Consider the following 57,671-nt stretch of genomic DNA (forward strand, 5'->3'; position numbering starts at 1 on the left):
GTCGGCACCGTCTTGGCACGCTCGACGAGATCTAGAACCAGCATCGCATTTACCATCGTGGCGTAATCCCCTGAGTCTCGACTGCCTCAAACAGCGACTTGTAGCCCTCAAGCTTGGGTAAGACCCACTGCCTGAGGCCTTCCATCTCGAGGATGGGGCGGTGCACCGGGTTCTCCCAATCCATCGCCAACAGCCGGTCAACCCACGGCTGCACCCGCTCATCAGTGAGGGTGTCGAGGGCAGTGAAGTTGCAGTGGCTGTAGGTCGGAGACTGCCAAAAGATCTCAAAGGCGCCGGGCATCAATTGATCGCGCCCAATCGCCTCCCACGTGTTGATACCGATTGCTGCAGCATCCGCTTGGTCATCGAGAACCGCGCGAAGGGCGTCGAGTTCACTGCGACCCGTATCGCCATGCTTTCCGACATCACTATTGATGCGCAGAAAATCAATATCGCCTTCCGCGAGACCTGCTTCGGCCAGAAAATGCACGGGAAGAATAGCCGCTTGGGCAGAATCCTTCGAGCCAAGCGCGAGTCGGCGACCTCGAAGGCTCTCGAGGTCTTTCATGCCGGCACCAGCCCGCGCCACAAACATCGTCTGAAAAACAGTGTCAGTATCGCGAGTGGCGAGCGCCACACAGTGGCCCTCGGTCTGCGCCACCGTACGCACCCACGCCAAGTTCGTATTCCACGCGATGTCGATCGTGCCATCGATGAGGGCATCAACTTGCCGACCGTAATTCGAGAACAAAATGAAGTCCATCGGAGTATCGGTTTCGGCGAAATAATCGCGGATACCTTCCCAAATTGTCACGACGTTTGGCGTATAAGCGACAGCACCAATGAGTAACGGTTTCACAGAGGAGTTTCCTTTCACAGCGCAGAAGATGAGCGATCGGCGAGCCAGACGCTCACCAATCCGATACCGAGACCACCAAACAACGCGACCGTTGAAGCGTCACCAGCGAGAAAATTGATTGATTGACCGAGCTGAAATAGCTGAAGAAGAGCGGCAGTGACAATACCGATGCCCGCTATCAGGCCCAGAATGGGGCGTTTCAGCGCACCGCCAAGAATCGCGACAATGCCCACAACTGCCAACACTGCAACGCTGACGCCCCGTACATGGATGAGGTTGAACGGTGCACCCAGGGGAGCAGTAATGACAAAAATGAGACTCACGATCGCTGCCGAGCCCAGCACTATCGTGGCCAGGTGATTGCGATGCTCACTCATGATGCCCTCACCAACACTCGCGCTAGTGGTCGCTTCGAGGGCAACCAACGGGGACGCAAAATGCCATCGATTCCGAAGTGTCGACCAGCAGCGGTAGCGAACAAAACTACGTGCGCCAGCAGCATCAAGTAGTACGACCAGTGCCACTCGTTCGGAGTATTCAGCACTGACAGCGTGATCGCGATTGTCTGTGCGATGCCGATCAGAGCCCACAGTCGAGTCGCTAGGCCAATGAGGAGGAACGCTCCCAGGGCGGTTTCGGCAAGCAGCACGCCCCATCCGAAGATTTCGATATTGGGGAGAAAGATCGTCTCAACGAACCAGGAGTAAGGGGCGAATACTGGGTAGTCGACGGCGTGAGTCGCCCAAAAGTAAAGTCCCTTATCGGCTTCACGCCCGAAATCGGGGGGAACTTTCCACGCCGCATTCTGCATCCAGAGCACAGCAACGCCGATTCGTAAGAGCGCTAACGATGCACCGGAAAAGCGCGGCCCTGTGCTGTAGAGAGCGCGGCCGCTGACAGGACTCGCTGTCGTCGCGTTCATGGAGTTCCTTTCCGCTGGAGCCATTCAACTCCGCGTCGGGGGTCGCACGGAAGGCAATTTCCTTACGGAGTGGTGACGACTACTCCAGTTTCTTACGGAGTTCTTACGGTTGAGCCAGAATCACCCCACTGTTCGCCAGTGCTCAATACGCTCAACGCGGGTCGAGCTGCGGCCCATCGTCGCTCAAGGAGAAAGAACATGGCGTCACGATTAGATGCAACGGCGTGGAGACCAATCCACACCCGCATTGCAACTGCGCTAGGAATCGGGTGGATGCTCGATGCTTTTGAAGTCCAAATAATCGGGTCAGTAATCCCGGGCATCCAGAAAGAATTCTTGCTCGATAGCACCCAATCGGTGTGGATCAATATCGTGTGGTTTGGCGGTATCGCACTCGGCGCTCTCGGCTTCGGCTACTTGGCGGATCGAATAGGTCGAAAGCGTCTCTTTGTCGCGACTCTCATCCTCTATTCCGTTGCCGCTATCGCTACGGCGACAGCTCAAGACTTCACACTTTTCATCCTGTTTCGCTTCATCACAGCACTGGGCGTTGGCGGCGAATATTCGGCGGTTACCTCAGCGATCTCGGAGTTCACCCCGGCCCGCAACCGGGGACGCAGCAATGGACTCGTGATGAGCTTTTGGGCTGTTGGCGGAATTCTTGCGAGCTTCATCTCGATTGTGATCATCTCAACCCTCAATCTGACGTGGCGCTACACCCTACTTTTCGGTGTAGTTAGTGCGCTCTATGGGCTCCTCGCGCGCAGGCTTATCCCTGAATCTCCACGGTGGCTTGCCTCACACGGCAGGCTGAAAGAAGCGGATGACGTCGTCACCAACATCACGGGAATCTCCAGCCCGAATGGCTACGTCGAGCTGGCCGGAGCTTCCTCCGGAAAATCACGACTCCACGAACTGTGGTCGCGCTATCGGGGGCGATTGCTCTTCGGAATGGCTCTCGATTTCTCCGAAGCAGCTGGCTATTACGGCCTATTTACCGCCATGAGCATCCTCGTTTTCTCGGCTTCGACTGGTGCAGTTCCCGTCGAAGATGGTGCCCTGCCGTACTACTTCCTGATTGCTAACTTCGGGGCGCTCGCCGGTGGCATCCTCGTATCCTTCGCTCTCGACAAGATCGGTCGAAAACCTACTGTCACATTCTCGTATGCTCTCGCCGCAGTGAGCATGGTCGGGTGTGCGCTGGCCGCTGCCACCGGCTCCGTCTTCGTCGTCGTCGCGGCGTTCACTATCGCGGCGTTCTTTGCCACCTGCGCGTGGGTGTCTGCCTATCCAACGTTTTCAGAATTGTTTCCCACACACCTGCGCGCAACCGGGATTGGCGCCGTTATTGCGGTTGGACGTATCGGCGCGATCATCGGCCAGGTCGTTCTTGCTGTCGCCGCAACGGTGTGGGGCATCGGTGTGATGTTCAGCATCCTGGGCCTCTTCTGGCTCATCGGTGCAGCCGCTGGCGCAATCTGGTGGAAGTTCGGAACAGAGGCTCGCGGGGTCAGCTTGGAAGTCTTATCCCCTGGGCGAAAGGCCAACGTCTAAAGAGTGACAAAGTGAAGACGGTCGGGGCGCCCGAGCATGAAGCCCTATCGCGCTGGCGACCCCGAACCTATTCTTATGACGTGAGTACCCCAGCCACCGTGACCCGACAAAACCGCGAACGCGCGGATCGTCGAGTTCTGGTCGTCGAAGATGACCCAACGGTGCTTGAAGTTACGAGCACCTACCTTCGGGCGGCCGGCTTCATCGTCAACACCGCGATTGATGGTTTTGGCGCACTTGACGCTGCGGAACGATTTCACCCCGACCTAATTGTGCTTGACCGGATGCTGCCAGGAATCGACGGGTCTGAAGTGTGCCGCCGCATCCGAAGCCGGGGTGATGTACCCATTATTTTGCTGACCGCGATGGGATCACCTGATGAGAGGATCGCCGGTCTTGAAGCAGGCGCAGATGACTACATCTCGAAACCATTTTCCCCCAGAGAGCTCGTCCTCAGGGTGCAGTCGATCCTTCGCCGCAGCATTGGCGACCTTACTCCGGAGGCTACTTTCTCGCTGGGTGAATTCACGCTCGATGCCTCGGCTCATAGCATCGTGCGTGCCGGGGAAGAATTGGCTCTCACCGCACGCGAGTTTGACCTTCTTGCGTTCTTACTCAAGCACCCCGGCCAAGCGTTTAGCCGCGAGCAACTCCTCAAATCTGTGTGGGGATGGGAATTCGGTGACTTGTCGACGGTGACGGTTACCGTGCGACGCCTGCGCGAAAAGATCGAAACCGATCCCACCCATCCAACAATTCTCGCGACCGTCTGGGGCGTCGGATACCGTCTCAATTTTTCGGAGACACCATGATCGCTTTCGCTGACCTTTTCGCGATCGTGGGGATTGCAATCGCTTCCGCCGCTGCAGTGGGCGCTTTGGGCATGCTTGCGTTGCGGCTTACTCGGCGTTCGCCGATCTGGGCACAAATTTGGGTGATCGTGTTGTCAACGATCGCCGCGATGATCGTTGGCATGACCTTGGCCGCTGGGGCCATGTACGTTTCGGCCCATGACTTACTCGTGCTGTTCTATGTCGCAGGCTTTTCCGGGCTGTTTTCGCTGGGAGTCGCCTTCGCTCTTGGCCGAACATTTTCACGAAACAGCCGACGGCTCCTAGAGTTTGTGCGCACCTTGAGCAATGACGGATCGGCGCAGGTGCCTTCGGCTCGCACGGGCAACCCTGAGTTCTTCGAACTCGAAGTCGAATTAGCGCTAGCAAATTCTCGACTTGCCGAGGCGCGCACGAAACTCAATGCGGTCGATGCATCCCGCCGCGAATTTTTCGCGTGGATCTCTCACGACCTCCGAACCCCCCTTGCCGGATTGCGAGCAATGACGGAGGCTCTCGACGACCAACTCGCTGACGACCCGCAAAGGTTTCACCGACAGATGCTCTCTCAGGTAGACCAACTTTCGGCGATGGTCGACGACTTGTTTGAGCTTTCGAAGATTCAATCCGGCACACTGACGTTGAACGTTCAACCAGTATCCCTTTACGATCTTGTCAGTGACGCGGTAGCTGAACTTGGCCCTGTCGCGCGCGCCCGCTCAGTGACAATTGCCGAAGCTCTTCAGGCAGACTCGACCGTAGCGGGGGATGCTCGTGAACTCTCGCGAGTAGTCGGAAACCTGTTAATGAACGCAATTCAGCACTCGCCACCGGGCAGCGAGATACGCATTGCGACTCTTCTCGGGGTAGGAAACGACGCTGTGTTGACTATTGAGGATGCCGGCGGTGGGATTCCCGAGCACGACCTGCCCAATATTTTTGATGCCGGATGGCGGGCGACCGCATCCCGCACCCCTGAGCGTGAATGGTCGGTCGCTTACAGCGCGGGCGCAGGTTTGGGGCTAGCGATCGTGCATGGAATTGTCACCGCACACCGGGGAGAGGTGTCAGTGCGGAATATTCCCGGTGGGTGCCGGTTCGATGTCAGCCTGCCGCTACATGAACCAATCGCCGCTTAGCGTCCAATAACGTGCATCGTCGCGAAGAGCTGCGCGAAACGCGTGTGCGGAGCGTCACTTGCAACGGCAACAGCATCCGCGTAGGTGTCAACGTCGCTCAGTGGATCGAGTAGCCCCACTCGCAGCCCCGCCTCGTGCAACCGAGCAAGTTGACGTGCACCAGTCTGGTCGGTCGACATGGCGACACCCCGGATCAGGTCACCACGCGGTTCGCGCATCCCGATCGCCCAAAAGCCGCCGTCGTGGGCGGGGCCCAGCCAGGCATCAACATCGTCTGGCCACGATTCGCAGGCGGGCTCGAGCAGCGCTTCGGTGAGCTGGGGCGTATCCATGCCAATCAGGAGTGTGGGTCCGGTGCAGTGCTCGAAGAGTGAGGCCAGTCGCTCATCGAGCCCGCCAGATGACTGCGCAAGAACTTGCATGTCACCGGCTGATTTCGGAACTTCGGTGCCCTGATAGTAGAGGATGCGTCGGTCGGCACGAACGTGTGCGATAGCAGCGATGGTGTCGTCGATACAGGCTGCCGCCAGTTCGGCGGCCTGCGCGAGGCTCAGTGGAGGACTTAGTCGGGTTTTTGAATAGCCAGCACGTGGTTCTTTCGCAATGACAACGAGGGTGACGAGAGGGCGTGGCGCAACGGTGTTTGGCATTAGCGCGCGCTCCTTGCTTCGTAACCTGCGGTTCGCTGCCGCGCGCGTTCGGCCGCAAGCAGGCGTGACATATCGCGCACCGCGGTTATCGTGCCGCGGGCTGTGCCGGTGACTTTGGACTTCCCCAATCGTGGTGAGTACGGCACATCGATTTCGAGCACTCGCCAACCAGTAGCGACACCTCGAAGAAGAGTTTCGAGGGGGTAGCCGCTGCGGCGATCTTGCAAGTCAAGAGCGAGCATGGCGTCTCGTCGTGCGGCCCGCATCGGCCCGAGGTCGTGCAATGGAACGCCGGTGGCTCGCCGCATCAGCACGGCGAGTGCTGCGTTAGCGATTCTGGCATGCACTGGCCAGGCGCGAGCGTCAGTCGGTCGTCGGCGCCCCAGGACGAGATCGCTTGTGTCGTCGAGGATTCTCGCGGTTAGCAGAGGGAGGTCGGCCGGATCCATGGAGGAATCCGCGTCGCAGAAGGTGACAATGGGTGCCGTGGCCGCAAGCAACCCGGCGTGGGCGGCGGAGCCAAACCCACGCCGCGGCTCGCTGATAACGGTTGCACCATGTAAGCGGGCGACTTCAGCTGAGCGATCTGTTGACCCATTGTCGACAACGATGGCGTGGAACCCTGCGGGCAACCGACTGAGCACCCACGGCAACGCTTGTTCCTCGTTGAGGCAGGGGAAGATCACGTCGATGTGTGGGGTGCCCACGACATCACCGCTTCGCAGCTGCTGCGCGCAACGGTGCGGTCGCAAACTCCCGCATACCCTCGTCGAATGTCACCAATGGCGACCATCCGAGTTCGATGCGAAGCCTCTCTGACGACGCTGTGATGTGGCGGACGTCACCGAGTCGGTATTCACCAGTGATGACGGGTGAGCGACCGCCAGAGTGAGTGCTGAGCTGTTGCGCGAGGTCACCAATAGTGTGCACCGTGCCACTGCCAACGTTGAACGCTCTGAATGCTCCGGGAGCGCTGAGAGAACTCCAAGTGAGGGCGGCAAGGTTCGCCGACGCGACATCTCGCACGTGAACAAAGTCACGCCGTTGCTTGCCATCCTCGAACACGTGGGGTGCTTCTCCGCGCTCGATTGCGCTGCGAAAGAGCGACGCAACCCCGGCGTACGGAGTGTTGTGCGGCATCCCCGGTCCGTAAACGTTGTGATAGCGAAGAGCGGCGGCAACTCCGCCTGTTGTGCGGGCCCACGCACTGGCAAGGTTCTCTTGGGCCAGCTTGCTTGTTGCATAAACATTTCGAGGGTCAAGTGCAGAATCTTCGTCGATGAGACCCGGGACGAGTTGCTCCCCATTGGGGCCGAGCGGATCGAATATGCCCGCATCGAGATCTTCTCCGCGACGCGGTGCCGGGCGCAAAACTCCAGCGGAGGAGCGATAGGCACCCTCGCCGTATACGACCATTGAACTTGCCACCACTAACCGATGCACCGAGGTGCGGGCCAATGCTGCCAGAAGCGTTGCGGTGCCTAGGTCGTTCGAACTGATGTAGTCGGGCGCATCATTGAAATTGATACCTAACCCCACTTTGGCTGCCTGATGGGAAACCGCGTCGATTCCTCTCAAAGCGGCTGAAACTGTATCGCTATCACGCACGTCGCCGCGGACAAACTCGACGTCATCCGAAAAGGAAGGAACGCTGCCGTGTACGTCATCGCGTAACGAGTCGAGGACCCGAACCTGCCACCCGGCTTTGAGCGCAGATTGCACGACAGCTGAGCCAATGAATCCAGCGCCGCCGGTTACCAACAACCTCATTGTGGACGCCTAGCGAGCACGGCCTCGACCTCGCCCGGTGCGATGAGTTCGGCGGCGGAATAGTCGGAATCGATCGTCGCAACGATTTTTTCGATCACACGGATGATTCGTGGCTGGGCTTCCTTGAGACGCGCAAACACCAGTTCAGCGCTCAATTGTTCATCAGATACCGTCGCGTCGCTATCGGTGATGTATGCAACGTTGATGGTTCCGATATTCAACTCGGCTGCGAGCGGAACTTCGGGATACAAGGTCATGTTTACGAGGTGGCCGCCCATGCTGCGGAACCATTGCGACTCCGCGCGCGTGGAAAAACGGGGGCCCTGAATCACCACGACCGTGGCCTGAGTTGTCACTTCATCGCCCGTGGCGGCGACGGCTAGCGCGTGGAGCGACGGACAGAACGGGTCGGATGAAGCTAGATGTTGCACGCTGCCACGGTCATAGAACGTCGCGGCTCGGCCGTGCGTTCGGTCGATGTACTGGTCGGGGAGAACGAGCGAGCCGATGGGGAAGTCGGGATGCACGGCGCCGACGGCAGCCGTTGAGACGATGGCTCGTACACCAACTGAACCGAGAGCCCAGATGTTGGCGCGGTAGTTTATGAGGTGTGGCGCGACGGAATGGCCACTGCCATGGCGCGGGATGAAAGCCACCATGCGCCCGCTTAGCCCCCCAAAGGACACCGTTGCTGGGCCGTAGGGTGTTTCGATATATTCCTGCTCCGCGTCGTCGGGGCCGAAGAGCGAGTACAGTCCTGATCCGCCGATGACAGCGAGTGATGCGCGCAGTGTGGTCACATTTGAGTTTCTCCTGTAGCGCGCCAGTCTGCGAGAAATTTCACCAAGCTGTCACTGCTTCGTAAGGTGCGGACTATGGGAAACGATTGATGCATCTGATGCGTCGAGCTGCAGGCCCCTGGTGGGCAGTGGAGGCCCAACTTCGAAAACCTGGATTTGAACCGGGTCTATCATCCGAGTGATGTCGCTGAGGTTCTGTTGCACGACATATTTCTTCAGAAACTGTGATGTCTCAGGACATCGGTAACGGTTCTGCCCCAATAGGTCGGTGACAGTTCTGGGGGTCTTAGTGGTGACACTTCTGATCAATGTTTGAGGGATGAGCCCTGTCCAACCTGTTGATCCTCGTGTCCGTCTTGCAATCGCCCGGTGGCCTGATGATGCGCTTCGGGGGTCGGTGACGACGTTCTGTCTCGAGCACGAGATCGCGCGGAAGACGTTTTATGCGATCCGGAAACGAGCGCGGTCGGAGGGCCAGGCTGCAGCTCTTGAGCCTCGCACCCGTCGGCCGACTGCGAGCCCGAACCGGATCTCGGATGAGGTGAAGGTGCAAGCTGTCGGCGTTCGTGCCGCTCTTGAGCAGTCGGGTTTGGATCATGGCCCGATCCGTGTTCACGAGAAGATGCGCTTGTTGCGGATGGAGCCGGTGCCAGCGGTCTCGTCGTTGGCGCGGATCTTCCGCGACGCCGGGGTTGCCCGGGTGGAGCCGAAGAAGAAACCGCGGGCGTCATATCGTCGGTTTGTTTATCCGGCGCCGAACGCGTGCTGGCAGCTTGATGGCACCGAATATGTGCTCACGGGTGTCCGCAAATGCGTGATCTTCCAACTCATCGATGACCACTCCCGCCTCGCTATCGCCTCCCATGTTGCGTGGGGTGAGAGCTCGGCCGGTGCGATCGCCGTCGTGACGAAAGGCATCACCGCGCACGGTGTTCCGCAGCGATTGCTGAGCGATATCGGGGCGGCGTTAAACCCGTCCCGACGCGGGGTCCTGGGTCAGTTGGTGGGCTATGTCACCTCGCTCGGGGTGGAGCCGATCACCGGCAAACCCTATAAACCGACCACATAAGGCAAGAACGAACGCTTCCACCAGGCCCTGTTCCGCGTTCTCTATAAGCAGCCCCTCGCGGCGAGTCTCGAGGAGTTGCAGGAGCAGGTTGATCGCTTCGGTGAGATCTATAACACCGAGCGTCCGCACCAAGGGCTGCCCGGTCGGATCACACCTCAGCAGGCTTGGGAGGCAACACCGAAAGTCGAACCGCCCCGCCCGACACCCAGGCCTGCTGCGATCCTGCCTGACGGTGTTCGGTTGACACGCATTCGAGACAACGGGACCGTCTTCATTCGTGGGATCTGCTTCCAAGTCAGCGGCACCCTGTTCGGCACCCTCGCCTACCTCGTCAAGACAGACGCTTCCCTGATGGTCTTCGACGACCAAGGCACCCTGCTCATCGAGCAACCCTGGCCGGCGCCCGGAACCAAATACGTCGGCAGCGGCCGACCCCACGGACCCCGCGGGCCACGCAAAACTCGCTGAGTGTTACCGATGTCCTAAGACATGAAGTGTTACCTATGTCCTGAGGCAGAACTGTCACCGATGTCTTGAGACATCACACTCTTGTCGAGTAATAGTCAGGTTAACCGTGCCCACATTTCACCCACACTTGGGGAGCACCCCAGTCAACTCGCGGCATTGGAGTCGCGCCAAGTCACCAGTGGTTTGCAGTGATTTTCGCCACTTCCGCATAGTTCTGCGGGAATGGTTTTCGACTACGGATCAATAGGCCGGGGGTTCAAATCCCTCCGGGCGCACCAGTGTCCTGTCTCAGGACATCGGAAACCGTTGAACCCCTAGGGTTCAGCGGTTTTCTTGGTTTTGGGGTTGGTAGTCCTTGGCGGGGTCGAGGGTCAGTTCGCGTAGGAGTTCGCCGGTGGTCGCGTTGATGATGTGGATGTTTTGGTCTTGGATCAGCATCAGCACGGGGGTTCGGGCGTGGGTTCGTCCGATGCCGATGTGGTGCAGTTTTCCGTTGTGGCGCAGGGTGAGTTTTCCGTTGCTATCGATGATGTCGTGCCGGATCCGGTTGTGTTGTCCGGCTCTGCTGCCGGAGGGTGTTGCTTTCGGGCGGGCGGCGTATGCGGCGGCTGGGGTGATGCCCGGTAGTGAGCGGTGGGGTCGCTGGGTGTTGTAGTACTTCCGGAAGTCATCGAGCTGTTGCTGGAGTTCGGTGAGGGTGGTCGCGCGGGGTTTCCCGGCTAGGGCCTTCTTCATGGTTTGTTGAAATCGTTCGACTTTGCCTTGGTTTTGTGGGTGGTTGGGGTGTCCGTTCTTCTGTTCGATGTTCCTATGGTGCAGCTCGGTCTCGAAGATGTTGCGGCCCTTGCGGAAGCGGGCGGTGAAAACGAGCCCGTTATCGGTCAGAGTGGCCGCTGGTGGGCCGAAGATCGTTGCGGTGGCACGGAATGTGGTCAGCACTGCGGTGACGGTCACCGGGTGGTGTGCGGTGCAGCTGAGGGCGTAGCGGGAGTGGTCATCTAGCCAGGTGAGGATCTCGATATCGGTGCCATCGGCTAGCGCCCAGTGGGTGAAGTCGGATTGCCAACACTGGTTGGGGAGTTCTGCTTGAAAGCGAATGTATGACGACTTTGGGCGCTTCTTAGGTTCCGGGGTGATGAGTCCTGCACGGTTCAGGGTGCGCCAGATCGTCGAGGCAGACACCGTCAGTCGGTGGTGGTGTTTCAGGTGCCAGGCGATGGTGTGAGGGCCGGCATCCATCCCTTGGATGGTGAGGTTGTGGCGCAGGTGCAGGATGAGATCGATGCTGCCGGCCGGGATTGCGTTCGGGGTATTGCGGGGGGCGGCGGGAATGTTGCTCGAACGCGGCCTCACCCTCGATCCGGTAGCGGGCAACAAGTTTGCTGACCCACCCTTTTGAGATCCCGTAGTCGCGGGCGACTTCGGCTTGGGTGCGGCCCTCGAGAACAACGGCGGTGATGACTAGGCGAGCTATCGACATGATCCACTGTGTCGTGACGAGAGTTTCCTATGTCTTGAGACAGGGGTTTCCTATGTCCTGAAACCACACACCTCCGGGCGCACCAGCTGAAAGCCTCACATTCGTGTGGGGCTTTCGTCGTTAATCGATGCCCTACGTACGCGTGTGCATTCTGGGTGCGCGAAGCCTCCCGTAGTCTCCGATGCGCGAACTCCCTATCCCGAACCTGCGTACGGTTCCACTCCTTGTCGACGCCATTAGTCGCGGTCTACTTCGCAATGCAAGATAATTTTTGGCTGATTTTGGCAGTGGACAAAGGAATGCACTTCGCCCAGAATGGTGCCAAGACGTTTTGCCAAAACGTTTTATCATCGATATGATGATCTCAATCACAGCGCGTAGCAATGCTGCTACCAAAGAATGGAGTCGAAGTGATGAAGCTTCGCAACATGCGCGGCACCCGTGCCGCATTACTCGGAACGGCTGTCCTCTCAGTGACGGCGCTCGCACTCTCCGGGTGTGGGGTCGGCGGCGGAACGAGCGGAAGTTCGTCCGACGAACTAACAGTTCTCGTCGAAGGCGGTGGGCTCGCAGAACTTCAGCCGATCGCTGACTTGTACAAAGAAGAGACCGGAACGACCATCAAGCTCGTCGAACTGCCATACGACGGACTCTATGACCGCATCCAGACCGAACTAGGCTCCGGCAGCGTTTCGTTCGACATCGCAGCACTCGATGCAATCTGGCTCAGCGCATTCGCTGACGGTGTCGCGCCTCTTAACGACCTATTCACTGACGATGTGAAGTCAGACCTTTTCCCTGGCCTCGTCTCAGAGGCGCAGGTGGGAGGTAACTACGTCGGAATGCCGATCTTCACCAATTCCGAGATTCTCTACTACCGCACTGATCTTTTCAACGATGCGAAGAACAAGACGGACTTCGAGGCAGAATTCGGCTACGCGCTTACCGCACCGACTACGTGGGAGCAGTACACCGATGTCGCAAAGTTCTTCACTCGCGACACAGACGGCGACGGACAGATTGACCTGTACGGTACCGACGTAAAGGGTGCTGTTGAGACTGAGTGGCTAGCGACTGTTTCTCAGGCTGGCGAGAGCCAGATGGTGCTTGACCCCTCGAACGGCGAAGTGACAATTGACAGTGCCGAGCATCTCGAAGCGCTGAATTTCTACACGAGCCTGCTTCCTTACGCTCCGGCTGGCGCTTCGCAGCTCGATTGGGCAGGATCGCAGAACCTCTTCTACCAAGGCAACTTGGCGATGATGCGGTTCTGGGGTCACGCATACACGCAGACCCCTGACGACGCTGCAGTGAAGGGAAACATTGGTGCCGCGCCAATGATCGCGGGACCGGGCGGCGTTGCAGGCGTACCTGGCGCGTGGTACCTCTCCGTGCCGACCGCAACCACTAAGCAGCAGCAAGCGAAAGACTTCATCGCATTCGCGTATGAGAACAACGAATTGTCGGTAGACACCTCGCTGGGTCTCGTCTCGCGTATCTCTGCATTCGAATCTCAGGCCGACGTTGAGGGCAGGGAGAACTACCCAGCAATCCTCGCCACGCTCAACTCGCCCGCGACGTTCGCGCGGCCAGCAACACCGAAATGGCAAGAGATTGTCAACACGGTACTCACCCCGATGATCCAGAAGGCTGTTGAACCCGGTGCTGACAACGCCGCGCTTCTGAAAGAAGCTAAGGCGCAAATTGAAGCGATCATCAAGTAACTAGTTTTGCAACCTAGGGGCAGCTCGTGCATCTGCGGGCTGCCCCACTATTCGACTCGCTCAAAGGACTCGCATTCATGCGCCTCACCGACAGACGGTTCGCTTTACTGCTGATGGCACCGGCCGCCGCCTTTCTCGCAGCATTCGTACTGTGGCCTCTCATCCGATTTGTATCGAACAGCTTTTACGAGATTTCGCCCATCGCCGGGGGCCCCCGAGTTTTTGTGGGATTCGACAATTTCGCGACCGCGTTCGCGTCGACGGCTTTTCAGGGAGCGGCCTTCCGCACAGTTATCTACACCGTCGTGGTCGTCGCCCTTGAGTTCGCAATTGGGTTGGCGGTGGCGCTCATATTTGCCTCACTCGGAAGCCGCTCCGCTGTTTTCCGCACCATATTCATGTATCCGCTCATGATTGCGCCCGTCGTCGCCGGGCTGTTGTGGCGCTTCCTTCTCATCGACAATTTCGGCATCATCAACGAACTTCTTCGCCAAGCAGGAATCCTGCAAACCAATAGTCAGATCGGATGGCTCAGCGATCCGAACATCGCATTGTTCTCGGTCGCGCTCCCCGACGTCTGGCTTACTACGTCCTTCATTACTCTTGTGCTGTTTGCTGGCCTTCAGAACATCCCGGGAGATGTAATCGAAGCGGCGAAATTGGATGGTGCTCGCTTCTCCACCATGCTTTTCCGCATCATCATTCCTCTACTGCGACCGGTGATCGCCGTAGCGCTTATTGTTCGAGGAATTGATGCGGCACGTGCATTCGACATCATCCTCATCCAAACCAACGGTGGCCCTCAGGAGAGCACAACAACGTTGAGCCTTCTGGTCTATCGGACCATGACACGCTATGGCGACCCGGGACTCGCGAGCGCAATGGGAAGTATCTATCTCGTCGCAATGCTCGTGATTGCCACCGCAGCGATTTACGCAATCTGGCGCCCAGGGAGTGACAAATGATTGGCATTGAAACTAACCGGCGTTCGTCGCGGCTGATCCTGTGGACTCTTCTCGGCGTTGTGCTTGTGATCTATGGGTTCCCGTTCTTATACCTTTTGTTCACGTCCTTCAAGGCTCCACTCGACGCGATAGCTGTGCCACCCTCTGTGTTGCCTTCGATATGGACATTGGAAAACTACGTAACGGCGCTCAGTAAAGATGGGGTCGTTGCGGCGCTGATAAACAGCACTGTGACTGCCGTGCTGAGCACAGCACTTTCTCTCGTACTTGCAGTACCCGCGGCCTACGCGATCACTCGGTATCGCACACCTAGTGGTCAAGTGTTCGTCATGGCGGCGCTTGTCACCCGCATGGTGCCGACCATCGCGGTGGGAGCCCCTCTTATAGAGACGATGCGGGTTCTCGGAATAAGTGACACGTCCCTTGGGCTTGCCATCGCGCACACCACCCTGTCGCTTCCCCTCTCTATCTGGCTGATGGCGAGCTTCTTCGAAGCGGTTCCTGATGAGCTCGAAGAAGCGGCGCGCGTCGACGGCGCTTCTCGAATCGGAGCGTTATGGCGGGTTGTCATCCCCGTGGTCTCGGGCGGCCTCGCCGTCACGGCGATCTTCGCATTCCTCGCGTCCTGGAACGAGTTCCTTTTCTCGCTGCTCCTCACCTCTGTTCGGGCGCAGACGACGCCAATCGTGATCGCCAATTTCCAAACGCAGTTTGGTCTGGACTGGGGAGGGATGACGGCGCTTGCCGCGATTTATTCGATCCCTGTCATCCTGCTTACCCTCTTTTTGCAGCGCCACATTGTCGCGGGGCTCACGCTAGGGGCCGTGAAAGGATGACGAGCGAATCTAAAGGAAGAGGAACCGTGTCAGGGAGAAATATTGGCATCCGGGATGTCGCCGAAAAGGCCGGTGTCTCGGTCACGACGGTCTCTCACGTCCTGAACAACACACCGCAAATGCGTGTCGCAGAGGAGACTCGCGCTCGCGTGCGTGACGCGGCGAAAGCCTTAGGTTACGGCCCCAATCGCATGGCTCAAGCGCTACGCACCAACAAATCAGGGCTCATCGGCCTGCTCAGTGAAGAGATCGCAACAACCCCGCACGCGGGCAGGATCATTCTCGGCGCCCAGAACGCGGCACGCGAACATGACCTGACGTTGGTCATCATCAATACGGAGCGCGAAGCGGGCGACTCGCACCGGGATGACGTTCAGGCTTTGCTCGATCGACAAGTGGAGGCGGTGCTGTACGCAACGATGTACCACCGCGAAGTCTCGCTCCCGCCCAACCTCCTTGGCTTGCCCGCGGTGCTCATTGACTCGACTGACAGGGCAGGTATCGTGCCTGCCGTTGTACCAGACGAAATCGGTGGCGCGATTGCCGCGGTCACGCACCTCGTCGATGCCGGGCACAGACGTATCGGCTTTCTCAACAATGACGACGACGTCCCCGCTACCCGCGAACGCCTCGTCGGCTACAAGCAAGTGTTGGAGCAGAACGGCATTCCGATCGACGAGAAGTTGATCCTCAGTGCACCGTCCGAGACGCTTCCCGGATACGAAATTGCTCGAGAAATCCTCGCTAGAGACGACCGTCCATCCGCTCTGTTCTGTTACAACGACCGGATGGCAATGGGCGCATACCGCGCCGCGACTGAACTGGGTCTCAACATTCCGGGTGACCTCTCAATCGTGGGCTTTGATAACCAGGAGCTGATCGCGGCGAACCTCTTTCCTGGACTGACGACCGTCGCGCTCCCTCACTACGAAATGGGTGCGTGGGCTGTTGAGACGCTCGTTAATCTTCTTCATGGTGAAGCCGAATTCACAACCCCCACCGACGGGCCCACTCGCCTCGACTGTCCACTAGTCGTTCGCGGTTCAGTCGCGAAACCACGAGAGAACTGAAAGGTTACATAGAATGCTACGACTGGCAGCATCTTGGGTATGGGACTTCTGGATCGCCGACGACGGTGAACGCTACCACCTCTTCTTTTTGAAGGCGTCTCGAGCTCTCATCGATCCCGACCGCAGGCACTGGCGTGCCACCGTCGGGCATGCGACATCCACGGATCTCGTGACATGGACCGAACACGCTGACGCCATAATTCCCGATGACGCTCCGGCCTTCGACGATCTTGCAACGTGGACAGGGTCTGTAGTGCAGGACGAAACCGGCCTCTGGCGGATGTTCTATACCGCGGTCAGCCGTGCCGAAGGCGGCGTCAACCAGCGAATCAGCTCCGTTGTTTCCGACGATCTCTTCACGTGGCGCCGAGAACCAGACAGACAAATTCTTGAGCCGGATGCACGTTGGTACGAGACTGCCGAAACACGACAGTGGCCCGACCAAGCGTGGCGCGACCCGTGGGTTTTCCGGGGTGAGCACAACTGGCACATGCTGGTCACCGCGCGAGCCAACCATGGCGATGCTGACAACCGGGGAATCGTCGGACACGCAACGTCGCCTGATCTCCTCAACTGGACGGTTCAGCCGCCGTTGTCGGAGCCCGGCGCTGGTTTCGGACAGATCGAAGTGATTCAGACTGTCGTTGTCGACGGGAGGCCTGTTGGGTTGTTCTCGTGCCTCGGATCCGAGCTGGCGAATGAACGTCACACGAACGATCGAATCGGGGGCATTTGGGCTTTCCCCGCGGACTCCCTGGAAGGGCCATTCCCCATGGCGGACGCATATCGACTTACCGACGAACGACTCTACGTTGGTCGACTGGTCCAGGATCGCGCTGGACAGTGGCAATTCCTTGCGTTCCGGAATGACGACGGGAATGGCGGTTGGGTTGGAGAGATCACCGACCCGCAGCCGGTCCGCTGGATCAATGGCAAGCTAGCGATCGATGCGATGAGCCATGTCGAGCGCTAACTACTACGACGTGACGGCGTGGCCCGTAGGTAATCCGGCAGAGGACATCGGTGAGGTGTTCAACAGCATCATTGCGGACATCAAGAGCCGACAGTCGGCCACTGACGAGAACCAGGGCGGTAAGCCGGGTGCCGTGATCTATGTTCCGCCGGGGGACTATCGCCTTCGCACCCAAGTGCTGATCGATATTAGCTTCCTCAGGATCGAGGGCTCGGGACACGGCTTCACCTCGTCGAGCATCCGTTTCAACGTCCCGGAACACGAATGGCCTGACCTACACGAACTGTGGCCAGGAGGCAGTCGCATTCTGGTGGACATTCAGCTGAACGACGATAACGACGAGGCAGCGGGCGCAGCTTTTTATGTTGAGCGGAGCGGCAGCCCACGGATCAGTTCGGTTGAGTTTTCGAACTTTTGCATCGACGGTTTGCACTTCAGCCCCGATGGCTCGGACTTGCATTCGGAGAACACATACGTCAACGGCAAGACGGGCATTTATGTCGCGAATGCGAACGACTCATTTCGGATCAACGGCATGGGTTTCATCTATCTCGAGCATGCGCTCACCATCTTTAACGCGGATGCGCTGTCGATTCACGACAACTTCATCGCGGAATGTGGAAGCTGCATCGAGCTGCGTGGGTGGGGGCAGGCATCAAAGATCACGGACAATCTGGTGGGAGCAGGCTTCGCGGGCCACTCAATTTACGTCGAAAACCACGGTGGGTTGTTAGTCACCGCAAACAACGTCTTTCCTCGCGGTGCAAGCAGCGTGCATTTCAGTGGAGTCACGCGGTCAAGCATTACTAATAACCGGTTGCATTCTTTTTATCCGGGAATGGTGGTTCTTGAAGGGGGCAGCTCGGAAAACCTCATCGCCTCCAATCATTTCTTGCGAGACCTTGAACCGTGGACGCCTTTCTTCGGAATCGACAATGGACTGGATGATCTTCACGGACTTCTCTCTATTTGTGGAAGCAACAACTCGGTCATCGGCAACCACTTCTCCGAGGTCATCGACTCCCATCGAATCCGTCCGGCCGGTGCGAGGCCTGTCATAATCCGGCTGAGGGAGGGTGAAGCTAACTTCATCTCCACCAACCACGTCGTAGCGATGGACATTCATGCCACGTCAAGTGGCTCTGCTTTTGCCGCCCAGGTAGATGCGTTGCTGTCGACCGAGGCTATGGACGCTCTCGCTGTGACGACCGTCAAAGTGGACTCTGCATCGACCCGAAATACGATCCTCGATTCAGGGAGCGACGCCGACGTTGTTTTAGACACAAGCGCTAACGCGTTTAGGGGAACGCCGACAGTTGGTTCCTAGTCAGGGCCCAGTCGCAATTGCGCCGCGCGCATTCATGCGGTCGATAGAGTAACGCCATGAATTTCACTGAGCAGGGCCGAGTGATTGAGCATGCCCTGCTGCCGGTGGAGCCGGGCCGTGAGGCCGAGTTCGAGGCATCATTTGCCGAGGCGAAGAGCATCATTGCGTCGATGCCGGGGTTTCGTGGGCTGACGCTCTCACGCGGGGTAGAGCATCCGGAAACTTATCTATTGCTGGTGCGGTGGGACACCGTCGATGACCACGAGATTGGTTTTCGAGGTTCACCCGCATATCAAGAATGGCGAGCGTTGCTGCACGAGTTCTACGAACCATTCCCGGTCGTCGAGCACTTCGACGAGATCGAGCGGGTTGTGGCGAACAATTGAATGACCCGAACCACTTTCGCTCTCGAATCGTAAACAGCCCAAGATAGAGGGATGCTGCTGCCTGCGATCATCCTCATCACCTTGGCCCTCGTGTTTTACACCTTCGGGGTGTGGAGCGAGCGGGTGCAGAAGGTGCTCAAGCCGTGGCACGTCGTGCTCTTCGGGCTGGGATTGGCGGCGGATGCCACGGGCACGTTCCTGATGAACCTGATCGCGACCGAGAATCGTGCGGCCGGGATCGAGCAGAGCGTGTTGAACCAGTTGATGGGCGTCACAGGAGTGATCGCGATCGTTCTCATGGCCGTGCACCTCGCCTGGGCGATCGTCGTGTTGGTGCGCAACCGTGAAGCCGAGAAGACCAGCTTTCACCGGTTCTCTGTCATCGTGTGGGGAATCTGGCTCGTCCCCTACATCGTTGGCGCTCTGGGATCGAGCCTCGGCTAGATCGGATCAGCAGACACCGCTCAGCCGATTCGTTCGCGCAAGAACGCAACCACCCGGTCGCGGGCACCCGCAGCGGAGTTGGCCGGATTCTCCCGAACTTCGCCTGTCAGCACTGAGTGCGCCGTAGCGGCGTAGCGGTCAGGGTTTCCGGGCGATGAATCCAACTGGATGATTTCGAAGGCATCGCCGAGACGGGCTTTGATGGTGTCGAAGCGGGCGCGCGGGGCGGCGCTGTCTTCGCTGAAACGTAGCCCGAGGGCGCAGACTTCGCCGGCATCCGCTCGGGCAGCGATGCGATCGAACTCATCGGGCGAGACTCCGGCGTCGAGCTGACGAGCGCGGCCCACGGGAAAAGGGACTGCGGGCTGACTGAGAACGGATGCCGCCACAGAGTCGTCGATAGCGGCGGCCAACGCGAAGCCGCCGGTAAAGCACTGCCCGATGACACCAACGCCTCGCCCGGGAGTGCGGGCAGCTAGGTCGGATGCGACCGCCCGGAAGTAGTCGGTGATGGGGCGAGAGGAATTCGTCGCAAAGGCGCGGAACTCTGCCGCCACGCACAGCCGCAGCACGATCCGCGTCATGTAACCCAAGGACTTCGCCTTGCCGGGCTGGCCGAATGGCGAGGGAACGACCACGGCGAAGCCGGCAGCGACGAGGTGTTCGGCCAGGCCAAGCACTTCCGGTGTGATCCCGGGGATCTCTGGGATGAGCACCACCCCTGGCCCCGAACCCTTTTCGAAGCAGTCATAGGTCATGCTGGCGGCGGTGAAGGGCGCGCGAACCCACCCGCTCAGGTTGCCGACCGGGGCGGAGGAAGCTCTAACGGCTGTCATGCATCAATTATCTCGCACCGCACCCGCGGGTATTTCGCTGGCGAGCTCACTGTCAGCTCAGAGGGTGACGGATGGACTCCAACGGTTCGACCGTGATCACTGGCGGAACCAGCACGGTGTGCGGTTTGCCTGAAGACCACGAGGGTGCGCTCGACGAGAGTGGAACGGTGGTCGCCGAGTTCACTTCGGTCAAGACTTTCCAGTCGGGGGTTCTTTCCTCGGCGGATGCCACTGAGGGCTCCACGTACACGGTCACCGTGGGTAGTCAATCAGCGGGCACCGCAACGGCCGGAGTTGCCGCCGCTTGCAGCATGAGTGGCCCTGGTGAAATGCGTGGCGGAGCACCGCGCCCATAGCGACCGATCTAGTGAAGCGGGAGCGGACCCGCTTACGCGAGTTCCGCGCCCTTTCCCCTCTTCATCGGAGGCTCTTCTTGGTGTTCCTCAGTGCGACACGCCCGGGATGTGGTTGGTGTTGGTGAGGGGGCCAGAATGCACGTAATGTTTCCTCTTGTCACCCCAAAGGTGCGGAAGTCCCGGGCAGTTCTGCTGCTAGGTTTCCGGCCTCAAGTGGGGGCCACCATCCTCCTCAACTTTCGAGTTGTGGTCGAGTCAAACATCGTTTTACCTCTTGTGGGTTTCGGTGTCAGATCTTAGGATGAGAACCCGCTTTATTCGCGTGTTGGTCAGTTGTTGGGTGCCGTTCTGGTGCCGGATGGTTGGTTTGACAAGCGCGGTGAAGCTGGTAAGTTAGACAGGTTGCCTTCCGCATGTATGTGGGGGTTGCCAACACAGGTTTGAAAGCCCTGGGGTGAAGCCGTTGTGCGGTGGAGGTCAGGAGCGTCCGATCCTTGAGAACTCAACAGCGTGCACAATGTCAAATGCCAAAAACCCGACTGTGCTTAGTGAAATCGTCCCATTTCGGGTCGTGATTGCTGGTGCAGCGGATTCCTTTGGAAAAGATATAAACAACAAAGCAAGTCAGTATTGATTTGTTCTGTCAGTTTCAAACTTGCAAGGTTCTGACCTATTCCGGTTAGTCCTTGCACACAATGTGCTTCTGCAAGCTTGCTTGTGGTTGCTAAAAAACATTTATGGAGAGTTTGATCCTGGCTCAGGATGAACGCTGGCGGCGTGCTTAACACATGCAAGTCGAACGATGAAGCAGAGCTTGCTCTGTGGATTAGTGGCGAACGGGTGAGTAACACGTGAGTAACCTGCCCTTGACTCTGGAATAAGCGTTGGAAACGACGTCTAATACCGGATACGAGCTTCAGCCGCATGGCTAGGAGCTGGAAAGAATTTCGGTCAAGGATGGACTCGCGGCCTATCAGGTAGTTGGTGAGGTAATGGCTCACCAAGCCTACGACGGGTAGCCGGCCTGAGAGGGTGACCGGCCACACTGGAACTGAGACACGGTCCAGACTCCTACGGGAGGCAGCAGTGGGGAATATTGCACAATGGGCGCAAGCCTGATGCAGCAACGCCGCGTGAGGGACGACGGCCTTCGGGTTGTAAACCTCTTTTAGTAGGGAAGAAGGGCTTCGGTCTGACGGTACCTGCAGAAAAAGCACCGGCTAACTACGTGCCAGCAGCCGCGGTAATACGTAGGGTGCAAGCGTTATCCGGAATTATTGGGCGTAAAGAGCTCGTAGGCGGTTTGTCGCGTCTGCTGTGAAAACTGGGGGCTCAACCCCCAGCCTGCAGTGGGTACGGGCAGACTAGAGTGCGGTAGGGGAGATTGGAATTCCTGGTGTAGCGGTGGAATGCGCAGATATCAGGAGGAACACCAATGGCGAAGGCAGATCTCTGGGCCGTTACTGACGCTGAGGAGCGAAAGCATGGGGAGCGAACAGGATTAGATACCCTGGTAGTCCATGCCGTAAACGTTGGGAACTAGATGTAGGGACCATTCCACGGTTTCTGTGTCGCAGCTAACGCATTAAGTTCCCCGCCTGGGGAGTACGGCCGCAAGGCTAAAACTCAAAGGAATTGACGGGGGCCCGCACAAGCGGCGGAGCATGCGGATTAATTCGATGCAACGCGAAGAACCTTACCAAGACTTGACATATACGAGAACGGGCTAGAAATAGTTCACTCTTTGGACACTCGTAAACAGGTGGTGCATGGTTGTCGTCAGCTCGTGTCGTGAGATGTTGGGTTAAGTCCCGCAACGAGCGCAACCCTCGTTCTTTGTTGCCAGCACGTAATGGTGGGAACTCAAAGGAGACTGCCGGGGTCAACTCGGAGGAAGGTGGGGATGACGTCAAATCATCATGCCCCTTATGTCTTGGGCTTCACGCATGCTACAATGGCCGATACAAAGGGCTGCAATACCGCAAGGTGGAGCGAATCCCAAAAAGTCGGTCTCAGTTCGGATTGAGGTCTGCAACTCGACCTCATGAAGTCGGAGTCGCTAGTAATCGCAGATCAGCAACGCTGCGGTGAATACGTTCCCGGGCCTTGTACACACCGCCCGTCAAGTCATGAAAGTCGGTAACACCCGAAGCCAGTGGCCTAACCCGCAAGGGGAGGAGCTGTCGAAGGTGGGATTGGTAATTAGGACTAAGTCGTAACAAGGTAGCCGTACCGGAAGGTGCGGCTGGATCACCTCCTTTCTAAGGAGCATGTGCAACGCGTTTTTTCGTCCCTGCGGTATACACAGGGTTAGTGGGAAACGCATTATGTTGCCAAGTCGTACTGCCCTGTTCGGGGTAGACGGCGCTCATGGGTGGAACATTGACATTGTGGCCAGAGGAACTATTTTCTCTTCAGTACGCTGACTTCGGTTGGTAGGAACGAGGGTTTATGGGGGTGCTGGTCTTTGCACGTTGTTGGGTCCTGAGGGACCGGGCTCGGACTGAAAGGTTCGTGTTCGTACCTTAGGACCTGGGACATCGAAAGGTGTCTTTGGGTCTGATGGATCCTGGTCTTGTTTCCTGCAGGTTGGGGGATGAGGGAGGATACCGCCCGTATTTTGAGAACTACACAGTGGACGCGAGCATCTTAGATTCGACCGAAAGGTCGGATCACAAGAAATAACAATTGCTGTCATGCCTTTGGGTGTGGCAGTTCATTGGTCAATCTCGGCATTTAGGTGCCGCGATCGATTCTTATACTCATGTGATATCAATTTTCTAAGAGCAAACGGTGGATGCCTTGGCATCTGGAGCCGAAGAAGGACGTATAAATCTGCGATAAGCCTCGGGGAGCTGATAATAGAGCTGTGATCCGAGGATTTCCGAATGGGGAAACCCCGCTGGGCGTTGCAAGACGACTCAGTGACTCCCGCCTGAATATATAGGGCGGGTAGAGGGAACGTGGGGAAGTGAAACATCTCAGTACCCACAGGAAGAGAAAACAACCGTGATTCCGTTAGTAGTGGCGAGCGAAACCGGAAGAGGCCAAACCGATCATGTGTGATAGCCGGCAGGCGTTGCATGGTCGGGGTAGTGGGACTTTTCAGCTGTTACTGCCGTACAGCAAGAATTACAACGATATATAGACGAAGTGGATTGAAAGCCACGCCATAGAGGGTGCCAGCCCCTTAGTCGAAATGTGTCAATGGTTCGAAGAGTATCCCAAGTAGCACGGGGCCCGAGAAATCCCGTGTGAATCTGTCAGGACCACCTGATAAGCCTAAATACTTCCAGATGACCGATAGCGGACAAGTACCGTGAGGGAAAGGTGAAAAGTACCCCGGGAGGGGAGTGAAATAGTACCTGAAACCGTTTGCTTACAAACCGTTGGAGCAGCCTTAGTAGCTGTGACAGCGTGCCTTTTGAAGAATGAGCCTGCGAGTTAGTGATCAGTGGCGAGGTTAACCCGTGTGGGGCAGCCGTAGCGAAAGCGAGTCTTAATAGGGCGAAATAGTCGCTGGTTCTAGACCCGAAGCGAAGTGATCTATCCATGGCCAGGTTGAAGCGTGTGTAAGAGCACGTGGAGGACCGAACCCACTTCAGTTGAAAATGGAGGGGATGAGCTGTGGATAGGGGTGAAAGGCCAATCAAACTTCGTGATAGCTGGTTCTCTCCGAAATGCATTTAGGTGCAGCGTTGCGTGTTTCTTGCCGGAGGTAGAGCTACTGGATAGCTGATGGGCCCTAAAAGGTTACTGACGTTAGCCAAACTCCGAATGCCGGTAAGTGAGAGCGCAGCAGTGAGACGGTGGGGGATAAGCTTCATCGTCGAGAGGGTAACAGCCCAGACTACCAACTAAGGTCCCCAAGCGTGTGCTAAGTGGGAAAGGATGTGGAGTTGCACAGACAACCAGGAGGTTGGCTTAGAAGCAGCCACCCTTGAAAGAGTGCGTAATAGCTCACTGGTCAAGTGATTCCGCGCCGACAATGTAACGGGGCTCAAGCACACCACCGAAGTTGTAGATTTCGTATTATAGGTAAGCCTTCGTGGTTCAGCCGTACGGAGTGGTAGGAGAGCGTCGTGTGGGCAGTGAAGCGGCGGTGTAAACCAGCCGTGGAGCCTACACGAGTGAGAATGCAGGCATGAGTAGCGAAAGACGGGCGAGAAACCCGTCCTCCGAATGATCAAGGGTTCCAGGGCCAGGCTAATCCGCCCTGGGTAAGTCGGGACCTAAGGCGAGGCCGACAGGCGTAGTCGATGGACAACGGGTTGATATTCCCGTACTGACGAAGAACCGTCCCAACTAATCCAGTAATGCTAAGTATCTGAATCCCCTAGACCAATCCCTTCGGGGTGAGGCGTGGGGCCTAGCGTACGACCCTATTCTGGTGCGGTTAGCGTATTAACAGGTGTGACGCAGGAAGGTAGCTGAGCCGGGCGATGGTTGTCCCGGTCTAAGGATGTAGGGCGAACGATAGGCAAATCCGTCGTTCATTAAGCCTGAGACCCGATGGGTAGTCGTCAAGACGAAATCAGTGATCCTATGCTGCCAAGAAAAGCATCGACGCGAGGTTCAAGTTACCCGTACCCCAAACCGACTCAGGTGATCAGGTAGAGAATACTAAGGAGATCGAGAGAATCGTGGTTAAGGAACTCGGCAAAATGCCCCCGTAACTTCGGGATAAGGGGGGCCTAAGGCGTGAACGGATTTACTCCGGGAGCGCTGCAGGGCCGCAGAGACCAGTGGGAAGCGACTGTTTACTAAAAACACAGGTCCGTGCTAAGTCGCAAGACGATGTATACGGACTGACGCCTGCCCGGTGCTGGAAGGTTAAGAGGAACGGTTAGTCGTAAGGCGAAGCTGTGAATTTAAGCCCCAGTAAACGGCGGTGGTAACTATAACCATCCTAAGGTAGCGAAATTCCTTGTCGGGTAAGTTCCGACCTGCACGAATGGCGTAACGACTTCCCAGCTGTCTCAACCGCGAACTCGGCGAAATTGCACTACGAGTAAAGATGCTCGTTACGCGCAGAAGGACGGAAAGACCCCGTGACCTTTACTATAGCTTTGTATTGGTGTTCGGTGTGGCCTGTGTAGGATAGGTGGGAGACTGTGAAGCTTGGACGCTAGTTCAGGTGGAGTCATTGTTGAAATACCACTCTGGTCATATTGGATATCTAACTTCGAACCGTGATCCGGTTCAGGGACAGTGCATGGTGGGTAGTTTAACTGGGGCGGTTGCCTCCCAAAAAGTAACGGAGGCGCCCAAAGGTTCCCTCAACCTGGTTGGTAATCAGGTGTCGAGTGTAAGTGCACAAGGGAGCTTGACTGTGAGACTGACAAGTCGAGCAGGGACGAAAGTCGGGACTAGTGATCCGGCAGTGGCTTGTGGAAGCGCTGTCGCTCAACGGATAAAAGGTACCTCGGGGATAACAGGCTGATCTTGCCCAAGAGTCCATATCGACGGCATGGTTTGGCACCTCGATGTCGGCTCGTCGCATCCTGGGGCTGGAGTAGGTCCCAAGGGTTGGGCTGTTCGCCCATTAAAGCGGTACGCGAGCTGGGTTTAGAACGTCGTGAGACAGTTCGGTCCCTATCCTCTGCGCGCGCAGGAAATTTGAGAAGATCTATCCCTAGTACGAGAGGACCGGGATGGACGAACCTCTGGTGTGTCAGTTGTTCCGCCAGGAGCACCGCTGATTAGCTACGTTCGGAATGGATAACCGCTGAAAGCATCTAAGCGGGAAGCCAGCTTCAAGATGAGATTTCCATGGCTTAGGCCGAGAGACTCGCAGCTAGACTACTGCGTTGATAGGCTGGATGTGGAAGCAGGGACTAACGACCTGTGGAGCTGACCAGTACTAATAAGTCGATAAATTGATAACACCCCACCTCACTCGGCAGTCTTTGACTGTCGAATGGTGACTGAGAAGAATTCTCGCGTCCACTTTGTGGTTCCCGATTTACGGTCGGGAACTGCGCCCAGCACACACTGCTGAGCCCCACCCTAGGTGGAAGCTCTGTGATGTGAACTGGCCCAGACTGATACATAAATCAATAGTGTTTCGGCGGCCATAGCGAGAGGGAAACGCCCGGTTACATTCCGAACCCGGAAGCTAAGACTCTCTGCGCCGATGGTACTGCAAGGGGGACCTTGTGGGAGAGTAGGACACCGCCGGACTTCAATTGTAAAATAGCCACACCCTTCGGGGTGTGGCTATTTTGCGTTAACCACCCAACAACACCGCTACAGAACAAACCGTGAGTTTGGCGATGATGCTTTCTGCACGCGCAACTCAGGACTACATTCATCGTGTGGTTCACGACGAACCTCAGCGTCAACATTCTTCAGACCGGAGGCGCATCGTGGGTGTCACAGATCAAGGGTCATTCGCTCAAGAAGCGGTTGCCGAAAACTATCGCCGCTACCTTCAGCCCTACCTTTTCGATCCTTGGGCCCAGCGACTCGTGAACTCAGTCAGGCTTGAGCCGGGACAGACAGTACTCGATGTTGCCGCCGGCACCGGTGCTGTAGCCCATGCCGCGGCATCCGTCGTCGGGAAAACGGGGAGAGTCATCGCCTCCGACATCAGCAGCCCGATGCTGGCCGAACTGACCCAGCTGGAATCGAGCGCATCACCCGCTGCAATCGAGACCCTCACGTGTTCGGCGACAGCAATCGAACTGCCCGACGCATCCGTAGATGTGGTGTTCTGCCATCAAGGTCTGCCCTTCATGCCCGACCGAGTGGCCGTCGCGCAGGAGATGCTCCGCGTATTGCGACCAGGGGGAGTCGTCGCCGTCGCAGTCTGGGCGCTCGAAGCTCCGCTCTACCCGTTCGACAGGTACGCAGAGTTCATGAGAGAACGCATGCCAGATTCGCCCTTCGCGCGAACGATGGCGAGTGGAGCCCTCTCGATGACCCGCGACTCCGTGGCGTCAGCGCTTAGTGGCGGAGGCTTCATCGACGTTAGTGCGGGTGAGGAGCAGCTGACGGTCCGCTGGCCGAGTCCCGCTGCTGAAGCCCGTGGGATCAGCGGGACACCATTCGCCGCCGAGCTTGCTGCGCTAGCGCCGGATGTACGAGACAAGTTTCTATCTGACCTCGCATTGTGGCTTGCCGATCAGAATGGAGCTGCCGTTTCGTACCTCACCACAGCTGTGTTCGGCCACGGAACCGCGCCCTGATCACCGGTCACTCAACGCGAGTAAGTCAGGCGCGGCCGATTACTGCGCCGAACCAGTACCCGCACGGCATACAGCTTCGCGGCGTACCGTGAGGCGTGGATGCACTAGCGGCCCTCCCGCGAACTTTCTCGCCTCAGAGCACGCCTGCAGCATCCGACAACTGCCAGGAGGCGACCATGCAGGTCATCGTCAACACCGATAACAACATCACCCTCAGCGAAGACACCATTGCATCAATCACGTCAGAGCTCGAATCCAAGCTCGCACACTTCAGCGCTCATCTCACGCGGCTGGAAGTTCATCTGAGTGACGAAAGTGCCGGTCGCAGCACAGGCGACGACATCCGGTGCCAGCTTGAGGCCCGCCCCGAAAACCGTACGCCCGAGCTCGCGAGCGACAACGCCTCAACAGTCGACTCCGCACTCAACGGCGCCACCCGCAAGATGCAGCACGTGCTCGAGACGACGTTTGGACGCGCTGACCAGCACAAGGGTGCCAGCTCCATGGGCGGCGTGGAGCCCCTCTAAGTCAGAAGCTGTCGGACTCCGAGGAACACGAGGGTTGCGCGTCTACGGAAGTCGTCGGAGAAGTTTCCGCGGCATCTGCAACGAGCATTAAGGTGCTGTAACCAGAGAACGCAACACGCCCGGCGTGCTTCGCAACCCGCCCTGAGTATCAACCGTGATGACATCCACATCCCAGCGGTCAGTTACGTCATCGAGCGCATCTTCTCCGCCGGCCACAATCGTTGTCGCCAGAACGTCTGCCGTCACGATGTCATTGGCGATGACACTCACCTGTACGAATACTGCTGGCTCAGCGCTGCCGCCACGCCAAATGTGGTCACCACGCTGAGCGCTACCCGAGGTCGCAATTGCCCGCCGCGGATGCCTCAACTCAAGCGAACAGAGGAGTTGCGTCGGCGAGTGGGGATCCGCAATACCCGCACGCGACGAGTGCGAGAGTGCGGCAGCGGCGGCCGGAGCTCGGATCCCGGCACGCAGAACACCCGGTGGCAGTTGCCCGGCCGGAGCAGGGACCTCGGTGGCTACGCCGGTGGCGGAGACGAGGATGTCGCCACCGACGTTGATGCTCCACTCCGGGCATCCGACTGACGTCAGGTAGGCACCGGCTTGCTCAATTGCTTCGGCCTTGACGATTCCATTGAGATCGATCGTGCCGTCGGGACGGTTCGGGCTGAAGTTGCCTCCAGTGGCCGTGCGCCACTCGAGCGCGCGGGCATAGCTGGCCAGGAGGACGCTGCTGGCAGCAGGCAGAGCGAGTCGACCATCCGCGATCATGCTCAATTCAGAGTCGGGGCGATAGAGGCTGAAACGGTCATCGATCGCGCGAAAGATGCGCTCTAGCTCGGCAACCTCGGAGGCCCAGGCGCTCGGAAGTTCGGTGGAGGCAACCGTGCCCATCGTCTCAAACACGTGCCGCATCAGGCGCCTGCTTGGTCGAGGGCGGACTGCACGGACGCGAGATAGGCCTGGGTCGTGTAGGTGGCGCCGCTCACGTTCGACACCTGAGCGGACTGTGAAGAGAGCACTTCATTGCGCAGGATCGGCGCCGCACGGTTGCTGATCTGAACGGAACGACCATCCGCATCCGTCAGCCGAAGGGCAGTCACATCGCTGATGCTGCCCGAGGCTATGGTTACCGAAACCTGCACATTTCCAAAGCGCGTGCGGATAGTCGACCCGGTGTAGGAGCCGTCGGCCGGTCCCGAAGCCGCTGGGGTGTCCGTTGTTGTGCCGGTGGATGGCGCAGTCGTGCTGGTGCTGCCGGTGCTGCCGGAACCTGAGGACGCGGCGCCGTTGTTGCTTGCCGAATCGATCGGCAACGAGACGGACGTGCCGTCGCTTGTAGTGACGCTAACGCCTGCTTGGTAGCCGACGATGAGCACGCTTGCCGAGGCAAGGATGCTGCCCAGAATTGCTCGAGTTCTCACCAGTCAAACCTTTCTGCATGAATTTGGTGGGGGCGGAGCCCGGCGGCTCGCACATCTTCTTCGACGAGGTCGAGCCACGGTGTCGGTCCACAGAGGTAAACATCGGAGTCAGCCAGATCAGGAAAAGTCGAGGTGAGCGTGACGCCGCGGTCGACGTCGGCCGCCGACATCCAACTTGATGTGTAGCGCGGGCGGTGCCCGATCATCGTGTAGCAGTCGGCGCCCTTTGCTGCAGCGATAGCTCGAATCTCATCCCAGTGGTACGTCTCTTCTGGTGTGCTTGCCCGCAACAGGATTGTGGCGTCGCCCGGAGCGAAACTGGCCTGCTCAAGAAGGGCGCGCACCGGTGTCACCCCAATACCGGCAGCGATTATTGCGAGCTTGGGGGAGGTTCGTGCGGCCGCGGAGAAAAGTCCGTATGGTCCCTCAATGCTGACGTGAGTGCCGATAGGGAGAGCATTGAGCTGCGCGCTTCCGGCACCAAGATTGCGCACGGTAATGCGTGCTGAACGGTCCGTCGGCATCGCTGACAGTGAAATGGGGTGTGAGTGCCACCAGGTACGACCGGTCCAGAAACGCCAGATGAAAAATTGACCACCGGATGCTCCGAGCCCACGCAGCGCATTGCCTTCAAGCTGGATCGTGGTGACTCCGGGAGCAATCTCGGTGACGGCGGCCACGCGCATCCGATGTCTGAGGCTAGAAACTAGTGGCTCGATGAAGCGGAACGTTGCGATAGCGCCGATCGCGACAACATAGAGAGCAATCCAGTACACGCGTTGTGCGGTTCCCTCCGAGAGCACGCCTCCAACGCTGAGCTGGTGGGGGAGTGCGAAGGCGACAGAAACATAACTGAGCAGGTGGATGAGGAGCCAGCCCTCGTAACTGAAACGGCGCCTGACGGCGATGAGTGACGACACCACGACAGCGATAAGTAGGCCAAGGCCGATAAACGCGAGAGGCATGTCTGGCAGAGCCAGCATGGGCCCGATTTCGGCGATGGGGTTTATCCCCGACGCCAGTCCGTAACCGATGAGGAGCAGCAGACCGTGCCCGAGCAACAGGTACAGCGCTGGTTTGCCGAGCGAACGATGGACGGCGATCGCCCTGTCGTGCCCGATGGTCGCATCGATGAGCGGGATCCGCGCCGCAAGCACGAGCATCACCAAAATGAAGTCTGTACCGATGAGCCCAGCGATGATGCCCACGCTGGTGATGATTTCGGCGAGTGAGCCGAATTGGTCAACGCCTCCCGATGCCAGAAAGAGTGCGGCAGCGGCAGCACCCGAAGCCCACAGCGCCATCACGAGCAGATCGGAACGACGAGCTCGGCGTGCAAACGTGCGGCGGTAGTCGGCGGCAGCAGCGTTAGCCAACGGCTGGGCTGAGTCGCGTCGAGCGCGGGTGGGGGTGGTCATGTCACTACTGTGCTGCTGAAAGCTAGGGGTACGCCAAGAAATACGCCCCTATTGGATGAGCGAACTCACATCTTTGGCAGAGTGACAGTCACGCGTAACCCTGTTTCAGTGTTCTCCAGCGCCGCCGTACCGTGGGCCGCCACCGCAATGGCGTGCACGAGAGCGAGCCCGAGACCGCTGCCCCCGGTTGTTGCGGTGCGGGAGTTATCCGGACGGGAGAAGCGATCGAACGCGATCGGGATGAAGTTTTCGGGCATCCCGGGGCCAGTGTCGTGCACATCCAACAGCAGTTGCGTCGCATCCTGATGCAGCGTGGCAACAACTTCGCCACCCGTCGCGAGCGCCGCCAGCGCATTCGACAGCAGATTGTCGACGAGTCGCCCAAATGCTTGAGCACCCACCGCGTAGCTTGTGCTCTCGTCGCCAACGGCGACAGCAAACTCCACCCGCGCCGACTTGGACATGCCTACTAGGCGGGCCCGGTCAATGCTGCCCATGAACTCGTCTACCAGAACGTGGGCGGGGGTGTGCGCATCACTCGAGTCGGTTTCTAACCGGTTCAACTCGAGCAGGTTCGATGCCAGAGATGTCAGCCGATCGACGGATGCCTCAGCCGACGACACCTGGACGGCGAGGGCGGCCGCATTCCCAAAGTCGGCGTGCGCGAGCTCAAGCTGCGTTTTGAGTGCCGCCAGTGGAGTGCGCAACTCATGTGCCGCATCCGACACCATCTGCTTTTCGCGTTCGGTGGAGGCGCGGGTGCTGGCAAGGAACGCGTTGAGGGTTTCGGCGAGGGCAGAGAGTTCATCTCGGGCAGGCCCGACGGGGAGGGTTGCTTCGGAGTCAGCGCTGAACTCTTCGGCTTTGCGACGCATAAGATTCACGGGTCTGAGGGCGACGCTCGAGAGAATCCACGAGGCGAGAGCGAAGCCAGCAAAGAGAACGATGCCGGCGATCAGGAGCACGCGACTGAGGCCGTGGAGCGCGAGCTCGCTAGCGGCGGCGCTGCGTGCCGACCACACCGTCCACGTGCCAGCGGCTGTCGTGACACTATCGCCAGCGACGACAAAGGAGCGTTCTTCGTCGTCACGAAAGAGGAAGGTCTCCGTGACCGGTTCGCGGCGATCGACCGCTTTCTGCACGTCGCGTGGCAGGGTATTGACCTGCACGTCACCTGAGGGATCACGGACATAAATGAGTACGCCCGTTCCCGGATCATCCACATTCTCGTCGGGATTTGCGGTGATGTCGGCGACGAACGGAACGAGATCACTGGTGGCAAGACTGCGATCAGCGTCGGTCAGTATTTGCTCGACCGAGCCGCGCACGACGAGTAGTGCGAGCACCAAGAGCACCGCGACGGCGGCAACGCTGCCCAACGTGATGCGGGCACGGATGGAGAGAGAGGAAAACATCACTCCACCGCCGAAAGCGAATAGCCGATACCGCGCACGGTGCTGATGGTGAGTGCGGACGCGGTCGGTTCAAGTTTGCGGCGCAGATAGCTCACATACTGATCGACGACGTTTGCATCTATGTGGGCGGTCGTTCCCCACACCTCTTCCAAGATCGCGTTCCGTGTGAGCGGTTCGTCGTGATGCGAGGCGAACATCCAGAGCACGGCAAACTCTTTCGAACTCATCGGCAGCGCAGTTCCGGAAACTGTCGCGCGCACGGTCGCGGCGTCGAGCGTGAGGTTTCCGATTCGGAGCGTCGCTTTGCTTGCCGCCGAATCCCGGCGAACGAGAGCACGGATGCGGGCAGAGAATTCGGCGAAAGCGAACGGTTTCGTGAGGTAGTCATCCGCCCCAGAGTCGAGGCCTAGCACCCGGTCTTCGACAGCATCCCGGGCAGTGAGAAGGAGAACGGGCAGCGGATTGCCTTGCTTGCGCAGGTGGCGGCAGATTTCGAACCCGGTCATTTCGGGCAACATGACGTCGATGGCTGCGGCCGAAAACGTGTCTTGCGCAGTAGCAATGAGGGCGTCGACTCCGTTAGTGACGAGTGTCACTTCGTAACCGTCATCCTCAAGGCCCTGTTGAACGAGAGCACCCATGGCGGTGTCGTCCTCCACGACAAGGATCTTGGTCATACGGGCCAGACTACGCCTGTAAAACTGCGACTCCGTGCGGCGCGGTAACGTTGGGGCATATCATTATCGTCGCCGCTAACCCCGGTTTGGTCGATGCTCTTCGTCGTTGAAAGGCTGCCCTATGCCCTCAAGCTCACTCTCGCATCAGGAGGCGGCCCCGGCCACCTCAATGCCTCGACCGACTGTTGGAGATCCGCGACTTCCGCAGCTTCGTGAAGCTACCGGCTTCGTCGAGTACATGGAGACGGGGTGGGCAACTCCCGACCGCACCCCAGATACGGTCCCGGGAATTGCGGCGGCGACTGCCGCCCACCGCGCACGCGTGAGCCCAGCCTTTGCCGGCCGAACCATCGTGCTAGCTGGAGGCAAAGCCCCCGTTCGCGTCAACGACAACTACTACGGGTTTCGTCCAGACAGCAACTTTTTTTGGTTGAGCGGATGCTCGGCAGAAGACGCCGTCTTGGTGATGAGCCCGACCAGTGGCGGCCACGACGCAACCCTCTTCATTCCCGCACCGGCATATCCCGGAGAAGCAGACTTCTTTGCGGATGCCGCCCACGGAGAACTCTGGGTCGGCTCCGCTCCCGGAATGCCCGAATGGACCGCGGCTCTCGAAATTGAAACGAGACCCCTCTCTGAACTTGGGGCGGCGCTGTCTAGCGCGACCGACATCGCGCTCGGCGGTTCGCTGCTCGGCGCGAATCCACTGCTCCATGAGATCCCCGTCTCGCAAGACCTCGGCCGAGTACTCGCCGAGTTGCGGATGATCAAAGACGAGTGGGAGATTGCCGAGATTCGCGGCGCGGTAAACAAGACCATTGACGGCTTCGCGGCAGTTGCGCGAGAGATTCCGCAGGCGATCAAGTTTGGCGGAGAGCGCTGGCTTCAAGGCACCTTCGACCGCCATGCTCGCACTGTCGGAAACGGCACCGGGTACACCACCATCGTGGGAAGCGGAGCGAATGCTCCCGTGCTCCACTGGGTGCGTTGTGATGGGCCAGTGCTGCCCGGCGCCGCCGTGCTGCTCGATATGGGGGTTGAAGCTCGATCCCTCTACACCGCAGACATCACTCGAACGCTCCCGGCATCCGGAACCTTCTCGGCAGCCCAGCGTCAAGCGCACGACCTCGTGGAGAAAGCTCACCGAGCAGGTCTTGCCGCTGTCGGGCCTGGCAAACCGTTCAGCGGTTTTCACTCGGCGGCTCTCGAAGTGATCGCGACAGGTTTGCACGACTGGGGACTGCTCCCGGTTTCGGTTGACGAAGCTCTCAGCCCTCAGGGGCAGCATCACCGTCGCTACATTGTCTGTGGCATCGGACACCACCTCGGTCTCGACGTTCACGATTGCGCGAAGTCGAGCTATGACGCGTATCAGGGGGCTCCAATGGAGCCGGGAATGGTGATGGCGGTCGAACCGGGACTGTACTTCCACGCGTGGGACAACACGGTGCCGCCCGAACTGCGGGGCCTCGGCGTGCGAATTGAAGACAACGTTCTCGTCACGCCGACCGGATCAGAGGTGCTATCTGAAGCCCTCCCGATTACCGCAGACGGCATCGAGGAATGGATGCGCGCGCTCTAGCCTTCGCGTTCATTGCAGTACCTGCAATTGATCTGCACTGTTTCTTCGGCAATCGTTTCACCGAAGTTCTCACCGACCAGCGACAATGGGTGTAGATCGCTCATTTTTTGAAAGGTGCATAAATGGATATCTTCGCCACTGGCGGACTCGTACTCCTCATCGGAATCGCGGTGGTCGTACTTGTCGTACTGCTGCTCGTTCTCCTCCTGATCGCACGGGCATGGTTCAAGGTGGCTCGGGCTGACGAAGCTCTTGTTGTCTCTGGCCGTTCGCAGAAAGACGCCACCGGCAAAGATTCGGCCGTTACTGTCATCGTCAATGGCAAGGCTCTGGTCAACCCGATCACGCAGCGCCACGAGACAATCTCTCTTCGTTCACGTCAGGTCTCGATGACTGCCGAGGCGCAGTCGGCAGACAACGTGACCCTTCAGGTTGAAGCTGTCGCGATCGTGAAGATTGGCTCAGACCCGATGCTGGTTCGTCGCGCGGCCGAGCGTTTCGCCTCACAGGACAAGGCCATCGAGCAGTTCACGACCGAGCAGCTCGAAGGTGCTCTTCGTGGTGTTGTAGCAACCCTTTCGGTTGTTGAGCTCATGCGTGAACGCAAGAAGTTCTCCGACCAGATCGCGACGGATGTTTCTACCGAGCTCTCGGAGCAGGGACTAATTCTTGACTCCTTCCAGATCAAGGGAATCGGCGACAAGGTTGGTTACATCCAGTCGCTCGGAACTCCGCAGATCGAGTCGAAGCGTCGTGAAGCTGAGTTGGCAACCGCGGACGCTAACCGCGAAATCTCCAAGCGCAACATCACTGTTGCCGAAGCAAACCTGATTGAGCAGACTGCGCTCGATAAGAACACTGCAGATTCCAAGGCCGAGGTTGGAAAGGCTAACGCTGAAGCCGAGCAGGCCGAAGCACTCGCTCGTGCCACGGCCGAGCAGGGTGTTCTTCAGCAGCGTGCCGAGAACCGTCAGGCAGAGCTCGACGCTGACGTGAAGCGTGTTGCCGACGCCAACCTCTACAAGGCTCAGAAGGATGCCGACTCCGACGCCTACCGTCTCGTCAAGGGTGCAGAAGCTCAGGCTCAGATCGCGGCCGTTGAGGCAGAAGCAGTGCGCGTTCGTGCCGCCGCCGATGCGGATGCCGTTCGCCTTTCCGGTGAAGCACGAGCAGCAAGCATTGAGGCGGAAGCTGCGGCTCTCGCCAAGCACCAAGATGCGCTCCTCGCGCAGCGTGCCCTCGAATCACTGCCGCTCGTCATGGAACAGTGGGCCAAAGGTTACGGCCAGATCGGTTCCGTCACTGTCATCGGTGGCAACGGCTCAAGCGCAGCAGACACCATCGGAAACGAGAGCGCCATCGCGCTGCGCAGTTCATTCGAGTCGATCAAGGCGGCAACTGGCCTCGACCTCGCGTCGATCATCCAGGGCCGCGCAGTCGGTCAGGCTGTCGGTGAAGGCGCTCGCGGCAGTGCCGGCGGCAGCGCAAACGACAGCTCAAGTGACACGGCACTCGCGGCAAAGCTCGCAGAAGTAGCACTCAACGAGACCGCTGCACCCTCTGCAGAGAGCAGCGATAGCTCGGAATAATCGCTAAACGGCGAAGGGCGGGCATCCACCAAGGATGTCCGCCCTTCAGCATGTTGTGGGGCTGGTGTTAGTTCTGGCGCTGGTACTAGTCGTCGTCGCTCACGAACTCTGAACCTTCTGGGTACACATCGAGCTGGGGCTTGCGAGCGAGGAAGATGATGCTCGCGATGAGGCCGCCCCACACGAGCACGGCGGCGACGATGAAGAATGTGATGGCGATGCCGCTCATTTCTTGAGCTCCTTCAGTGCTTGGGCGCTAGGCCATGGGGTGAAATCATCCGGATCGTGCTTCCAGCGCAGGGCGGTCATGGTGATGGAGCCGATGACAATCACGGCAATCGTTCCCCAGCCGGCGACGGCGAGATACCAGAGCGGGTAGCCCTCGTACCCCTCGGTGGCGAGCACGATGATTCGCTGGATGAGCATGTAGAGGAGCACGACCGGGGCAAGAACTCCGACGAGAAGTTGCCAGACGCGGCCGACCTTGAACGTGGAGACTGCGCTGAGGTGCGCCGCAAGCTCTGGCCCCTTACGGAACACCCAAATCACCAGAATGGTGGCCGCTATCGCGGCGCCAACGATGCCAACGTTGTTTGCCCACTGGTCGACAGTGTCAAGGGTGATAACGCCGGTTGTCGTCGAGAACAGCAGCACCGAAACTATGCCCAGCGCTGATCCGACCCGGAGTGAAGCTTGGCGGGCGGTAATCCCGAACTTGTCTTGGAAGGCGGAGGACACCACCTGAAGCACCGACAACAGCGAGGTGAAACCGGCCATCACAAGCGAACCAAAGAAGAGGATGCCGAAGAGCGGCCCGCCAGGCATTTGCGAGACAATCGCCGGGAAGGTGACGAAGGACAGGCTCACTCCGGTGATTCCTTCTAGCTCATCAACGCCAACCCCCTGCTGGAACGCGAAGTAGCCGAGCGTCGCAAACACTCCGATGCCCGCGATGATCTCGAACGACGAGTTGGCGAACGCCACCACAAGCGCGGGCGCCGTGACGTTTGCTTTGCGACTGCGGTACGAGGAGTAGGTGATCATGATGCCGAAGGCGATCGACAGCGAGAAGAAGATTTGGCTGTACGCCGCGATCCAGACGCCCGGGTCGCTCAGAGCGGAGAAGTCTGGAGTGAAGAGAGCATCCAAACCGGTCATCGCGCCGTCGAGGAACAGGGCGCGAACGACGAGGATCAGGAAGGCCACTACAAGCAACGGCAAGAAGATCACGTTGGCGCGCTGAACGCCCTTGGCAATACCCGAGCCGAGCACGGCAAGAACCGCTATCCACACGAGCACGAGGGGGATGAGCACGGCGGGCACGAATTGCGAGCTGAAGCCGGGATCTGACGTCTGCAGGAACTCGCCGAAGAAGAATGCTTGAGTGTCATCACCCCAGCGCAGGTCGAAGCTGAACGTAAAGTAGCTGGCCGCCCACGCGACAACCGCCGCGTAGTAGACGGCGATGACGATGCAGATCCACACTTGGAACCAGCCAAGCGACTCAAGCCACTTGCCGGCCTTGCCTCCGAGACGACGAAACGCGGTCGGCGAAGAACCGCGAAAGCGGTGCCCGATCGCATAGTCGAGGAACAGAATCGGGATGCCGGCGGTGACGAGCGCGATCAGGTACGGAATCAGGAATGCCCCACCCCCGTTCTCGTAGGCAACACCCGGAAAGCGCCATATGTTGCCGAGACCGACGGCGGAGCCGACAGCCGAGAGAATGAAACCCCACTGGCCCGACCACTGCTCACGTGGTCGCGAGGCGACCGATCCGTGTTCTCCCGATTTTTGCTGCACCGACACAGTTGCTCCTCTGCGTAATGACCACCCGAATGGCCGTCGCTGGGGCCGTCCCGAAATTGCGGCCCGCTACCCCCGAAGAGGGTGTTCTCACGTTAACACTCGGGGCCGCCCGATTGCGACATGTGAGGACTGAGGGGGCCAGCGTTAGAGCGGATTCGTGAGGTCGGCGAACGGCAGTTGCTGGGCGAGGATGTTTTCTGCTGCGCGGTGACCGGAGTGGAGGGCCGCGGTGACGGTGGCTGGATCATCCGTCCAGGTTGCTTCGCCAGCGAAGTGCAGCACGCCATCGACGGGAGTAGCCAAGAGGTCGTGGTCTTCGGGGGCTGAGCCCGGTTTCATGTAGGCGTAGGAACCACGGGAGTATGGCTCATCCTGCCAGTGAGTAACGAGCACGTGGGTGGGAGTTTCGACTTGTTCGCCGTAAAGGCCGCGCAGCGCATCCAACACTGATTCGGCGATCTGGTCATCGCTCCACTCGCGCGTTTCAATCGCGCTGGGGCCTGCCGCAAAAGTGAGAAGTGCCGGGATGCCGTGCAGCTCAGTGAGGTCGTACCAAGAGTGCCACCACTCTCCAGCTTCGCCCTGCTGGCGGATGACGTAGACGTCGTCGTCCCAGAACTTGGTCGGAAAACGCATGAACACCTTCTCGAAGTTGTTCATCTCAAAGCCGTTGATGGCGGTGGCAAGCCAGTCGGGCAGTGCGGGGTCGAAGAAAAGATCGCCAGCCTGCAACACTCCGATGGGCACGGTGATGACGACCTGGGTGGCACTGAAGGTGCCGCGGGGCGTGGTGACGGCGGCCCCGTCGCCCGACCACTCGACTTGCGTGACGACATGCTCAAGTCGCACATCGAGCCCGGCCGCGAGGTTCGCCGCAAGCTGGTCGAAGCCATCAGGAAAGACAACCTCGTCACCCTCCACGGTGTCGTCATCGAGCCCGTGCGCATCAAGCAGCGCGGCGTGCACCCCGTACTGCTCTTCGGAACGGTGCAGCAGAAATTCCCGCACTCGGTCGGCCCGTTCAGCGGGCCAGTCGAGGGTTGACAGGGTCGCGTCGACGGCATCCTGATACGAACTTCCAAGAACAGATGCCCCGACTGTTGCCGCGAGGTGCTGGTCGAACAACCGAACATCGTCGGCAAAGGCGGAGGCGGAGGCATCGCTCAGGCGCTCGCCGGTGGGCGAGAAGTACGCGATGGGGCGGCTATCGGGCTGGTAGCTGCCAACAGTGAATTCGGCTGTTCGCAAGCCGAACCCGCGTACGACATCCGTCAGTGGATTGTTGTCGATGCCGTGAATCCAGGATGCCCCACGGTCGCTGATGAGCCCGTCGGAGCGTTCTGTCCACGTGCGGCCACCCACACGATCGCGGGCTTCGAGCACGACAACACTCTGCCCGGCCTGCACGAGAAAGCGCGCGGCGGTGAGCCCAGAAACGCCGGCGCCAATGACGATCGTGTCGAAGTGTGTCATGGCGTCAGAGTAGCAACGCCTTCTCTCCGGTCGCGTTGCGGCGCACGCGAGAAAGAATGGAAACTTTTAAGTCGCGGCGACAATCTGGCAAAACTACGGCTGGACGTACTTTCTTATCAGGCGTCCCCAACATAGGATCAGAAGATGGGCACGGTCACGAATGCAGGGCGGCGGAAGCGCATCCGAATATCGCTGGCCGCTGCCCTCGTCACCTCCGTTGTTGCCCTGCTCGGGGCATGCACCAGCACACCGGATGCCGCCGCAACCGTAGACCCCGACGACCAGCGCCCCGTCGTACTCACGACCTTCACCGTGCTCGCCGATATGGCCCAGAATGTGGCCGGCGACCACCTTCGGGTGGAATCCATCACCAAGGTGGGTGCCGAGATTCACGGCTACCAGCCAACCCCCGGCGATATCGCCAAGGCGGCCGACGCTGACCTCATTCTCGACAATGGTCTCAACCTTGAGGCGTGGTTTTCGCAATTCGTCGATGGTCTTGATGTTCCTCATGTTGTGGTGTCTGAGGGTGTTGAGACGATCAGCATTGCGGAAGATGCCTATGAGGGGTTGCCGAATCCGCACGCCTGGATGAGCCCGCTGAACGCCCAGATCTATGTCGACAATATGGCGGAAGCGTTCGCCGAGCTTGATCCAGAGAATGCTGCCGATTATGCCTCAAACGCCGACAGCTACAAGATCGCGCTGCAAGCTGTGAATGACGAACTCACCACCGAACTGGCGACACTCGCTCCCAACCAACGCGCGCTCATCACCTGCGAAGGCGCCTTCTCCTACCTGGCCCGGGATGCCGGCCTCAGCGAGCATTACCTGTGGGCGGTCAACGCCGAACAGCAGTCCACTCCGCGACAGGTCGCCGCCGTCATCGATTTCGTTCGCGACAACGACGTGCCCGCCGTGTTCTGCGAATCGACCGTGTCTGATCGCACCATGCAACAAGTAGTCGAAGCGAGCGACGCCGTCTTCGGCGGCACCCTCTACGTGGATTCGCTGTCGGCGGCCGATGGACCCGTTCCGACCTACCTTGAGCTGTTGAGGCACGACGCGAAACTCGTGATTGACGGGCTGACAGGAGCCGGATCGTGACGCGAGCAGAGCAGACACCCGAAACCGCCGTGGGTGGGGGAGCCGCGGCATCCGCGCGGTCAAACGCCCCCGCAATTAGTGTGCAGAACGTCACGGTGCACTACGGCGATGTGCTGGCCCTCGACGACGTGAGCATTGAGGTCGCCGCCGGCCAAGTGTGCGGCTTGATCGGCATGAACGGTTCGGGTAAGTCGACCCTGTTCAAGACGATTACGGGTATGGTGCGGCCCGACCGTGGCACGGTCACGCTGGGTGGTCGTGCACCGGTGGTCGCCCGCAAGGCTGGTGCTGTCGGCTATGTTCCGCAGAGCGAAGAAGTGGATTGGGCGTTCCCGATTTCGGTGCGGGATGTCGTGATGATGGGTCGCTACGGCCACATGGGTGTCACTCGCAGGCCCCAGCCTGCCGATCGCGCGGCCGTGGATAATGCTCTCGCCAGGGTCGGACTAACGGACCTCGCTGACCGCCAAATCGGGCAGCTCTCGGGTGGTCAAAAGAAGCGCACGTTCGTGGCTCGCGGAATTGCTCAGGAAGCGAGCATCCTGCTCTTGGATGAGCCATTCGCCGGCGTCGACAAGCGTTCAGAGACCACCATCACGGCAGTGTTGCGTGAGCTCGCCCGCGACGGGGCAACAGTGTTGGTGTCCACTCACGACTTGAATTCGCTGCCCCAACTTGCTGACGAAGCGATCCTGCTGATGCGCAGTGTGCTGCTACATTCCACTCCCGCGGAGGTGCTGAAGCCCACCAACCTCGCGCGCGCTTTTGGCCTCGATGTTCACGCGCCGGAGGAGAACGAATGAGCCCCCTCGACTTTCTCCTCGAACCGCTGAGCTATGACTTCATGCAGCGGGCCATGGCCACGAGCGTCATTGCCGCCATCGTGTGTGCCGTGTTGTCATGCTGGCTCGTGCTCGTCGGCTGGTCACTCATGGGGGATGCGGTTTCGCACTCGGTGCTGCCCGGCGTGGTTCTCGCCTATGTGGTCGGGGCGCCATTCGCGCTCGGTGCTCTCATCTTCGGCTTCCTCGCCGTCGGACTCATCGGTGCGGTGCGCAATACCAGCAGGATCAAAGAGGATGCCGCGATCGGCATTGTCTTCACAACCCTCTTTGCGCTCGGGCTCGTTCTCATTTCGGTGATTCCCTCGCAGACCGATCTCAACCACATCATCTTCGGAAACCTGCTCGGGGTTTCCTCTGCAGACCTCCTTCAAGTGGTGATCCTCGGCGTCGTGACGTTCAGCATCCTGATCATCAAACGTCGCGACTTCACTCTCTACGCTTTCGACGCTACCCACGCCCACGCTATTGGCCTCAACCCCAAGGTTCTCGGAGCCGCCCTGCTCGGCTTGCTCGCGCTCACCTCAGTCGTCGCCCTGCAGGCGGTCGGGGTCGTGCTCGTCGTGGCATTGCTCATCATCCCCGGCGCGACCGCCTACCTGCTCACCGACCGCTTCTCGCGCATGCTCGTGATCGCCCCGGCGCTGTCGTCGCTCGCGGCAATCCTCGGGCTCTATCTCAGCTACTACCTCGACACGGCATCCGGCGGAATGATCGTGCTCGTTCAGGGCTGCGTCTTTGCGCTGGTGTATCTCTTCAGCCCGAAGCAGGGTCTCATTGGAAAGCAGATCGGTGCGAGCAGGCGGCGACGGATGCTCGCCGCGCGGTAGTTGCCGGATCCGAATAGTAGGTTAGGCTTACCTAATCAATTCCAAGGAAGTCGGATGACCAGTACACGTGACGCTAAACGCGGGGGACACCCCCGGACGGATGGCGCCGACCCGGCCTCCCCTCACTGAGCCTGCAGATGATCACGACCACAAGGACTGGGATAGCTGCATTGACTCTCCCTCAGGGAGAAACCCACAATGTTGCATTGGTTACGGACGACGGCGAACTAACCTACGGCGACATTCGCGAACGAATTAGCGCCCGGCGGGATGAGCTGGGCTCCACACGGCGACTAGTAATGATCGAAGCCGCGATGGCGGTAGAGCCGGTTGTCACCTACCTCGCGTCGCTCGAAGCGGGGCATCCGGTGATGCTGGTCGAACCAGCTAGCCCAGCAAACGGTGATGCGACTCATTCACGAATCGACTCCCTAGTAGAACGATTCGATCCGGATGTGTTCGCCGTGTCCGAAGCAGATAGCTGGATGCTTCATGAAACGCGAACCGGCACGCGGCATGAGCTTCACCCTGACCTAGCAATGCTGGCAACGACATCCGGATCGACGGGGTCACCTAAAGTGGTGCGTCTCTCGCGCGGAAATCTTCTGTCGAACGCCTCAGCAATTTCTCAGTACCTCGAACTTGACGTTGCAGACCGTGCCATGACGACGCTGCCACTGCATTACTGTTACGGCCTGTCAGTACTCAACAGCCACCTCTTTGCTGGGGCATCAGTGCGCCTGAGCCCACGATCTGTCCTGGACCCAGAATTGTGGAACGAGTTTGAGGAGGCACGGGCAACGTCATTTGCTGGGGTCCCGCATACCTTCGAGCTACTGGAAAAGACCGACTTTGCGACGCGCGATCTCTCATCCTTGCGTTACATCACCCAAGCTGGAGGAAGGCTCGATCCAGAACGGGCTCGACGATTCATCCAACTAGGTCGCCATCGTGGCTTCGACTTCATCTCGATGTACGGACAGACTGAAGCGACAGCTCGCATGGCTTACACTCCCAGTGAACTCGCCGAAACTGCGGTCGGAACCATCGGCATTCCCATCCCCGGAGGCCAGTTTCGACTCGATGCCTCGCCCGGTTCTGAAGTTGGAGAACTCGTGTACCGCGGCCCCAACGTCATGATGGGTTACGGAGAGCAGCCATCAGATCTCGCGCTCGGCACCACCGTGCGCGAGCTATTCACGGGAGATCTGGCCCGACAGCGCGCTGACGGACTTTACGAAATAGTGGGACGCAGTAACCGCCTCACCAAGATATTCGGATTGCGAATCGATCTCGAGCACGTCGAGCAACTCTTCGAAAGCACCGGAATGATCGTGAGAGCAGTCAGCTCCGACGATAACCTCATCCTTTTTGTCACCGCGGAGCGCCAAGTCAGGCCGGCAGCAGAATACGCATCGTCACAGTGGGGCCTGCCCGCTCACGCGGTTAAGGTTCACTCAATCGCAGAATTTCCGCGGACATCGAGCGGCAAAGTCGATACGGTTGCGCTTCTGCGCTATGCCAACGATCGCGGCGCCGAGGACCACAGCGCCGACTTAGACACTGTCACGAAGGATGCAGTGACTGCGGAGACCCTGAGGGCACGAGTCGCGCATCTGCTGGGTGCGCCTCACGCTGTCTTCAGCGACTCCTTCGCCGGGTTGGGAGGGGATTCTCTGAGTTATGTCGAGGTCTCACTTCACCTCGAAGAACTTTTAGGAGTGCTCCCTCGCGCGTGGCCGGCGATGTCAATGACCGAGCTCGCAACCTACGCGGTGAGGAATCAGCCGCGCCTACCAATCGACCCCAACTCACTCTCAGGAAGCGATGAAACGGAGTCGATTCCGCGCCGAGCTCGCGCTCGCCGCACGCTCAGGTGGTTCACGCAACGATCGCCCCGCATCGAAGTGCCCATCGTGCTCAGGGCGCTGGCGATTCTTCTCATCGTCGCAACCCACGCCGACCTCGTATTCATTCAGGGTGGGGCACATCTACTCCTAGTTGTCGCCGGCTACAACCTTGCACGCTTTCAGCTAGCGAACCGATCGAATCGACGCCGGACCCGGGCGATGCTGGCCGGTGTTGCCTCCGTGGCAATTCCCGCGATTACGTGGATCGGACTCGTCGCGGTGGTGGCCGGAACCTACGCGACAACAACCGTTTTCCTCGCTAATAGCTTCGCTGGCAGCGCGCACTGGACACCTCAATGGCACTACTGGTTTCTGGAGGCGATGCTGTGGACAATGCTGGCCATCGTGGCTCTGCTCGCCATACCGGCTGTGAGCGAGTGGGAGCGCCGCTGGCCCTTTACCTTTGCGCTCGGGGTGCTGGCGATAACGCTCGTAGTGCGCACCATTGCGTTGGGCGGGGTTCAGGCAGAGGGCACGGAGAAGTATGCGGTCACAACAGTTGCCTGGCTTATCGCCCTCGGCTGGGTGATCGCACGCATTGCATCCACAACACAGCGCCTCATTGTTTCGGTATTGGCTGTCGTCTGCGTCGTAGGATTTTTCGGCGAGCCGCTACGAGAAGCAATCGTCATCTGCGGTGTGCTGGTGCTGTTGTGGATTAGTTCCGTACCCATACCGCGTTGGCTCGTTGGCGTGGTGTCTACGCTGGCCAGCGCATCATTCTTTATCTATCTCATTCATTGGCAGATCTATCCTGGGATCGAAACGCACTCGCCGCTATTGGCGACAGTGGCCTCGTTGATCGCCGGAGTGGCGGCGTGGGCGATCTACTCGTTCGCTCTGAGTCGCGGCCGCACCGTTCTCTCGAAACTCGCTTCGGCTAATTCCCGAACTCAGTGAGGTGGTGCTCGGCCGCGCTGGCCGGATACAACACTGCTCCGCCATCCACTTTCAAACCCACCACGGCTCCGAGAACTAGGGACTGGGTTTGGTGTGACGGAACGGCGAGCGAGATCGTCGTGGGATGTTGCCCCAATGTACGCACCGAAAGCAGCGCGGTCGGCCCGATGTGTCGTACCCCTTCAACTGAAGCACTGCACTCGGAAAGGTCGGTGGTTAACGAGACTTGGGCGGGACGGACCATGGCTGTCACCCATTCGGCTCCGCGACTATGGTCGTGCCGCACGCGTATTCTGCCCAGCGCAGAGTCAACCTCATTCTCAACTCGCACTGCGGGCATCAGCACAACCGATCCCATCAGTGCGGCGATTTCGATCGAAGTCGGCGAATCGAATACGGTCTCTGGCGTGCCCGACTGACTCAGCGATCCATTAATCATCACCGCAATACCATCACCGAACGAGAGTGCCTCTTCTCGATCGTGGGTGACAAGCACTGTGGTCGTTCCGCTGCGCTCAAGTGCGCTAATCACCGCGGCCCGGGTTTGTTCACGCAACCCAGTATCGAGTGCGCTGAAAGGTTCATCGAGCAGCACGACTGCTGGTCCCGGTGCAAGGGCGCGGGCAAGCGCGACTCGTTGCTGCTGGCCCCCCGAAAGCTGATGAGGATATCGCGTGGCGAGAGCGGGATCGAGAGAGGCAAGCTTCATGACCTCGACAACACGTTGCGTTCTGCCGGAGCGGGGCAACCCAAATCCGATGTTTGCGGCAACGGAAAGGTGGGGAAAGAGGGCACCATCTTGAGCGACATAGCCGATTCCGCGTCGGTGTGCGGGCACGCTACGTTCTGGGGTCGCGAGCATTCGACTGCCCAAAGAGATTTCACCGCTATCAGGCTCAATGAAACCCGCAATTAGGCGAAGAAGAGTGGTTTTTCCGCATCCGGAGGGCCCCACGATGGCGGTACGGGAACCCTGAGCAACGTCGAGCGAAATATCGCTTAAGACAGGCGTTGTGCCGAACGATCTGCCGACACCGCTAATGTGCAATTTCACCGTGCTCTACCCCTCGTCTGGGCAAAGAGTAAAGCCACAGCGGGAATCGAGAGTAGCACCAGAGTTATCGCGTAGGGTGCTGCGCCCGGATAGTCGACCGAAGAAGCGGCCGACCAAAACTGGGTTGCGAGAGTTCGAGTTCCGGTCGGGGCTAAGAGAAGTGTGGCGGTCAGCTCATTCGCGGCTCCGAGAGCCACGAGCGCGCCCGCCGCCGCGATTGCTGGAACGAGCAACGGAAGCGTGACCCGAAGCCGGGCGACGAGGGGCGGTGTTCCCAGCGCCCGGGCGGCTTCTTCCAATGATTCAGGCACCTGCGCGAGACCGGCGCGCAATGTAACCAGTGCTCGCGGGAGAAAAATAATGACGTAGGCCGCTACTACCGTCGCGGGTGTCTGATAAAGCCCTGGTGCAACGGTGAGCGTGACGGTCACCAGAGCGAGTGCGACGATTATTGCGGGCAGGCTGCTAGCGATCGAATAACCACCTTCGAGAAATCTGCTCAATCGCGACGGATGCCGAGTTGCGAGCCAGGCAACCGGAAGCGCGACCAGGATCGCCCCGATTGCCCCGCCGAAGGAAAGTAGCGCTGTGTCAGTCAATGCGCGCCAAAGCCCATCGAGCATCTCGGGTGTCATGGCGAGCGACCATCGAATAACGCTAACCATCGGCACAATCGTTGCTAACGTTCCGAGCGCCACGATGGCAAGAATCGCGAACGGGGTAAGCCTGCCAAGTTTGACGAGTTGGGCCGGCCGCGCACTGCTCGCTCCGACATAAGCGTAGCGAGCACGTCCTCGTGCTGTAGCTTCTATCGCCAGCACAATTATGCTCAACAGTGCCAGCACAATACCGAGCGAGGCCGCAGACGGTCCAGCGAATGTCGATTGGTAAGCGACCACGATTGCGGTGGTGAAAGTATCGAATCGGATGAACGCGAACGCGCCGTATTCGGCAAGAAAGTGGAGAGCGACGATGAGGCCCCCGCCGAGAATGGCGAGCCGCAGCTGCGGAACAACGACTCTGAGAAGAATCGCTCCCTCTTTCAATCCGAGTGAACGTGCGCTCTCTTCCAAGCTCGGGTTGAGACCGCGCAGGGTGGCAAGTGCCGGGAGGTACACGAGCGGATAGTACGCGAGCGTAGCCACGAGGAGCCCTCCGCCTAGACCTTGGATGGAAGGAACGACGCTAGCCCAGCCGTAGCTGCTGACGAAGGCGGGGATGGCCAGCGGTGCAACAGAGAGGATGGCGAAGAAGCGCCGGCCCGGCAGATTGGTGCGTTCAACCAGCCAGGCACTCCCGACTCCGAGCACAATGGTGAGGGGAACCCCGAGGACGAGGATCAGCACAGTATTGCTCAACAGCTCGCCCACTCGGGGGCGCAGGAGCAGTGCCGCAAGCTCGTCGGTGCCGATCCTGGCTGTCGCCTCGATGACGTAGCCGACAGGAACTAGCATCCCGATGGCGAGAACCACCACAATCACGAGCAATGCCCGGGAGGGTGGTGGGGTCATCGTGGTCGTTAGTCGCTGCATGCGCGCCACTTTCGCCACATTCGGAATCTTCAGAGGAGCCCTGCTTGCATCATGAGGTCGAGAACCTCGGGACCGTTGAGGGTTGACGGGTCGATGATGGGTGCATCAAGAGAATCGAGGCTGGGTAGCGGCGCTTTTGCGGGAACGTCGCTGCCAACCGGGTATTCGAAGCTGTAGCCTTCGCCAAGAATTGTTTGCCCCGAAACGCCGGCGATAAACTTCAGAAATTGCTGGGCGTTGTCGGCATTCTTGCTCGATTTGAGCACGCCACCACCGGAGATGCTGACAAAGGCCCCAGGGTCCTCATTGCCGAAGTAGTGAAGCTTGGTGTTGCCACTGTTTTCTCCTCCGGAGTCAGAATCACGGAACCAGTAGTAGTGGTAGATGATGCCGCCGGCGATCTCGCCAGCGTTGACCGCTTTCATCGTGACTATGTTGTTGCGGAAGGTCGTCGCGTTTGCTTTCATCCCGGAGAGCCATGCGGCCGTCGCATCAGGGCCTTCGGTTTCCAGAATCGCGGAAACGATTGCCTGAAAATCTGCGCCAGAGGGGGCCCCGCCCCAGTTTCCTTTCCAGCTCGGATCTTGCAGATCCAAGATCGAAGTGGGGAGGTCAGACTCTGCGAGAAGCTCGGGGTTGTAGACGAAGACAGCCGAGCGCGCCGCGATCCCCGTCCACAGTCCGCTAGCTGGCCGGTACCGCTCCGGAACCAGATCGAGCGTTGCAGGGTCTACGGGTGCAAGCAGGTCAGCATTTTCGACCAAAGACATGGCGGGGGAGTTTTCGGTGAGAAACACATCGGCGCGCGAAGCATCACCTTCGGCAACAAGCTGATTGCCAAGTTCACTGTCACCGCCGTGGCGAAGCACCACGTCGATTCCCGTTTGAGCGGTGAACTCTTTCACCCATTCTTCGGTGAGCTGTTCGTGCTGGGCGTTGTACACAACCAGTGCGTCTTCGCTGGCGTCCTGAACCCCGGACTCGTCACCGGTGCCGCTGGTGCTCGTGCATCCACTCAGTAGCAGGCTCGCGGCGGCAAGTGTCGCGGTGATGGTCAGGAATTTTCTCAAAACTGGAGCCTTTCAGGAGTGCAAGATTAGATAAGGCTATCCTAAGTAATCCTGATTGTTGTAGCCCGCTGAGCATCTTGGCAGGGGAGCGCAAGCGTGCTGAACGCTAGCTCGTGGCGGTGCTTGGCGTCATGGTTCCGCCGGAGACGTAGAGTGCGTCGGCAGCAGTGCGACCCAAGCTGATTGCGTTATCGGACCCACCAACTGTGACGTCGAGGGCGTCGGAATACGGCGCGCCCGCACGGACCGCAAGGGTGGCGGCAAAGACGATGCCGCGTTCTTCAAAGAATTTCAACAGCTCGGGGTCATCATCGGAGATGCGCTCGACTACCACGGTGCTACCGGGGGCGATGCGGCTCAACTGCACGGCATCCGGAATCGTCACGGTGCCATCAGCGCTCGGGATGGGGTCGCCGTGCGGGTCGCGGGTCGGGTGCTCAAGAAATTCGTCGATGCGCTCAACCATGAAATCCGAGACTGCATGCTCGAGGTTTTCGGCCTCATCGTGAACCTGATCCCAGCCGTAGCCGAGCACGCTCACCAGAAAAGATTCGATCAGACGGTGGCGGCGAACCATGGCCACTGCGTGAGCACGGCCGACATCGGTGAGCGCGATGGAACCGTAACGAGCATGGTCAAGGAAGCCCTGATCGGTGAGGCGACGTACGGCATCCGAGACGCTCGAGAGAGTTAGGCCGGTCTTTTCGGCGATCACCGTGGCGGTGACGGGGACGTCGGACCACTCCGAAAGACCCCACACAGCCTTCAAGTAGTTCTGGGTACTGACCGAGAGCTCCGTGACCGACATGCGCCAAGTCTAGAGCCGAAGATTCAACTACGGCTAGACGTAGTTAACGACGCTTGCCCCCGCCCGGAGAACAGGGGGCGGGGGCAAGCGGGTCGAGAAAGTTAGTTGAACATTCCGTCGAGACCAAGGTCACCGGTGATGTCACCGATGAGGTCGTCGGTGTCGATAACACCATCGAGGATGTCGTCAACGTTTGCACCGTCAGTAACGTCGGTCACTACGTCGGTTGCATTGTCGACAACGTCGGTCACCTGAGTGGCGTTGTCCACGACGTCAGAGACGTTGGTGCCGTTGGCGATGTCGCTCACGTTGGCGGAATCGCTAACGTTTCCCACTGCGGTGTCGTTGCCCGAAGCAACAGGAGCGTTCACTTCGTTGCCTGACGCGATAGCGTTTCCGTTGAGAAGGTCACCGTTGAGGATGCCGCCGCCGAGAATGTCGCCACCGAGGACGTCGCTGCGCAGAAGGTCAACGTCGCCAACCTGAGGCGCGATCAGCACCGGAATGTCAGTGCTGCTGGAAGATGAGTAGGAGTAGCCTTTCGTCGAGGAGTCGCTGTCGCCGGTTGCTGCCATGGCGGGAGCTGCGGCTCCAACTGCGATCAGTGCTACTGCTGTAGCGGTTGCGCCGATCGTGGTCTTCTTCGTGAATGCGTTCATTTCTGAACTCCTTCTTACGTTGTTGGTCTCCGTGGAGGCCCTGCGTCTCGAGGCTTTCCCGAGCCGCAATGAGTACTCCGGAGCGCGCCTGTAACCGGTTTGGGGGTCATTTCGAAAAAGTTCGAAAGTGGCCAATTTGGGGTGCAGATTGGGTCGGTTGTGTCGTCTAGATCCGCATGATTCCGGGGGAGTTTCACTAGCTGGCAGTCAACTGAGCGGAGTCTGACGAAACGCCTAGTGGTGAATGCAGTGCTGCATCCGCGTGCCTAGTCGGAGGCGGCGGCAGCCTTCACTGCGGTGTAAGCCTCGAGGGCCTCGCGGCGGGTTTCGGCGAGGTCGACGATCGGTTCGGGATAGGCGTCGGTGCCGAGTTCGGGAATCCAGCACGAAACGTATTCGCCCGTGGGGTCGAACTTTTTCTGCTGCAAGACCGGATTGAAGACGCGGAAGTAGGGGGCGGCATCCGCACCGGATCCGGCAACCCACTGCCAGTTGGCGGGGTTGCTGGCCTCGTCGGCGTCAACGAGGGTGTCCCAAAACCACTGTTCGCCAGCTCGCCAATCGATGAGCAAATTCTTGATGAGGAAGCTCGCGACGACCATGCGCACGCGATTGTGCATCGTGCCGGTATTCCAGAGTTCGCGCATCCCGGCATCGACGAGGGGGATGCCGGTGCGGCCGCGGCGCCACGCTTCGACCTCGCTTATGCCTGCCGGTGCGTCGACGCCGCCGATCTCGTCGACGGTGTAGCCCCAGGGGAAGGCGTTGTAGGCGGGACGGTAGTTGTCGGTCGCGAGGCGCGGGTTGTCGAAAAGCAGCGCAGTCGAGAATTCACGCCAGCCGATTTCGCTGAGGAATTTGGCGACGTTCTTGCGGGCGGCGGTGGACACGTCGGCGGAGCCGTTGCCGGAGTTGCTGCCGTCGCCTCGCAGCCGGTGCCAGATCTGGGTGGGGCTGATCTCCCCGAACCGCAGGTGTGGGCTGAGTCCGCTCGTTGCGTCGACGGCAGGCTCATCGCGCCGGTGGTAGTCGGCGAGGCGTTCGGCAACGAAGTTCTCGAGCCGATCGAGCGCGCCCGCCTCACCGGGAGTCCACGTCTCGCGCAGTCCCTCGGCCCAGTCAGGGCGCGTGGGCAGAAGGTTCCAGTCGGCGAGGTCGTCGCTCACGGGAGAGGCGGCTGGCCAACTCAGCTCGGCCTTCGTTGGCGCCGGCAGTGCATCCCGCACCGGACTATCTTGCGCCGCACGCCAATACGGGGTGAAGACCTTGTACGGCTCGCCCTGCCCATTGCGGATGTGCCACGGCTCGTTCAGTAGATTGCCCTGATGACTTTCGACCGTGAGGCCCTGTTCGCGCAAACTTGTTTTGAGGCCCGCGTCAATATCGCGGGCTGCCGTGTAGCGGCGGTTCCAGTGCACCGCGGCGGCGCCGAGCTCGTCCACGAGCGTCGGCAGCACCTGCGCGGCCGGGCCGTGACGCAGCGTCAGTTGGCCGCCCAGATTCTGCAGGGCGGCATCCAGAGCAGTGAGGCTGTGATGCAGCCACCACTTGCTTGCCGAGCCTAGCGGGCGGATGCCGTCGCCGGTTTCGTCATGAATGTAAACAACAACAAGCGGTCGGCCTTCGCTCGCGGCCGCCGTTAGCGCAGGGTTGTCGGCTAGTCGCAGGTCGTTGCGCAGCCACACGATGGAGGGCTGATTCTGGTTTCCGCTCACGCCTCAACTCTAGGGTCGGCGGCTGACTATTTAGCTGAGCAGGTGAAAGTGCTCGCATTGCCACTGCTGGGTGTTCTGGGCTTGGTTGTTGCGGGTGTCTGCCCACGGCGGGTACACGCGAAAGCCGCGTTTGCCGCCATGCCCGTCGACTGAGACGATGCCGCGGGCGATCAGCACGCTGAGGGAAAAGACGAAGGCGCCGAAGCCGCTGCTGTCGCGGCTGACCACGACAAGTTGCTGGGTGCCATCGTTGCTGCGAAATGGTTGAGTAGTGCCATCAGTGTGTCGGCGCCAGACGGCTACGAAGAGCCCGGGTTTGGTGGGGGTGAGTTTCGCGACCCGGTATCGGGTGTGGGCGGGGCTCGTGGTGAATGCACCGTACACGCCGTTGTCGGGTTCAGCCACGAGTTGTGTGCTGTCGGGCAAGAGGTTGCCGAGTGAGCGAATAGCGTGCGCGATGTCGGGATGCAGCGGAACAGTAGTCACGGTCATCCGTTCGGTTCAGGTGTCGTGTCAGCCTATGTCGCAGTGCGTGCGATTGCTTTCGGTACGGGCTGGCGGAGCATCGTGTTCTGGGCAATACTCAGGGAATGACTTCCCGTGCCGACGGCACCTTGAATGAGCACCATCAAGTATTCGGTGTATTGCTCTTTGTCTTTGCCGGCTGCGGATTCATGGCGCTCTGCGTGCTGGCGGGTACCGCGACGATTATGGCGAGCCAGGTTGCTGCTGTCGTTCCCGTTGTGTGGGATAGCCAGGCGCTTATCGTGGCTGGTGTCGCGTGGTGGACGGGGCTCGCGGCGGCGTTGGCGGGGCTCGCGATCTGGATCATCCGGTCGAAGACGAGAAGACCACTATTGCCGTGGGCGATTGTTGACTGTGCCCTGATGGCTGTTCTCGTGGTGGTGGTGTTGCTTTTCGGCTTTTAGCGGTGCCCGTCACATCAGATGGTTGGCGCCTGCGGGGCGGTGTTGCTGGGGGCGTAGACTCGCGCAAAACAGTCGTCGATGTCGATGGCGGTGTTTCGAGTGAGGGGTTGCCGCACGATGACAAGATCTGGTCTGCGACAGGAGTCGGTCGATTTCGGTGATGTGATTGAGCGTGTGGAGAATATTTTCTCCTCCCTGCTTCTTGCTCTCCCCAATGTAATTATCGGCATTGTGGTGTTCCTCATTTTTTGGGCGCTGTCGTGGGTGGTAGCCAAGCTCGTGGGGCTGGCTATACTGCGGGCTGGTCGGCCGCGCGGACTTCAGATGGTGCTGAGCCGGCTTACGGCTTGGAGCATTCTCTCGTTTGGACTGCTTGTCGCGCTCACGGTGATCTTTCCCACCATCACCCCGGCGTCATTGTTCGGAGCTCTGGGCGTTGGCGGTGTGGTGATTGGGTTCGCGTTCCGCGACATTTTTCAGAACCTGCTTGCCGGCATCCTGATTCTGTTTACTCGGCCATTTCGCATCGGCGACCAGATCGTTTCGGAGAAACATGAGGGCGAGGTTGTGGACATTTTGGTGCGTGCAACGCTGCTGCGCACCTATGACAATCGGGTGGTGGTGATTCCGAATAGTGAGCTCTACACGAAACGGGTTGTCGTCAATACGGCGTATGAGACTCGCCGGCTCAGCGTTGAGGTGGGGATTGGCTATGACGAAAGCATTGCGGATGCTCGTGCCGCCATCCTTGAGGCGATTGCGACTTTGTCGGGCATCGTCACGGACCCGGCACCGGAGGTTCTCGTGAATCTGCTCGGCGATTTCAGTGTTGTCCTTGAGGTTCGCTTCTGGATCAGCCCACCGGATCGTCGCGAAGCAGTTGAGGCGCAAGATCAGGTTCTTGAGGCGATCAAACGGGCGCTAACTGCGGCCGACATTGAGATGCCGTTCCCCGTTCAGAAGATCATGATTGATCCGGGGGAGACCCACACCGAGGGCGGCCGCTAGAAGCAAGCGCCGTGCGGCTCTTGGTCTATTGCGGGATTGTTGGAGCGCGCAGGGGAACTCGTTTTAAATAGTTCGAGGGCCGGTTTCAGAGGCATGAAACCGACCCTCTCCCTTTGCACCAAGAGTGTCCTGCAATCACATTCCGCAGTAGCTGCCACAGCAAACAACTTCTGCTCTATGAATGTATAACGGAAAGATAACGCTGTCTAGTTACCGTTCCGTTATTTTTGGAAATTCTCCAGAAAAGTCTGTCTACCCCTAGGTTTTTGGCGGAAGTTGGTCGAACTATCTTTCTGCACTGACAACACGAGTCCGCAGATTGTGCGCTCATCAATAGCTTCAGTCAGGTGGTATTCGTCGGTGCTATCTCGTGCCGAGCGTCGTACGCTGACACCACTGACATGTAGGGGACTTGAGATGGGTTTCACGATTCGACCGCTGAATGCGTCCACGTGGGATGCCTTCGCTTCACTCGTTGAGTTCAATAACGGAATCTTTGGCGGATGCTGGTGTTTGGGTTTCCATGCGTAGGGTGCCGATAAATTTGCCGCACCGGCGGAGCGCTGCGAACGCAAACGTGAACGCGTGTTGGCAGGCACAGCGCATGCTTCTCTAGTGTTCGATGGCGACGATTGTCTGGGTTGGGCACAGTTCGGCACCCCGGATGAGGTACCGCGCATCAAGAGTCGCGCTGCGTATGAGCGTGAGCTCACCACGCCACCGGATTGGCGAATCGCGTGCTGTTACGTCGGCAAGGGGCACCGCCGTGAGGGCGTTGCCGCGGCGGCATTGGCTGGGGCGCTTGATCTGATCGCCGAGCTGGGAGGAGGTCGAGTTGAGGGCTATCCGGAGGATGCCGCCGCAGTGCCCGCCGGTTTCCTGTACAACGGAGCGCTCTCCACCTATGAGTCCCTAGGCTTCGTAAAAGATCGCATGATCGGAAAACATCGGTGGGTTGTCGCAAGGGAAGCTTAAGGCTGGCGTGAGAATTTTCTCTGCCGCTGCGTCAGTGGAGCAGCGACTAGTCAGACTGCCGGGTAGCACCGCAGGCATGTCTGGGTTATTCTCAAATATGCTAGCGATGGGGGTTGTGGATCGTCGGCCCGCGCAAGTCGGCTATGTCATCGGCGCAGGCGTTATCGCGGTCGTCGTAGCCTGGCTCGCGATCGGCGGCATCATTCACGGCTGGATGCTCATTGCCTTAGTTGTGGTCTGCTTGGGGCCGCTAGGTCTCGCTGCTTTCATCGTGGCCAACTCAATCGCACTCTTCGTGACGGGGGTTCCCGATTGGACGGTTCTTGGTCTTGCCGCTGTCGTTTCAATCGGCGTCGCATTCGTCAATGTCATCAGCACTCGTCAGTGGAGAGCGAGACCGCTAAGGGAACCTGACGCCCTCAGCACTAGACACCTCCCGCCTGGCTGGGACCAACTTTATGGTGGCATCCTCTTCGTCTTGGCGGGTGGCGCGTTCATCGTGCTCTCCGTCGTTGCCGGCTATGCGGCAGGTACCGCAGGCTTTGGCGTCCTCGCGTCGAGTCTTGAGAATCGCGCTGACGAAGTGAAGTTTGTCGCTTCGGTCACGTGGTGGCCAGGACTGCTTATCGCGGTAGTGGGTCTCTTGTGGTGGAGAGTGCGTGTAGGACAACGGCGGCGAATCTTCTCGTGGGGCGCCCTCGACTTGGCGGCCATGCTGGGGCTCATCGCCGCGGTCGTGCACGTCACACGCTGAAATCGCACAACCTGCCAGCCGTAGCGAAGAAAACCTAGTGCGCCGAGTCGACGAGCTTGAGCCCGACGATGCAGCCGACGAGCCCCATGAGCAGCAGAATCTTGACCCACGAGATGGGTTCACCGCCGAACACCATGGCGTACGTCACGGTGAGCGCAGCACCGATGCCGACCCAGATGGCGTAGGCGGTGCCGATGGGGATTTCGCGCATCGCGTAGCCGAGGCCAGCCATGCTGGCGAGAATCGCGACACCAAAGATCACGGTCGGCCAGAGCTTCGTGAAGCCCTCCGATTTGCCGAGGGCGGTAGCCCACACGGCTTCGAGCACGCCAGAAAGAATCAAAACAAGCCAGTACACGATGGTCTCCTTGGCCAGTCTTTGCGCAAACCCGGTACTGATCCGTCGTCGGGAGCCGTGTGTGCGGCTACCTGTTTACCGTATCAAAGCGGGCCCACATTGGCAGGGATGCCGGCAGTTGCTCAGCGTCTGAGGGGCGACCCTAGTTGCCCAGCGTGCGGCGAGCAGCCGCCAGCACAGCCTCTAACGTGATCCCGCGACGGGCCATAACCTGCGCCCCTGAACCGGATTCGCCGAAATCTTCAACGCTAACCACTTCACCGTCAAGTCCCACCCAGCGGTACCACCCATCACCGCGTCCGGCCTCAACGGCAACACGGGCAGCAACGGAAGCAGGGAGAACAGACTCGCGGTACGCAGCATCGCTCGCGGCAAACCACTCAACGCTGGGCATCGAAATAACCCGCACCCCAACGCCATCCGCAGCCAATGCTTCTGCCGCCTCAAGGGCAAGCGAAACCTCACTGCCGGTAGCGATGAGCGCGAGATCGAGACCGTCGCCGTGCTGCCACGCAACATAAGCGCCGTGGGCGACCTTGGCATCCAAGTCGTCGCGTTCGTGCAGAACCGGAACATCCTGGCGCGAGAATACGAGAGCCGTGGGGCCGAGAGGCTGCGCAATGAGGCGCTTCCACACGGACACCACTTCGGCGGCATCCGCTGGGCGCACCACATCAAGCCCGGGCACAGTGCGCAGCGAGGCAACTTGCTCAACAGGCTGATGTGTCGGCCCATCCTCACCAACGGCAACACTGTCGTGGGTGAACACATAAACCGTCGGCAACTGCATCAATGCAGCGAGACGGATGCTCGGCCGCATGTAATCGCTGAACACGAGGTACGTCGACGCAAACGGTCGCCATGGCCCCTGTATTGCGATGCCGTTGAGTATCGCTGCCATGGCGTGCTCACGAATCCCGAAGCGGATGAATTCGCCGCCAGGGTTACTCGCGGTCACGGCGGAGCCGGGCACATCGACCCCGGTAGATCCCGCCAAGTCCGCCGATCCGCCCCAGAGCGATGACACGTTCTGCAGTGCCTTGAGGGCGACGCTGTTGAGTTTACGGGTGGCCGATGGTGTACCTGTGGCGGGAAGCTCAATCTCGTTCAGCGCTGTGAGGGCGGCGGCAGCATCCGGAGCCCGAAAGGCGCGCCACGCGCTCGCAGCCTCAGGTTCGGCAGCTTTCCAGGTGCCAAGTGCCGCGTTCCATTCATCTTCGAGCGCTTGGCCGCGGGTGAGGGCTCCGCGAGCAAAGCACAGCCCGTCATCCGTGACGAGGTCCTCGAGCGGGGCATCCGGAGTAAAGCCCAAGGAGGTCTTGATCGCCGTGACTTCGTCGTCACCGAAACCGCCGGAGTGGGCGGCGGGCTTGCCAGAGAACTCGGTTGAGGGTGCGCCGATCACGCTGCGCAGGGCCACAAACGTTGGTCGACCATCCCGGGATTGTGCCTCGGTGAGCACCCTCTCGATTTCGTCGAGGTTGCTCGCGTCGGCAATCTCGAGCACTCGCCAGCCATAGGCCGCATACCGTGCGCGCACGTCTTCGCTGAAAGCCGCTTCGCCCGTGGAATCGATCGTGACGTTGTTGTCATCCCAAATCACGACGAGGTTGTCGAGCCCGAGGGTGCCGGCCAGACTCGACGCCTCACCACTC

50 protein-coding genes, 3 rRNA genes, 2 pseudogenes and 1 riboswitch (2 of these 56 running past the window's edge) are annotated in these 57,671 nt (G+C 59.4%); of the genes and pseudogenes, 28 read left to right on the plus strand and 27 right to left on the minus strand.

What is annotated here, in order from left to right; genetic code table 11:
* The 4 genes in view from AC1ENN_RS01655 to AC1ENN_RS01670 are tightly spaced (at most 29 nt apart) and all read right to left on the minus strand, a layout consistent with a single transcriptional unit that may run on beyond the window.
* Positions 1–44, minus strand: partial view of an Rv1681 family radical SAM protein gene (locus AC1ENN_RS01655; RefSeq protein WP_480406528.1) — the 5' portion only. 955 nt of this gene lie to the left of the window's left edge; 44 of the gene's 999 nt are visible here — the first part of the coding sequence; it begins with the start codon at positions 42–44; the stop codon falls past the left edge of the window.
* A gap of 5 nt (positions 45–49) precedes the next feature.
* Positions 50–859 (minus strand): Rv1680 family SBP-like protein, encoded by an 810-nt coding sequence (locus AC1ENN_RS01660; protein WP_480406529.1) that lies wholly within the window; start codon positions 857–859, stop codon positions 50–52.
* 14 nt (positions 860–873) lie between these two features.
* Positions 874–1,203 carry an Rv1678 family membrane protein gene (locus tag AC1ENN_RS01665; protein ID WP_480406965.1) on the minus strand — a complete coding sequence of 110 codons (330 nt, stop codon included), beginning with the start codon at positions 1,201–1,203 and terminating at the stop codon, positions 874–876.
* 29 nt (positions 1,204–1,232) lie between these two features.
* Positions 1,233–1,781, minus strand: coding sequence for a DoxX family protein (locus AC1ENN_RS01670; RefSeq protein ID WP_480406530.1), 549 nt, complete (start codon positions 1,779–1,781; stop codon positions 1,233–1,235).
* Positions 1,782–1,979: 198 nt separating this feature from the next.
* On the opposite strand from AC1ENN_RS01670, the gene AC1ENN_RS01675 reads away from it, so the two are divergent.
* The 3 genes from AC1ENN_RS01675 (at position 1,980) to AC1ENN_RS01685 (ending at position 5,304) form a co-directional block, all read left to right on the plus strand.
* Positions 1,980–3,335 (plus strand): MFS transporter, encoded by a 1,356-nt coding sequence (locus AC1ENN_RS01675; RefSeq protein ID WP_480406531.1) that lies wholly within the window; start codon positions 1,980–1,982, stop codon positions 3,333–3,335.
* 80 nt (positions 3,336–3,415) lie between these two features.
* On the plus strand, positions 3,416–4,147 hold the full coding sequence (locus AC1ENN_RS01680; RefSeq protein WP_480406532.1) for a response regulator: 732 nt from the start codon (positions 3,416–3,418) through the stop codon (positions 4,145–4,147).
* The gene (locus tag AC1ENN_RS01685; RefSeq protein ID WP_480406533.1) at positions 4,144–5,304 is read left to right on the plus strand and encodes a sensor histidine kinase; all 1,161 of its coding nucleotides are present in this window, start codon (positions 4,144–4,146) and stop codon (positions 5,302–5,304) included. The genes AC1ENN_RS01680 and AC1ENN_RS01685 overlap by 4 nt, the downstream gene beginning before the upstream one ends.
* On the opposite strand, the gene AC1ENN_RS01690 is transcribed toward AC1ENN_RS01685, so the two are convergent.
* Genes AC1ENN_RS01690 through AC1ENN_RS01705 form a run of 4 tightly spaced genes read right to left on the minus strand, consistent with a single transcriptional unit; the run spans position 5,301 to position 8,524 of the window.
* Positions 5,301–5,954: a TIGR04282 family arsenosugar biosynthesis glycosyltransferase gene (locus tag AC1ENN_RS01690; RefSeq protein WP_480406534.1), complete on the minus strand. Its 654-nt coding sequence runs from the start codon at positions 5,952–5,954 to the stop codon at positions 5,301–5,303. The two genes, AC1ENN_RS01685 and AC1ENN_RS01690, sit on opposite strands and share 4 nt — an antisense overlap.
* Positions 5,954–6,661 carry a glycosyltransferase family 2 protein gene (locus AC1ENN_RS01695; protein ID WP_480406535.1) on the minus strand — a complete coding sequence of 236 codons (708 nt, stop codon included), beginning with the start codon at positions 6,659–6,661 and terminating at the stop codon, positions 5,954–5,956. The genes AC1ENN_RS01690 and AC1ENN_RS01695 overlap by 1 nt, the downstream gene beginning before the upstream one ends.
* Before the next feature lie 4 nt (positions 6,662–6,665).
* Positions 6,666–7,724 (minus strand): NAD-dependent epimerase/dehydratase family protein, encoded by a 1,059-nt coding sequence (locus AC1ENN_RS01700; protein ID WP_480406536.1) that lies wholly within the window; start codon positions 7,722–7,724, stop codon positions 6,666–6,668.
* On the minus strand, positions 7,721–8,524 hold the full coding sequence (locus AC1ENN_RS01705) for an MTAP family purine nucleoside phosphorylase (protein WP_480406537.1): 804 nt from the start codon (positions 8,522–8,524) through the stop codon (positions 7,721–7,723). Before AC1ENN_RS01705 ends, AC1ENN_RS01700 begins: the two co-directional genes overlap by 4 nt.
* Before the next feature lie 319 nt (positions 8,525–8,843).
* Here AC1ENN_RS01705 and AC1ENN_RS01710 point away from each other — a divergent pair.
* A pseudogene (locus AC1ENN_RS01710) lies at positions 8,844–10,061 on the plus strand (integrase core domain-containing protein).
* Between the two features lie 321 nt (positions 10,062–10,382).
* On the opposite strand, the pseudogene AC1ENN_RS01715 reads toward AC1ENN_RS01710, so the two are convergent.
* Positions 10,383–11,541 (minus strand): annotated as a pseudogene (locus AC1ENN_RS01715) (IS481 family transposase).
* A 413-nt stretch (positions 11,542–11,954) separates the two neighbouring features.
* Here AC1ENN_RS01715 and AC1ENN_RS01720 point away from each other — a divergent pair.
* The 8 genes from AC1ENN_RS01720 to AC1ENN_RS01755 all read left to right on the plus strand — a co-directional run bounded on the left by AC1ENN_RS01720 (position 11,955) and on the right by AC1ENN_RS01755 (position 19,266).
* Positions 11,955–13,265 carry an extracellular solute-binding protein gene (locus tag AC1ENN_RS01720; RefSeq protein WP_480406966.1) on the plus strand — a complete coding sequence of 437 codons (1,311 nt, stop codon included), beginning with the start codon at positions 11,955–11,957 and terminating at the stop codon, positions 13,263–13,265.
* A gap of 77 nt (positions 13,266–13,342) precedes the next feature.
* Complete coding sequence (locus AC1ENN_RS01725; RefSeq protein ID WP_480406967.1) at positions 13,343–14,230, plus strand: carbohydrate ABC transporter permease; 888 nt, start codon at positions 13,343–13,345, stop codon at positions 14,228–14,230.
* Positions 14,227–15,066 carry a carbohydrate ABC transporter permease gene (locus tag AC1ENN_RS01730; RefSeq protein WP_480406538.1) on the plus strand — a complete coding sequence of 280 codons (840 nt, stop codon included), beginning with the start codon at positions 14,227–14,229 and terminating at the stop codon, positions 15,064–15,066. The genes AC1ENN_RS01725 and AC1ENN_RS01730 overlap by 4 nt, the downstream gene beginning before the upstream one ends.
* Before the next feature lie 26 nt (positions 15,067–15,092).
* Positions 15,093–16,136: a LacI family DNA-binding transcriptional regulator gene (locus AC1ENN_RS01735; protein ID WP_480406539.1), complete on the plus strand. Its 1,044-nt coding sequence runs from the start codon at positions 15,093–15,095 to the stop codon at positions 16,134–16,136.
* 13 nt (positions 16,137–16,149) lie between these two features.
* Entirely contained in the window at positions 16,150–17,109 is a 960-nt protein-coding gene (locus tag AC1ENN_RS01740) for a glycosyl hydrolase family 32 (RefSeq protein WP_480406540.1), read from the plus strand.
* Positions 17,096–18,436 (plus strand): NosD domain-containing protein, encoded by a 1,341-nt coding sequence (locus AC1ENN_RS01745; protein ID WP_480406541.1) that lies wholly within the window; start codon positions 17,096–17,098, stop codon positions 18,434–18,436. Before AC1ENN_RS01740 ends, AC1ENN_RS01745 begins: the two co-directional genes overlap by 14 nt.
* Positions 18,437–18,492: 56 nt before the next feature.
* The gene (locus AC1ENN_RS01750; protein WP_480406542.1) at positions 18,493–18,822 is read left to right on the plus strand and encodes an antibiotic biosynthesis monooxygenase family protein; all 330 of its coding nucleotides are present in this window, start codon (positions 18,493–18,495) and stop codon (positions 18,820–18,822) included.
* Positions 18,823–18,873: 51 nt separating this feature from the next.
* The gene (locus AC1ENN_RS01755; RefSeq protein ID WP_480406543.1) at positions 18,874–19,266 is read left to right on the plus strand and encodes an HsmA family protein; all 393 of its coding nucleotides are present in this window, start codon (positions 18,874–18,876) and stop codon (positions 19,264–19,266) included.
* A 20-nt stretch (positions 19,267–19,286) separates the two neighbouring features.
* Here the strand turns inward: AC1ENN_RS01755 and AC1ENN_RS01760 are convergent, their stop codons facing one another.
* Positions 19,287–20,102, minus strand: coding sequence for a dienelactone hydrolase family protein (locus tag AC1ENN_RS01760; RefSeq protein ID WP_480406544.1), 816 nt, complete (start codon positions 20,100–20,102; stop codon positions 19,287–19,289).
* 71 nt (positions 20,103–20,173) lie between these two features.
* Here AC1ENN_RS01760 and AC1ENN_RS01765 point away from each other — a divergent pair, with 71 nt between their 5' ends.
* From AC1ENN_RS01765 to AC1ENN_RS01790, 6 genes are all read left to right on the plus strand, one after another.
* Positions 20,174–20,458, plus strand: a complete 285-nt coding sequence (locus tag AC1ENN_RS01765; protein WP_480406545.1) for a hypothetical protein — start codon at positions 20,174–20,176, stop codon at positions 20,456–20,458.
* A 734-nt stretch (positions 20,459–21,192) separates the two neighbouring features.
* Positions 21,193–22,719 (plus strand): 16S ribosomal RNA (locus tag AC1ENN_RS01770).
* Between the two features lie 509 nt (positions 22,720–23,228).
* A 23S ribosomal RNA gene (locus AC1ENN_RS01775) occupies positions 23,229–26,345 on the plus strand.
* Positions 26,346–26,524: 179 nt separating this feature from the next.
* Positions 26,525–26,641: ribosomal RNA gene (rrf, locus tag AC1ENN_RS01780) — 5S ribosomal RNA — on the plus strand.
* The 16S, 23S and 5S rRNA genes sit together here, the layout of an rRNA operon.
* Positions 26,642–26,826: 185 nt before the next feature.
* Positions 26,827–27,648 (plus strand): class I SAM-dependent methyltransferase, encoded by an 822-nt coding sequence (locus tag AC1ENN_RS01785; RefSeq protein ID WP_480391622.1) that lies wholly within the window; start codon positions 26,827–26,829, stop codon positions 27,646–27,648.
* A 95-nt stretch (positions 27,649–27,743) separates the two neighbouring features.
* A complete protein-coding gene (locus AC1ENN_RS01790; protein ID WP_449648505.1) occupies positions 27,744–28,175 on the plus strand; it encodes an HPF/RaiA family ribosome-associated protein in 432 nt (143 codons plus the stop codon).
* An 87-nt stretch (positions 28,176–28,262) separates the two neighbouring features.
* Here the strand turns inward: AC1ENN_RS01790 and AC1ENN_RS01795 are convergent, their stop codons facing one another.
* From AC1ENN_RS01795 to AC1ENN_RS01815, 5 genes are all read right to left on the minus strand, one after another.
* On the minus strand, positions 28,263–29,093 hold the full coding sequence (locus tag AC1ENN_RS01795) for an FAD:protein FMN transferase (RefSeq protein ID WP_449648504.1): 831 nt from the start codon (positions 29,091–29,093) through the stop codon (positions 28,263–28,265).
* On the minus strand, positions 29,093–29,602 hold the full coding sequence (locus AC1ENN_RS01800) for an FMN-binding protein (RefSeq protein WP_449648503.1): 510 nt from the start codon (positions 29,600–29,602) through the stop codon (positions 29,093–29,095). The genes AC1ENN_RS01795 and AC1ENN_RS01800 overlap by 1 nt, the downstream gene beginning before the upstream one ends.
* The gene (locus AC1ENN_RS01805) at positions 29,599–31,020 is read right to left on the minus strand and encodes a ferredoxin reductase family protein (RefSeq protein ID WP_480406546.1); all 1,422 of its coding nucleotides are present in this window, start codon (positions 31,018–31,020) and stop codon (positions 29,599–29,601) included. The genes AC1ENN_RS01800 and AC1ENN_RS01805 overlap by 4 nt, the downstream gene beginning before the upstream one ends.
* 65 nt (positions 31,021–31,085) lie before the next feature.
* Entirely contained in the window at positions 31,086–32,435 is a 1,350-nt protein-coding gene (locus AC1ENN_RS01810) for a sensor histidine kinase (protein ID WP_480406547.1), read from the minus strand.
* Entirely contained in the window at positions 32,435–33,112 is a 678-nt protein-coding gene (locus AC1ENN_RS01815; protein WP_449648501.1) for a response regulator transcription factor, read from the minus strand. Before AC1ENN_RS01815 ends, AC1ENN_RS01810 begins: the two co-directional genes overlap by 1 nt.
* A 121-nt stretch (positions 33,113–33,233) precedes the next feature.
* Here AC1ENN_RS01815 and AC1ENN_RS01820 point away from each other — a divergent pair, with 121 nt between their 5' ends.
* On the plus strand, positions 33,234–34,694 hold the full coding sequence (locus AC1ENN_RS01820; protein ID WP_449648500.1) for an aminopeptidase P family protein: 1,461 nt from the start codon (positions 33,234–33,236) through the stop codon (positions 34,692–34,694).
* Positions 34,695–34,816: 122 nt separating this feature from the next.
* Positions 34,817–36,283 (plus strand): SPFH domain-containing protein, encoded by a 1,467-nt coding sequence (locus AC1ENN_RS01825; RefSeq protein WP_480406548.1) that lies wholly within the window; start codon positions 34,817–34,819, stop codon positions 36,281–36,283.
* 85 nt (positions 36,284–36,368) lie between these two features.
* Here the strand turns inward: AC1ENN_RS01825 and AC1ENN_RS01830 are convergent, their stop codons facing one another.
* From AC1ENN_RS01830 to AC1ENN_RS01840, 3 genes are all read right to left on the minus strand, one after another.
* Positions 36,369–36,512: a MetS family NSS transporter small subunit gene (locus AC1ENN_RS01830; protein WP_449648498.1), complete on the minus strand. Its 144-nt coding sequence runs from the start codon at positions 36,510–36,512 to the stop codon at positions 36,369–36,371.
* On the minus strand, positions 36,509–38,092 hold the full coding sequence (locus tag AC1ENN_RS01835; RefSeq protein ID WP_480406549.1) for a sodium-dependent transporter: 1,584 nt from the start codon (positions 38,090–38,092) through the stop codon (positions 36,509–36,511). The genes AC1ENN_RS01830 and AC1ENN_RS01835 overlap by 4 nt, the downstream gene beginning before the upstream one ends.
* Positions 38,093–38,236: 144 nt before the next feature.
* The gene (locus AC1ENN_RS01840) at positions 38,237–39,565 is read right to left on the minus strand and encodes a flavin monoamine oxidase family protein (protein WP_449648496.1); all 1,329 of its coding nucleotides are present in this window, start codon (positions 39,563–39,565) and stop codon (positions 38,237–38,239) included.
* A gap of 144 nt (positions 39,566–39,709) precedes the next feature.
* Between AC1ENN_RS01840 and AC1ENN_RS01845 the strand changes: the two genes are divergently transcribed.
* From AC1ENN_RS01845 to AC1ENN_RS01860, 4 genes are all read left to right on the plus strand, one after another.
* Entirely contained in the window at positions 39,710–40,672 is a 963-nt protein-coding gene (locus AC1ENN_RS01845; RefSeq protein WP_449648495.1) for a metal ABC transporter substrate-binding protein, read from the plus strand.
* Between the two features lie 74 nt (positions 40,673–40,746).
* Complete coding sequence (locus tag AC1ENN_RS01850) at positions 40,747–41,475, plus strand: metal ABC transporter ATP-binding protein (RefSeq protein WP_480406921.1); 729 nt, start codon at positions 40,747–40,749, stop codon at positions 41,473–41,475.
* Complete coding sequence (locus AC1ENN_RS01855) at positions 41,472–42,344, plus strand: metal ABC transporter permease (RefSeq protein ID WP_480406550.1); 873 nt, start codon at positions 41,472–41,474, stop codon at positions 42,342–42,344. The genes AC1ENN_RS01850 and AC1ENN_RS01855 overlap by 4 nt, the downstream gene beginning before the upstream one ends.
* A 170-nt stretch (positions 42,345–42,514) precedes the next feature.
* Positions 42,515–45,154 carry an AMP-binding protein gene (locus AC1ENN_RS01860; RefSeq protein WP_480406551.1) on the plus strand — a complete coding sequence of 880 codons (2,640 nt, stop codon included), beginning with the start codon at positions 42,515–42,517 and terminating at the stop codon, positions 45,152–45,154.
* Here the strand turns inward: AC1ENN_RS01860 and AC1ENN_RS01865 are convergent.
* The 7 genes from AC1ENN_RS01865 to AC1ENN_RS01895 form a co-directional block, all read right to left on the minus strand.
* Complete coding sequence (locus tag AC1ENN_RS01865; protein WP_480406552.1) at positions 45,135–46,208, minus strand: ABC transporter ATP-binding protein; 1,074 nt, start codon at positions 46,206–46,208, stop codon at positions 45,135–45,137. The genes AC1ENN_RS01860 and AC1ENN_RS01865 overlap by 20 nt on opposite strands.
* Positions 46,205–47,740: an ABC transporter permease gene (locus AC1ENN_RS01870; protein WP_449648491.1), complete on the minus strand. Its 1,536-nt coding sequence runs from the start codon at positions 47,738–47,740 to the stop codon at positions 46,205–46,207. The genes AC1ENN_RS01865 and AC1ENN_RS01870 overlap by 4 nt, the downstream gene beginning before the upstream one ends.
* 29 nt (positions 47,741–47,769) lie before the next feature.
* Complete coding sequence (locus AC1ENN_RS01875; RefSeq protein ID WP_449648490.1) at positions 47,770–48,810, minus strand: iron ABC transporter substrate-binding protein; 1,041 nt, start codon at positions 48,808–48,810, stop codon at positions 47,770–47,772.
* A 106-nt stretch (positions 48,811–48,916) separates the two neighbouring features.
* Positions 48,917–49,618: a metal-dependent transcriptional regulator gene (locus AC1ENN_RS01880; protein WP_449648489.1), complete on the minus strand. Its 702-nt coding sequence runs from the start codon at positions 49,616–49,618 to the stop codon at positions 48,917–48,919.
* A 101-nt stretch (positions 49,619–49,719) separates the two neighbouring features.
* Complete coding sequence (locus AC1ENN_RS01885) at positions 49,720–50,277, minus strand: hypothetical protein (protein ID WP_449648488.1); 558 nt, start codon at positions 50,275–50,277, stop codon at positions 49,720–49,722.
* A gap of 266 nt (positions 50,278–50,543) precedes the next feature.
* Entirely contained in the window at positions 50,544–51,992 is a 1,449-nt protein-coding gene (locus tag AC1ENN_RS01890; protein WP_449648487.1) for a cryptochrome/photolyase family protein, read from the minus strand.
* 30 nt (positions 51,993–52,022) lie between these two features.
* Positions 52,023–52,484, minus strand: coding sequence for a MepB family protein (locus AC1ENN_RS01895; protein ID WP_480406553.1), 462 nt, complete (start codon positions 52,482–52,484; stop codon positions 52,023–52,025).
* A gap of 98 nt (positions 52,485–52,582) precedes the next feature.
* On the opposite strand from AC1ENN_RS01895, the gene AC1ENN_RS01900 reads away from it, so the two are divergent.
* The 4 genes from AC1ENN_RS01900 to AC1ENN_RS01915 all read left to right on the plus strand — a co-directional run bounded on the left by AC1ENN_RS01900 (position 52,583) and on the right by AC1ENN_RS01915 (position 55,658).
* A complete protein-coding gene (locus AC1ENN_RS01900) occupies positions 52,583–52,921 on the plus strand; it encodes a hypothetical protein (RefSeq protein ID WP_480406554.1) in 339 nt (112 codons plus the stop codon).
* A 117-nt stretch (positions 52,922–53,038) separates the two neighbouring features.
* A complete protein-coding gene (locus AC1ENN_RS01905) occupies positions 53,039–53,929 on the plus strand; it encodes a mechanosensitive ion channel family protein (protein WP_480406555.1) in 891 nt (296 codons plus the stop codon).
* A gap of 585 nt (positions 53,930–54,514) precedes the next feature.
* Positions 54,515–54,904, plus strand: a complete 390-nt coding sequence (locus AC1ENN_RS01910) for a GNAT family N-acetyltransferase (RefSeq protein ID WP_480406556.1) — start codon at positions 54,515–54,517, stop codon at positions 54,902–54,904.
* A 106-nt stretch (positions 54,905–55,010) separates the two neighbouring features.
* On the plus strand, positions 55,011–55,658 hold the full coding sequence (locus tag AC1ENN_RS01915; protein ID WP_449648482.1) for a hypothetical protein: 648 nt from the start codon (positions 55,011–55,013) through the stop codon (positions 55,656–55,658).
* A gap of 34 nt (positions 55,659–55,692) precedes the next feature.
* On the opposite strand, the gene AC1ENN_RS01920 is transcribed toward AC1ENN_RS01915, so the two are convergent.
* Together AC1ENN_RS01920 and AC1ENN_RS01925 are read right to left on the minus strand one after the other, a co-directional pair.
* On the minus strand, positions 55,693–56,016 hold the full coding sequence (locus AC1ENN_RS01920; protein ID WP_449648481.1) for a DMT family transporter: 324 nt from the start codon (positions 56,014–56,016) through the stop codon (positions 55,693–55,695).
* Between the two features lie 9 nt (positions 56,017–56,025).
* Positions 56,026–56,089: riboswitch (guanidine-III (ykkC-III) riboswitch) on the minus strand.
* 69 nt (positions 56,090–56,158) lie between these two features.
* Positions 56,159–57,671, minus strand: the 3' portion of a protein-coding gene (locus AC1ENN_RS01925; protein WP_480406557.1) for a transketolase family protein. Its footprint extends 518 nt past the window's final position; only the last 1,513 of its 2,031 coding nucleotides appear in the window; its start codon lies beyond the right edge, outside the window; the stop codon is at positions 56,159–56,161.

The sequence above is a fragment of the Rhodoglobus sp. G.S.23 genome, assembly GCF_056675935.1.

Bases quoted from the DNA above. Each gene is read 5' to 3' on its own strand.
- AC1ENN_RS01675 (WP_480406531.1), top strand. From the start codon at position 1,980: ATGGCGTCACGATTAGATGCAACGGCGTGGAGACCAATCCACACCCGC.
- AC1ENN_RS01820 (WP_449648500.1), top strand. From the start codon at position 33,234: ATGCCCTCAAGCTCACTCTCGCATCAGGAGGCGGCCCCGGCCACCTCA.
- AC1ENN_RS01810 (WP_480406547.1), bottom strand. From the start codon at position 32,435: ATGTTTTCCTCTCTCTCCATCCGTGCCCGCATCACGTTGGGCAGCGTT.
- AC1ENN_RS01720 (WP_480406966.1), top strand. From the start codon at position 11,955: ATGAAGCTTCGCAACATGCGCGGCACCCGTGCCGCATTACTCGGAACG.
- AC1ENN_RS01730 (WP_480406538.1), top strand. From the start codon at position 14,227: ATGATTGGCATTGAAACTAACCGGCGTTCGTCGCGGCTGATCCTGTGG.
- AC1ENN_RS01815 (WP_449648501.1), bottom strand. From the start codon at position 33,112: ATGACCAAGATCCTTGTCGTGGAGGACGACACCGCCATGGGTGCTCTC.
- AC1ENN_RS01805 (WP_480406546.1), bottom strand. From the start codon at position 31,020: ATGACCACCCCCACCCGCGCTCGACGCGACTCAGCCCAGCCGTTGGCT.
- AC1ENN_RS01670 (WP_480406530.1), bottom strand. From the start codon at position 1,781: ATGAACGCGACGACAGCGAGTCCTGTCAGCGGCCGCGCTCTCTACAGC.
- AC1ENN_RS01895 (WP_480406553.1), bottom strand. From the start codon at position 52,484: ATGACCGTGACTACTGTTCCGCTGCATCCCGACATCGCGCACGCTATT.
- AC1ENN_RS01825 (WP_480406548.1), top strand. From the start codon at position 34,817: ATGGATATCTTCGCCACTGGCGGACTCGTACTCCTCATCGGAATCGCG.
- AC1ENN_RS01880 (WP_449648489.1), bottom strand. From the start codon at position 49,618: ATGTCGGTCACGGAGCTCTCGGTCAGTACCCAGAACTACTTGAAGGCT.
- AC1ENN_RS01690 (WP_480406534.1), bottom strand. From the start codon at position 5,954: ATGCCAAACACCGTTGCGCCACGCCCTCTCGTCACCCTCGTTGTCATT.
- AC1ENN_RS01765 (WP_480406545.1), top strand. From the start codon at position 20,174: ATGGACTCCAACGGTTCGACCGTGATCACTGGCGGAACCAGCACGGTG.
- AC1ENN_RS01845 (WP_449648495.1), top strand. From the start codon at position 39,710: ATGGGCACGGTCACGAATGCAGGGCGGCGGAAGCGCATCCGAATATCG.
- AC1ENN_RS01740 (WP_480406540.1), top strand. From the start codon at position 16,150: ATGCTACGACTGGCAGCATCTTGGGTATGGGACTTCTGGATCGCCGAC.
- AC1ENN_RS01870 (WP_449648491.1), bottom strand. From the start codon at position 47,740: ATGCAGCGACTAACGACCACGATGACCCCACCACCCTCCCGGGCATTG.
- AC1ENN_RS01755 (WP_480406543.1), top strand. From the start codon at position 18,874: ATGCTGCTGCCTGCGATCATCCTCATCACCTTGGCCCTCGTGTTTTAC.
- AC1ENN_RS01915 (WP_449648482.1), top strand. From the start codon at position 55,011: ATGGGGGTTGTGGATCGTCGGCCCGCGCAAGTCGGCTATGTCATCGGC.
- AC1ENN_RS01750 (WP_480406542.1), top strand. From the start codon at position 18,493: ATGAATTTCACTGAGCAGGGCCGAGTGATTGAGCATGCCCTGCTGCCG.
- AC1ENN_RS01760 (WP_480406544.1), bottom strand. From the start codon at position 20,102: ATGACAGCCGTTAGAGCTTCCTCCGCCCCGGTCGGCAACCTGAGCGGG.
- AC1ENN_RS01725 (WP_480406967.1), top strand. From the start codon at position 13,343: ATGCGCCTCACCGACAGACGGTTCGCTTTACTGCTGATGGCACCGGCC.
- AC1ENN_RS01795 (WP_449648504.1), bottom strand. From the start codon at position 29,093: ATGCGGCACGTGTTTGAGACGATGGGCACGGTTGCCTCCACCGAACTT.
- AC1ENN_RS01685 (WP_480406533.1), top strand. From the start codon at position 4,144: ATGATCGCTTTCGCTGACCTTTTCGCGATCGTGGGGATTGCAATCGCT.
- AC1ENN_RS01830 (WP_449648498.1), bottom strand. From the start codon at position 36,512: ATGAGCGGCATCGCCATCACATTCTTCATCGTCGCCGCCGTGCTCGTG.
- AC1ENN_RS01745 (WP_480406541.1), top strand. From the start codon at position 17,096: ATGTCGAGCGCTAACTACTACGACGTGACGGCGTGGCCCGTAGGTAAT.
- AC1ENN_RS01855 (WP_480406550.1), top strand. From the start codon at position 41,472: ATGAGCCCCCTCGACTTTCTCCTCGAACCGCTGAGCTATGACTTCATG.
- AC1ENN_RS01900 (WP_480406554.1), top strand. From the start codon at position 52,583: ATGACTTCCCGTGCCGACGGCACCTTGAATGAGCACCATCAAGTATTC.
- AC1ENN_RS01905 (WP_480406555.1), top strand. From the start codon at position 53,039: ATGACAAGATCTGGTCTGCGACAGGAGTCGGTCGATTTCGGTGATGTG.
- AC1ENN_RS01700 (WP_480406536.1), bottom strand. From the start codon at position 7,724: ATGAGGTTGTTGGTAACCGGCGGCGCTGGATTCATTGGCTCAGCTGTC.
- AC1ENN_RS01885 (WP_449648488.1), bottom strand. From the start codon at position 50,277: ATGAACGCATTCACGAAGAAGACCACGATCGGCGCAACCGCTACAGCA.
- AC1ENN_RS01840 (WP_449648496.1), bottom strand. From the start codon at position 39,565: ATGACACACTTCGACACGATCGTCATTGGCGCCGGCGTTTCTGGGCTC.